The sequence below is a fragment of the Pseudomonas sp. R1-6 genome (assembly GCF_051132115.1).
Lineage (GTDB): Bacteria > Pseudomonadota > Gammaproteobacteria > Pseudomonadales > Pseudomonadaceae > Aquipseudomonas.
Genome location: NZ_CP071662.1, coordinates 1,427,721 through 1,484,529, shown reverse-complemented (window position 1 = coordinate 1,484,529; position 56,809 = coordinate 1,427,721). Strand labels below are relative to the sequence as shown.

The window sequence follows — 56,809 nt, the reverse complement described above, 5'->3', positions numbered from 1 at the left end:
GGCGTTCGGACAGAACATCAACAGCGAGTCGAGCAACGTTTCGAGCATACCGCCCACCGCTTGACGCAGTAACGGCGTGCCATCGGCGGCTTCGCTGGCAAACAGATTGTTGCCATCCCGGTCCGCGAGGCTGACGTGCATGTGCAGGCCAGATCCCGCCAGATGCTCGAATGGCTTGGCCATGAAACACGCCGCCATCCCATGTTTATGGGCCACGCCCTTGACCAGTCGTTTGTAGCGCACCGCTTCATCCATGGCTTGCAAGGCATCGGCACGGTGTTCGAGGGTGATTTCCACCTGCCCCGGAGCGTATTCGGAAATGGCTGTCCGGGCCGCAATGCCCTGCAGTTTGCAGGCGGCATAGAGATCGGCGAGAAAGGGCTCGATCTGCTCCAGTTCACGCAAGCCATAGACCTGGGTATGGCGCGGCCTGCTGCCGTCGGCGTCCCGCGCCGGTTGGGGCCGGCCCTCGCTGTCGCGCTGCCCATCCAACAGGTAGAACTCCAGCTCCGCCGCCATCACTGGGTAATAGCCGTCCGCCTGCAATTCATCGATGACCCGGCCGAGCAGATGGCGGGGATCGGCGATGGCCGCCGGCATGCCCTCCTGGGGATGCATGGCCACTTGCACCGCGGCGGTGGGAATCTGCCGCCAGGGCATGCGTTGCAAGCTGCCGCTGATGGGATAGGCCCGGCAATCAATGTCACCCACGTCCCAGACCAGGCCGGAATTCTCCACGTCGTCGCCATTGACGGTCAGCCCCAGAATCGTGCTGGGCAGTGGCCGGCCACTTTGATAGACCGCGAGCAATTCGTCCCGATGCAGCCACTTGCCCCGGGGCACGCCGTTGTTGTCGACGATAAACAATTCGAACAGCTCGATATCCGGGTTTTGCGCCAGGAACGCCTGGGCCTGTTGCTCGGATGCAAAAGAAAGATTCATGGACACACTCGTATATTCATGTCGGACGGACGACCAGGCGCCGTCAGGCTGTACTCGCCAGCGACGAGCACAGTTCAAGGATCAACAGGAAATACGAAGGTCTGGGGGACGCGCATGGCGGCAATGCCAGAGCGCCCAGAACGCCAGTTCACAGGGCAGCGCGCAGGATGAAGGTGCGATGGCAGGTATGCGACCGCCAGCCGCCCCCTCAGCGGTGAGTGGTGGGTATGCAGGGCCTGCGGGCCAACCGTCCATAGAGATATCACAGGAAATGTTCGGTTCAAGCGTCACACGACGCCATTGACCGTTAAACCATCATTTAGCGGAGTCTGGATCGACTCGCGCTAAACAATCGCACCGCTCGAACAGACATTAAAAACCGATGGCAGCCTTGGCGTACGGGCCACGGTCAATATCCAGCAGTTCCACGCACAACTGCACGCTAACGCCGGCGGGCCAAGGGCCCAGGTCCTGAATTACCACCAGCAGGCTGTCCGCCAGCTGTTTTTTGATTTCCGGTGAACGGCCGCTCAGCAAGGCCAGTTTCACATGCACGAAAGCCCGCTCCCCCATGCCGGTTCCTACGCGGAACGTCTCGAGCTTCACGGCCCGGCTCTTGATGTCGAACTCGGCAGCGAACTGCCCCGAGGCTACCAGCGCATTGTTCAAGCGCAACAGCGCGACATCAGCGTTCAGCTCGGTCAGGTTGGCGGTGTACTCCATGTGCAAGTGAGGCATGCGTTCGACTCCGATTCGAAAAAAGTGATTGCTGGAATGGGTTGGCGCAACCATACCTCGACTTTGTGCTTTCAGGCAGGTTTTGTTTCGCCCATCGCTCCCATGCGCTCGCTCATGAAGGCCTCCAGCCGGGACCTCAACCAGCGCTCCGCCGGATCGTTGTCGACATGGCTCAGCCAGACCATGGACAGGTCCAGCGTCGGCGTCTTGAAGGGAAATGGCTCGCTGAACAAGTGACCGGAAGCGGCCATGGCCGTGGCGGTGTAGTCCGGCAGGCTGGCGATAAGATCAGTGCCGGCCAGCAACGCCGGCAGGGCGCTGTACTGGGGCACTGACAACACCACCTGGCGCTTGCGACCGATCTCCGCCAGCCATTCGTCAGCCAACCCGGCGATGTTGGCGGTATGGGAAACCAGCACATGGGGCCGCGAACAATATTCATCCAGCGTCAGCGGCTTGTCCGAAGCGTCGGCCCGCAACACACAGGGCTGGATGTGCCGCAGCAGTTTGCGCTTGGCGTTAGCCGGCAGCCCGCGGGTCTGGCTGATGCCAGCAGTGATCTCGCCGGAAGCCAGCAGATCGGGGATGCGCCAATAATCGACATGCTGGACGACAAACACGATTTGCGGCGCTTCCTGGCGCAAGCTGCGCAACAGCGGGGGAAGCAGGCCAAACTCTACGTCATCCGACAGGCCGATGCGAAATGTCATGGTGCTGCTGGCGGGGTCGAAATCGTGGGTCAGGCTCAGGGCCACCGACAGCGAGTCCAGGGCCGGCGACAAGTGCTGGACGATTTCCTTGGCGCGGACGGTCGGCTCCATGCGGTGGCCGACGCGAATGAACAACGGGTCGTTGAACATTTTGCGCAAGCGGTTGAGCGCGGAACTGATGGTCGGCTGCCCCAGGAACAGCTTTTCGGCTGCCCGTGTCACGTTACGCTCCAGCATCAACGTTTCAAAGACGACCATGAGGTTGATGTCGGCCTTGCGCAATTCGTTGCGGTTCATCCTTTCGCTCCTGGTTATCAGTTTGAGCAGCGCTGAAATTCGCTGAAATATCCCATCATCATTGGAAACGTTTTCCCCATAGCGAAAACGTGCAGCTTGGCTAGGCTTGCGACGACATGTCCAGAACATGTCTTGAATGAATAAATCGCAGGGAGCGAACCGATGTATTTTGAAATCTACCGACAGACCCGAGGAACCCCAAGCACCGGACGAGGCCAGTGGCGCTGGCGCCTGAGGGCCGGCAATCACGAAACCATCGCCAGCGGCGAGTCCTATGTGAACAAGGCCGACTGCCTGCACGTTATCGGATTGATCAAAAGTGCCCACGGCGAGACGCCCGTAAAGGAAATCTGAAGCCGTCCATGGGCGGCGGATGCGCAAGCTGCTCTGCACCAGAGCAGCTTTACCCGAACTTGAGTTGAGTTTTTTGCTGCGACGCGAGCTGGCAGGCGGGTATCGTGTGCAGACAACAGCGAGAGGTCGGAGCTCATGAGTCAATTCAGTCACCATCGCGACTGGCTGATGCGTGCGCCTGAATCGAGGAAACTGGAACGCATCGAGGCCTATTTCAGCGGTCATGGGTATAACACCCATCGGCATGACACCTATGCCATCGGCTTCACGCTTTCCGGCGTCCAGAGCTTCAATTACCGGCACAGCAAGCGCCATAGCCAGCCCGGCGGAACCATCGTCCTGCACCCGGACGAGGTGCATGATGGGGAGGCCGGAACGAGCGATGGCTTTCGTTACCGGATGTCCTACATTGAGCCCGCGTTGATCCAACAAGTGTTGGGCGGCAGGTCACTGCCCTTCATCGAAGGCGGACTTTCGAACGATCCACGACTCAACATAGCGACCCGCCGGTTATTGGCCAGCCTCGAGCATCGTCTCGATCCACTGGAGGAAGAGGATGCCATCTACGACCTGGCCCAGGCGCTCGCCGTCGCGTCAGGGAGCCGACGAGGCCGCAGGCTGCTTGACTACCCTGCTGCGGAACGCGCGCGGCTGTTCATTCATGATGCCCTTGACCAACCCATTACCCTCGACGACTTGGTGCAGGCCAGTGGCCGGGACCGATGGAGCCTGTCGCGGGACTTTCGCGCCTTGTACGGCACCAGCCCCTATCGCTACATCACCCAACGTCGGTTGAGCGAAGCTCGTCGCCTGGTATTGCAAGGCATGCCCTTGAGTGAAGCGGCGCTGGCCTGTGGCTTTTTCGACCAGAGCCACATGACGCGGCTCCATACCCAGTCCTTTGGTCTTTCACCGGCACGCTGGCTGAAAATGCTGCGCTGAAGCCCTGCGCCCCTCCAGCAGAAAGCTGCACGATCATCCAATACCCGCGACGATCCAGCCCCTAACGTAGCACTCACTTTCAATTGAGGAGCGTACCGCGATGAATCATTACTCCCCCATTAACTTCGCGCAGAAATACGCGCTGTTCCATGAGCAATGGGCACCCAAGGTTGTCGCCGAGATGAACGACTACCAGTTCAAGATTGCTCGTCTCGAAGGCGATTTTATCTGGCACACCCATGCCGATACCGACGAAACCTTTATCGTGCTGGAAGGTGAACTGCGCATCGACTTTCGCGACGGCGCCGTCATGATTGGCCCGGGCGAGATGTATGTGGTCAAGAAAGGCGTCGAACACAAACCCAGTGCCGAGCGGGAAGTGAAGTTGTTGTTGATCGAACCGCGGGGCGTCATCAACACGGGGGAGCAAATCAATACGCGAACCGCAGTCAATGACGTCTGGATCTGACCGGGCAGCTCAGTCGTATTCCGCTTCCTGGTGATCGCCAAGCAGCCGTCGCTGGCGAGGCGTCGCGGCGGCCAGTACTGCGGGGTTGAACTGCCACTGAAGATAAGGCGAGAACTTCTGCGCAACCATCCGCCGACCGTAATGCACTTGGAGCATGTACCGCGTGCGGTCGGCGGTCCGGTTGTCGCTGCCGGCGTGCCACAACTCACTGCGCAGTACCAGAACATCGCCCGCCCGGCACAACACTGGCTGCGCCGAACGTCCCTGCCACTGCGTTTCGCCCGCCGCAGGCGCCCGGCCCGCCTTGTGGCTGCCGGGTATTACCCGTGTCGGGCTCAGGTCAGCATCGATGTCATCAAGGTAATACTGTGCGGTGAACACCTGCATCGGCAGTTCGAAACCGGGGTCGGCCAACAGGGCGGGCGGCAGCTCCATGGGTAGGTAATCCAGATGCAGAGGCGCGCCGATAAAACCGGGATGGCAGCGCCAGGCTGTCTGCCCGATGATATGGCAATCATCTCCCAAGGCGGCCTCGGCAAGCTCGATAACTGCGCTCACGTCCAGGTACGGCAACCAGAACGGACCCCGGTTGAAAACGCATTTGTAATGATCGATGACGCCGCTGTAATCCCAGTGCTGAGGCTTCAGCGAGTCGATAGCGCGACGCAGGTCGGCGACCTGCCCGGCGTCCAACACACCGGGCATCAGGACGAAGCCGTCCTGATGCAAGGCACGTAGAAGGTCGTCAGTCGCCACGACACCACCTCCTCAGGTGCGGAAGCGGCCGGTCAGCTCTGCGAGATTCCTCGACAGATTCGACAACTGCTGGCTGGCATGCATGCTTTGGGCAGAATTGGCGGCCGCTTCGTTGGAAAGATCGCGGATATCGGAAATATTGCGGGCTATTTCCTCGGTGACGCTGCTTTGTTCCTCACAGGCATTGGCGATCTGCGCGGCCATGTCGTTGATCCGCTGGATCGAACCGCCGGTACCGCTGAGCACCTGATCGACACCTGCCGCACGCTCCACGCTGTCCCGGGCCTTGCTGCTGCCCACGTGCATGGCTTGTACCGCCTTGGCGACGCCGCTCTGCAAGCGCTCGATGCGAACCTGGATGTCCTTGGTGGAGTCCTGGGTGCGGGCCGCGAGCGCCCTCACCTCGTCGGCCACCACAGCAAAACCACGGCCCTGCTCACCGGCCCGAGCGGCTTCGATGGCAGCATTCAGCGCCAACAGGTTGGTCTGCTCAGCGATGCCACGGATCACCTCGAGCACGGCACCGATACTGGAGGTCTCCTGGGCCAGTGCCTCGATCGTACCCGAGGCGCTCTCCACTTCCTGGGCCAACTGGCGGATCGACTCGATGGTGCTGCTGACCACCTCGGCACCATCGCGAGATTGACTGCTCGCCTGTTGCGCTGCATCCGAAGCACTTACCGCGTTGTGCGCCACTTCATGCACCGCCGCGCTCATTTGAGTGGCGGCGGTACTGACCTGATCGAGCGCGGCATGCTCGCTGCTGATCAACCGATCGTTCGTCGCGGCCATATCGGCCATGGCCCGCGCGGCGGAATCGACCTCGCCGGTCACCCGCCCTACTTCGGCAATCAGCGGTTGCAGCTTGTCGAGGAAACGGTTGAAGGCGCTGCCGAGTTGTCCCAGCTCATCGGCCGAACGTACCTCGAGACGCCCTTTCAAATCGCCACCGCCCTCGGCAATCTGCTCGACGCGGTGCAGCAAGCGACGCATCGGGCTCAACACCACCAGCGGCAGGGCAACCAGCACCAAGATGCAACCGAGCAAACCGACCAACAGAATCACACCCTGTTGCACCCCGACTGTCTCGCCGTTTTCAATCGCTGCGTCGCCTTCACGATGCGACGCAGCATCTTCCAGCTCACCCAGCTTGTCGATGGAATCGCGCATGGTTTCGAACAAGCGCTCACTGTCACCAAAGCTCAGCGCGCTAGCGCCTTGCGGATCGCCTACCGACAGCTCGAGGACCCGTCGCGAAACCTGCATCCATTTGCCGAAACTGTCATTGAACTGACTGACCAACGCCTGCGACTCGGCACCGGGCTGCATCGCGGCATATTGCTGCACACGGTCATAAGCCTGCTTCGCATTTTCGCTGTGACTGGCACCCAGCGCTTGCAGGTGCTCGCTTGCATGACCGTCCAGCAAACTGCGCTCGGCCACGAACGCCTGATAAAGATCACGATCGGCATTGAGCAACAGGCTGATGGCCGGCAGATATCGCTTGGTCAATTGCGTACTGGACTCGGTCACCTGGCCGATGCCGCGCATCCCCGTCCACCCCATCAGCACCAGCAACACAGCCAGGAACGCAATCGGCAGAGTGATTTTCCAACGAAAGCCCAAGTCGGCGAAAAACCGCAGCATGGTGTCACTCCTTACACGGGGGGAATACCTGCCTATCGGCAGCCTTGTCTTGAGCTATAGCCCATTAGTCTGATTGCCACAAACCAGCGGGTTGGCCGGGATGAACGGTTTGAGGTAGAGACTGCGCGACCTCCCGGACCGGTCGTGGCCTGAATGTAGCAAACGCTCAGCAGCAATAGCACTGGAAGAATCTGCACGACTTATACATCTTCATTTTCCAGGTGCCCCGGGCTCCGCCTGATCTTGCGGACTATAGGAAAAGCTCGGCTCATTGGCCGTAGGGGCTAGATTGACTTTGACGATCGGCAGGAATTTCCCGGTCTGCTCGAAATAATCCCGCTGAAAAAACCGAGCCTGGGGTAGAGCCTGGCTGGGAACGGTATAGAAAAACGCTTCCAGAGGAATCCGTTCTGGAATGTCTTGGTCCCAACTGGCAATGATGACTTCGTTTTGGTCTATCTGGGAGGCAGGAGGAAGTCGGATCCGGGCTTGTATGCTTAGAGCGAAATACTCCTGGTCCCCTTTGAAGCTGCACCCCGTGATTTTATTAGGAAGAGAGTTATAAAAAGCCAGCCATTGTTCGACCGTGGAAATTCCCTGTTCATCACACGGACCGCTTACGGAAGGACTGGCACTGTGTTCGTTGCAACTGTCACTACGAGAAAAAGTAGAACCGTCGTACGGGTAGGAACACCGTACGGTCAGGCGATACGACGTTGGAGCTGCCAGCTCCTTGACTATCAGTCCGTGATGCTTGTACCAGGCCAGCCTTGAAATCGGCATATCGGCGCGCATATAGGAAAAAGACACGCCATTGCGTGCTACCGAACCAGTACTCGGATTCCATGCGTGGAAAGATGGATTTGCGTCGGTGATGCGTATCAGCACGCCATTGCGATTGAACGCCGCGCTGCCCCCGTGACAGGAGGGTGAGGTATCGGCGTAGCGCGCATTCAAACGCGCGGCGACCTGATAGCCTATGTACAGCTGTTCCTGCAAATCAAAGCCAAAGACTGCACCATCAGCCTGCGCCAGATCCAGGCGTAGAATCGGCAACCATTGGCCGGTAGTCGCATAAAACTCACGCTGATTACGCAGGGCATCGTACAACCCCCCTTCACGGGCCACGTCGTAAAACAGCGCTTGCAGTGGGATGTTCGTCGGTGTCTCGGGATCCCAATTGCGCACTTGTAACTCATTGGGTTGGGCGACCCAACTGCCACCCAATTGCTCATGGGCCAGCAAGCTGGCGCGAAATTGCGCCGCGATCCGGCTGCTCAACGAACATTGCAGCAAGGGCTGCTGGCCCTGTTGCTGAAAGTACGCCAACCAGCCTGGAGCATCGCTGACGCCCTGTGCGGCGCAGGAGCCGGGATCACTCTCGCTGCCACCGACGCCACAACCATATTTATCCCGATTCGCCGACACCAACGGATAGGCACAAAGCACATCCAGCGGCTTGCCTTGGCTGATGGCAGTAAACGAGTCACTGAACACCATCCCGCTGGGCTGCGTCAGAGTGCGAGTACCCACATCGCGCCGTAGATAGGAAAAATCGCGCGCGCCCAGTTCACTGGCCGTAGGGCCATGCTGCCAGAACTTCACCCCGAAATTGCCCGCCAGACCACTGACCAACACCCCGCTGCAGTAATACGCCGCATGGCCGCCGGGGCATTCCTGCGGCGTGCTGCGATATCGGTTATTGAGCAGCTGCGCGACCTCCGGGCCAGTTGCGGCCTGGGCTGATAGGATCAGTGATAGCCATAGCAGGACCACTATCGGGGTTAGATGGGCGAAGAAATCCCGCGCCGAGAAAGTGGCCATGATTATTTATCTTCCGGCGTCACTGACTGGGCGGACAGATAATAATCGACCCGTCCGTCCAGCAGAGCTTGAACCGCAGCACTATCTCCCCCGCCCTTCACATGCCCCCAAGTCACCAGCTGGCCGCCGGCGGTCAAGGCGGCAAAGCCATGGGAGTTGCCATAGATGGCTTGGACATCGATCAGACTTTCGGCGACCAAAGCGGTGTCCCCACCTACCGTCACATCGCCCCAGGCCACGACACTGCCATCCTTGCGCAGGGCGGCAAAAGCCTTGGAAGACCCTACCACCTGGACAATGTCGTTCAACCGGGCCACGTCATCGCTGACAGCACCTCCGGTCTCTGCGGAGCCCCAAGCCACCAAATGGCCGTTTTCGCGGCGTGCCACAAAGGACTGCCAGTTGGCGGTTATCTCCACAATGTCATCGAGATCCCTGATCAGCTCCGGCAGGACACCGCCATGGGTTGCAGCGCCCCATGCGACGATTTGTCCGCTGGCGCGCAGGGCGACGAAGGCTTTCGCATTGGCGCAGCTGATCTCGGCAATGTCGTCCAGGTAGGCGATCGCTTCCGGTAGTGCACCGCCCTGATCGGCGGCGCCCCATGCGATCAAGCGCCTATTGCCGCGCAATGCCACGAACGCCGCATCGTTGCCTAGTACCTCTTCGATATCGGTCAAGGTTGCGATGTCGTCGCTCAGCACACCTCCACCGGCAGCCGCCCCCCAAGCCACCATCCCTCCAGTACGGCGGATCGCCACGAAGGCTGATGACGCACCGTGTACCCGGACGAAATCGGTGAGTTCCGCGATAGGCGCCGGCAGCGATCCACCGCGCGCCGGGTCCCCCCAGGCGACTAGCGTGCCGTCACGCTTGATACCGGCGAAGGCCGCGCCATTTCCCACTACACGGACAAAATCCAGTCTGGAGATGTCTCCCATGGACGCGCCCTGGGTAGCCGTTCCCCAAGCGACCACGTTGCCGTTGGCACGGCGCGCGGCATAGGCACCCGCCGTGGCACTCACCTCAACGATATCGTCCATGCTGATAATGGTTGCCGGGATCGTGGCGCCTTCGCCGGAGTTACCCCAGCCGACCAGATCGCCGATGCCTCGACGGGCGATAAAAGCCGCGACGCCGGTGAGCGCACCGTCGAGCCCGTTGCCGAAGACATTTGCGGGGCTGAGCGTTATCTGATAATCGATCGAGCGTACCTGTAGCCGCCGGGATGCATCGGTATCGCGAAAAGTCGCGCCGACGACCCAATTGTCATCGCCGTCGTATCGCCATTGCGCCAGGATCGGCCGCCCCGTGGCGGCCTGGAACGCACTCAAGCGCCGCGAACACCCCGAACAGCGATACAGGCCACGGTTATACCGCGCACCCATGACCCGCAGCTCGCCGGAGCCAATGTCCCGCTTGATTGAATAAACGGCCTCTGGGCTCGGCTCTGCCCCGTTGACGGTATAGGACAACACGACAGATCGGCCTTCGTTGGCGTTGATCACGCTGTAAGGAAGGGCAATTTCCAACGCCTGCCCGGCCTCGTTCAAGGCGACTGTGTGCGTCACCACCGTGCTTCCCTCGCCTACTGCCCCCATCAAGCTCACGCGCACCACATCGTTGACTTTGAGCCAGGCTTCGCGTGGGATTTGCACCGTGGCGCTGGCCGATAAATCATCAGGGTTCAACTGACCATCCCTGGCCTCCAGGATCGTCGGCGCGGACAGCGGCAGCTTTGCCACCCGAAAGCTGAAGACCTCGGAGCCCACGTCTGCTCCGTCCGCCAGGCGTTGCACCGTATAAGTCAGCGCCACGCTTCGGTCGAGAAACCGGCGGACCTCTGCCTGGGCTACGGTGAATGACAGGGGTTTGCCCACATCGTTATGGGAATAGGGCTTGTCAACGCTATAAGCGGGGACAACACCTGCCGCGTCCGTCCAGTCGAGCCGGGCATGGTCGCCTTCGGCCAAGCTGGCGGCGGGCACCTGCACCCTGATGCCCTGGGGCACGGAGTCGGGATCCAGTACGGCGCCGTCAACCATTCCCTCCACGGAGGGCGGCGGCAACAAAGTGCTCATTGCTGTGTTTTCAGGCGTGTCGTTCATATCGCGGCCTCCGAAGCTAACGGTCAAGGCGCTCGTTTGGATATACCGAGTGCCTGGTGATGAGCACCGGCATCGGCTGACGTCTTGTCACCGGTGTCCATTTCATAGACCCAATAGGTGCTGCCCGCCCCCACCGCGTCACCGGTCCAGAATGGATAGGGCAGCCAACCCAGATATTCCCCAACCGCTTCACCAATATCCGGGTGTTTGTACACTGCCCGTAACCGGTCGAGGTCCGAGCGCGTGACCATGTTCATTCCGGCGGCATCACAAACGGCCTTCATGCCCTCCCATTCAGCGCTGGGGCTCAAGAAATGCACTTCCCGAATACCCTTGACGGTCAGTTCATAGTGGTGCGGTTGGTTCAAGCTGTCGGTGGCGGTGATCGTGCATTGGCCGTTGCCCCTGGCGGTCACCTCGCCGGTCTGGGCATTGACGCTGGCGACGTATTCATTGCTGCTTTCATATCGATAAGGGGGAGTGCCCCGGGTCGCGACTCGGGTCATCAGGGCATAGGGCGGGACGTCCAGCGGAGCCTTGTCAGCCACCGCGACATAATTTTCCTGGCTAAGGTCCAGGATTGCAGGCGCCTCGAAGCCGACATCCATTTTCAGTTCAAGATTGTCCGAGGCTTGCGTGGAGCCATCTTTCATCAACACTTCATAGCGGATGATCACGATATCGACTGCTTCGGCGATAAAATGCTCTGCCTCGACATAGAACACGACATCCCTGATTACCGTTCCTACAGGGTACTGATTGCTGTAGGAAGGGCCGACGAAGACAAACACTTTCTCCCAGTCGGTATCGGCGGTAGAGCGCTTGATCCGGACACGGGCGCCATCAAGCGGGATATCGGCAGGATCGAGGATGCCGTCAGGCGCTTCATCCACCGACGGGGGAGGCAGGTTTGCCGCACGCTCAGGTGTACCGGACATGATGAAGCCTCATAGGTAGAGAGGACTCGACGTCCTTACCGTGCGCCGAGACGGATCAAGAACCGAACAAATGATTCAAGAGTGGCTGCTGGCTTGCTCAGCCTGGGCGGCCAAGGCCCTCGGTGCCGGTGGCGAGCGGTAGTAGGAAACGTTGTTGCGCAACTGCCCAATGGCCGACGAGTTATCGCCGCCACCCTGGGCATGCCCCCAGGAAACGACGTCACCCGACTCAGTCAAAGCAGTAAAACCATGGGAGTTACTGTAAAGAGCCAGGACGTTGTTGAGCACCGGTGCTGCCCCACCCACTGCCTGGTTGCCCCAAACAGTGACGGTGCCGTTCCTGTGCAAGGCGGCGAATGCCTCGGAACTGCCGGCTATCTGCACCACGTTGTTGAGCCCCGCCGGCTCGGTTCCGCCCTCCTCAGCCCGCCCCCATGCGCCCACGGTACCGTCACTGCGACGCGCGGCGAATGCGCGCTAGGTGCTGACGACTTCGACAACATCGCTGTTGGGTGATGGAGCACCGCCGCCTCCGTAATCTGACGTACCCCACGACTGCACCTGCTGGTTGTTGTTCAGAACACAGAACGCCTGGGCATTGGAGCACCCGAGAGAGGCGATGCCAGACAGCCCGCCCGGCAGTGCGCCGCCGTAATCTGGGCTACCCCAGGCCTGCACTCTGTCGCCGTTACGCAGGGCCGCAAAAGCGGCGTAGCTGCCGATGATATCAACGGCATCGTTGATCAACCCGGGCACTGTTTCACCGAACCCCGCGATTCCCCAAGCGACGACCGGGTTGTTCGTTCGACGGGCAGCGAACGCCTGCGAAGTGGCATACACAGCGAAGATATCTGTGTAACTGTTGATCGGTGCCGGTACCAGATCGGTTTCCCGATTCGCCCCCCACGCCACCACCGTCCCATTGCTCTTGCGGCCAGCGAAGGCATTGCCATTGCCGACGATCTCGACGAAGCCGGTTGGCGCTACGTTGCCCATGCGCCCACCTTCGGCCACATTGCCCCACACCCATACCCTGCCGCTGGTATCAAGGGCCGCATAAGCGCTTTGGGTACAACTCACTTCAACGATACCGTTCAAGGCGGGGACCTCCGAACCAAAACCCCGGTTTCCCCAACCCACCACATTCCCTTGGTTCAGCAAGGCTACGAAGGCGGCACCACCAGTGGTGAGGGTATCGACGCCATTGCCGAAGATATTTGCCGGGTTCAGGGTCGCTTCATGGCTGCTGGAGCGCACCTGAAGTGGCTTCGATGGTTGGCTGTCGCGCCAGGTAGCGGAAGGGGTACTCCAATTGATTTCATCGACGTATTTCCATTCGACGGGCAACGGCTGCAGGGAGTTGGCATGAAGCGCGCTCAGCAATCGTGAACTGCCGGATGCCCTGTATGTCGTGCGATTGAAGCGTGCCCCCATCACCTTGAACGGTTCCAGCAATACAGGCGTTTCAACCCGCATATTGAACGGCAGGGACGGTCCGGTGGTCGTCCCGTCTCGATCCCGCGTATAGGTGACTGTCACACTCTTGTCGAGAAATCTCAGGACATCAGCCGCAGGGATCAAAAACCGCAGGTAATTATTGAGTTGGTCGTTGGCCGTATACGATTTGGGTGCAGAGACATAGGGTGTGATCGCTCCGCTTGGGTCCGTCCAGGTTACGGTGACGTCATCACCAAGGTTCAACCTATCACCGTACACTCTGGTCCAGACTTCGGTTTGAGAGGGATCGAGCGTGCCGCCGTCCTCCACGCCTTCGACGATCGGTGCCGGTAGTTCCTGCTCGACCTCATCAAGGTGGACATTGATGTATTTGATTGATGATTGGCTGGAGTTGCCCAGTTGGTCCGTCACCCTGAATACGAGAGGCGTGTTTGGGTTGTCCCCCGCCTGTACGAATGTATCGGTAAAAAGCGTATGCACCACGGGCACCGAACCGTCCAATACCTCAAATGGCACCGTCACAGTGCCTATCAAGAAATCGATGTGGTCGTAGCTCCGCTTGTTGGAATATTCAAAACCAAACTCTACGCCCTGCGCCGCCCGGTCGGCGTTGACTCCGTCGGCAATGACAGCGGGGGGAATCACCAGGTTGAGACTTCCGGGCGCAGGCTGACCCGGCGACCACAGGTGGTAAAGCACGTGCAAATCCCCGGATGGTTCACCGTTCTGACTGGGACGGGTTACTTTGTAGTGCAACCGGTTGACGCCATCCCGTAACCGATTACGGGGCACATACAGCCTCATGCGCTGCTGTTCTTCTCCCGGCCCTACGGTCTTCCCATCCACCGGAAAAGCATCGTCATTGACGTACAAATCAGCTCGGTCATCAACCGCCATTGTCCAGGAACGTTTCTGGAGTTCGGTCCACGGGTCGATCAGGCATTCCAGCCCATCGGGCTGATCGTCGTAAAGGCTCTTGGGAATGCCGCCATCCGCAATACTTGCCGGCTTCACTGGCGTTACCCATCCCATGATGACCACAGGGTATAGAGCGAACAATTCGTTCAAGGCGGAAGATTGGATGTCCATGATGTCTCCTGACAATGGCGCATGGCCTTTCGGCATGGAGTCATCAAACTTCATCCTGGGAGGGCGGGCTACTGTCAGAATTTACAGGTCGGAAGAGATTCACGACGGACGGCAGGGTGAGGCTGGATGAGAAACGGATTGTTCAAATCGCCAAAAACGAAAAAGCCCCTGAAATGTTCAACCATTTCAGGGGCTTAGTCGTATTCAATAATGGCGGAGAGATAGGGATTTGAACCCTAGGTACTGTTGCCAGTACAACGGATTTCGAATCCGTCCCGTTCGGCCACTCCGGCATCTCTCCAGTGGCGCGCATCATACCAGCACATTCGCCGGAAGCGAACCCCCGGGCGAAATTTTTTCCGTGCTATCAGTCGCTTGCGTCGACTACAGCGATACACCCAGGCGCTGGGCGACTTCTTCGTAGGCTTCGATGACGTCACCGAGGCCTTGGCGGAAGCGGTCCTTGTCCATTTTCTTCTTGGTGTCCTTGTCCCACAGGCGGCAGCCATCCGGGCTGAACTCGTCGCCCAGGACGATGGAGCCATCGCTGAACACACCGAATTCAAGCTTGAAGTCCACCAGCAGCAGGCCAGCGTCGTCGAACAGCTTGGTCAGCACCTCGTTGACCTTCAGGGACAGTTCCTTCATGCGAGCCAGTTGCTCGGCGGTGCCCCAACCGAAGGCCACGACATGGGATTCGTTGATGAACGGGTCGCCCTTGGCGTCGTCCTTCAGGAACAGCTCGAACGTGTAAGGGTTGAGCTTCATGCCCTCCTCCACGCCCAGGCGCTTGACCAGGCTGCCAGCGGCGTAGTTACGCACGACGCATTCGACCGGGATCATGTCCAGCTTCTTGACCAGGCACTCGTTGTCGCCCAGCAGCTTGTCGAACTGAGTCGGCACGCCGGCGGCTTCGAGCTTCTGCATGATGAAGGCGTTGAACTTGTTGTTCACCATGCCCTTGCGGTCGAGTTGTTCGATGCGCTTGCCGTCGAACGCCGAAGTGTCGTTGCGAAACAGCAGGATCAAGCGGTCAGCGTCGTCGGTCTTGTAAACCGACTTCGCTTTGCCGCGGTAGAGTTCTTCACGTTTTTCCATGATGGGCTCCGCTTGCTAAGTAGATGGGCTAGGCGATATGTCGCCAGTCGAGCCCTGAATCTTGATCGGCCAGTTGCAGCCAGTCCGGGTCGCACCCAAGGGTGTCGACGAAACATTGCCGGGCCAGCTGCGGCAGGTTGTTCTTGCTGCTCAAATGGGCCAGGACCAGGTGTTGCAGGCCTTGCCAGCCCAACTCGGCCACCAGGTATGCCGCCTGGTGGTTGTTCAAATGTCCGTGCTCCCCGCCTACCCGCTGCTTGAGAAAATACGGATAGTACCCACGCGCCAACATGTCCCGGCAGTGGTTGGACTCGATCATCAACGCATCGAGGTCCCGGTAGCTGTCCATGACCCTGTCGCAATACGATCCCAGGTCGGTGAGCAATCCAAAGCGCCGCTCGCCGTCGCTGAACACATACTGGGTTGGCTCCCGGGCATCGTGGGCCACACTGACCACGCTGATATCCAGGCCGCCGACACGCAGTTGCTCGCCGCCGGCCACGAAACCAGCTGGCTCGATGGGTTTGCGCAGGCCTTCGAACGTCCCACGGCTCAGATACACCGGCAGATTGTAGCGCCGAGACAGCAAACCCACGCCATGCACGTGGTCGGCATGTTCGTGGGTCACCAATATCGCGCTCAGTTGCGCCGGGTGCACACCCAGGCGCAACAGGCGCTTCTCGGTTTCCCGCAGGGAGAAACCACAATCGACCAGAACGTAGGTCCCAGCACTGGCTATCAGCGTGCCGTTCCCCTGGCTACCGCTGCCGAGAACGGCAAAACGCATCGGATCAGCCCAGGTTGTCCTGAATCACGCCCAACACCTTGCGGGCTACATCGGCCGGCGCCACGGTGTTGATGTTCTTCTCGACGGTGACCTGGACGTTGTCGCCGACCTTGCTCAGGCGAACCTGGTAACGCTCGGCGCGGGCTTCGATTTCTTCCTTGTCCGGCGCGCTGCCGAACAGGTTGCTGAAGAAGCCAGGCTTCTCGTCTTTCTTCTCGGCTTTTTCAGCCAGGTTGATGTAGTACAGGCCCAGGCTGCGGTTGATGTCTTCAACGCGCCATTCGCCCTGCTCCAGCGCACGACCCACGCTCGACCAGGCACGGTCGAGGTCGGAGCCGACGTTGAGCACCGGGTTGCCGCTGCCGTCTTCGCTCAGGCTGACGCGGCTTGGCGTGTCGTAGTCGCGGGTCGCGAGCATCGAAACCGAACCGCCCTGCTCCGCGGTGCGGCTCATGCTGGCAAGCATGTCGTCCACCAGCGCGGCGTCGAGGCCGGTATTGACCGAGCGATTGGTGAAGGCCACGTCGGCGGTGCTGCCGGCGGGACGCTCGGCGCTGACCACGTAGATCTCACTGGTGTTGCGCTGTACGCCCGGCTCGATCCGTACGCGCACGCGGGTTTCGCTGTCTGCCGAGACACCGGCGGCGCTCAGGCGCTTGGCCATGGCGGCGGACAGTTCATCGGAACGCTGCCAGGTGGTGGTGAATTCACCCGTCTGTGGGCGCTGCTCATCCAGGCGGAAACCGTTGTCCTGGAAGAACTGGATCGCCACCGGCCAGACTTCGGCCGGTGGGTGCTGGCCCATGACCCAGCTGGAGTCACCGCTCTTTTGCAGGGTGTAGTCACTGGCATCGGCCACGGCCGACAGCGGCTGTGGTCGCGGGACAACGTATTCGCCCTTGACGCTGTCGTCGGCGACGTTGCGCGGGATCGGCAGCAGCGGATCCAAACGCTTGGCGACGCTGACGTCCGGTGGCAGTTGCATCGGTGCAGTCTGTTGCGCTTCGAGGTAGTCGCTACCACGGTCGCGGAAGTAACCATCCGGTCCCCAGATCCACCCGCAGCCACTGGTGCTGGAGATAATCAAGGCAAGTGCGGAAAGTCCGGCCATTCGCTTCATGCGTTGTACTTCCTCAATTAAACCAGGACGCCGGACTGGCGCATGGCCTGCCGCAGCGGTTCGTGACAGGTGTTGCTCAACCAGGTGAGCGGCAGGCGAATGCCTTCGTGCATCAGGCCCATTTCGACCAAGGCAAACTTCACCGGGATCGGGTTGGCTTCGATGAACAGGTCCTTGTGCAGCGGCATCAGTTTTTCGTTGATTGCACGTGCGGTCTCGGCATCGCCCTTGAGCGCGGCCTCGCACAGATCGGCCATTTCTCGCGGAGCGACGTTGGCGGTCACGGAAATATTGCCCTTGCCGCCCAGCAGGATCAGCTCGACGGCTGTCGGGTCATCGCCAGACAGCACGATGAAATCCTTGCTGACGCCATCGAGGATGGCCTTGGCCCGTACCAGGTCGCCCGTGGCTTCCTTGATGCCGATGATGTTCGGCACGGTGGACAGGCGAATCACGGTCTCGGCTTGCATATCGCAGGAGGTGCGGCCGGGAACGTTATAGAGGATCTGCGGGATGTCGACCGCTTCGGCAATGTACTTGAAGTGCTGGTACAAGCCTTCCTGGGTCGGCTTGTTGTAGTACGGAACGACCAGCAGGCAGGCATCGGCGCCGGCTTCCTTGGCGTTGCGGGTCAGTTCGACGGCTTCGCGGGTCGAGTTGGCTCCGGTGCCGGCGATCACCGGAATGCGCCCGTTGACCTGCTTGACGACGGCGCGGATGACTTCGATATGTTCGTTGACATCAAGGGTAGCCGACTCGCCGGTGGTGCCGACGGCGACAATGGCATGGGTGCCGTTTTCAAGGTGGAAGTCCACGAGTTTGCTGAGGCTGGCCCAGTCAAGACGCCCTTGTGCATCCATGGGTGTGACCAGTGCCACCATACTGCCCGCAATCATGAAACCGCTCCTGCCGGAAAAAGAGAGCCGTAATGGTACTGGCGCCAAGATGCTTGTACAAGCGAACTCCCATTCCCCTTGGCGATGGTTTTCGCTACCCTTCAGGCTTTGATCGGTAGCGATAAGCTCATACGCCGGTCCCCAGCCTCCGTTTTCGTCGTTACAAGCCCCGATCCTGCGTGTGTCCCGGTGTATTTGTGTTGCCCCGCAACGCAACGCATCCACGAGGCGAAGGGCTTGAACCGTTCGATTTCCCAAGGCTGGCACCACATCGAGCTGAAACGTACCGACCGCTCATCGCTTTAGGAATGCTGCATGTCCACCCCCACAGTCCGCGAACAATTCCTTGTTATCAGTGCCCTTGGCGCCAACCCCATGGAGCTGACTAACGTCCTGTGCCGCGCCAGCCATGAAAATCGCTGCGCCGTCGTGACGTCACGCCTGACCCGTCATGGCGAGTGCAGCGCGCTCGTGCTGGAAATTTCCGGCAGCTGGGACGCGCTGGCCCGCCTTGAGGGCAGCCTGCCCGTACTGGCCAAGAAACATGCCTTCACCGTCAACGTGGTACGCAGCGCCGCCTTGGAGAATCGTCCCCAGGCCCTGCCTTATGTGGCTTACGTGAGCTCGGCCTACCGCCCGGACATCATCAACGAGCTGTGCCAGTTCTTCATGGACCACCACGTCGAACTGGAGAACCTGACCTGCGACACCTACCAGGCCCCGCAGACCGGCGGCACCATGCTCAACGCCACGTTCACCGTGACACTGCCGGCCGGCACCCAGATCAGCTGGCTGCGTGATCAGTTCCTGGATTTCGCCGATGCGATGAACCTGGACGCATTGATCGAACCGTGGCGCCCACAAAACCCAATGTAAGGAAGCGTTCATGGCCGTTGCCATCGACCAGCCGGTTACCGATTTCCAGGCGCCCGCCACCAGCGGGCAGACCATCAGCCTCGCAGCCCTGAAGGGCAAGCAAGTGGTCATTTATTTCTACCCCAAGGACAGCACGCCCGGCTGCACCACCGAAGGCCAGGGTTTCCGCGATCAGTACGCGCAATTCCAGGCCGCCAACACCGAAGTGTTCGGCGTCTCCCGGGACAGCCTCAAGTCCCACGAGAACTTCAAGTGCAAGCAGGAATTCCCCTTCGAGCTGATCAGCGACAAGGACGAAGCGGTTTGCCAGTCGTTCGACGTGATCAAGTTGAAGAAGCTTTACGGCAAGGAATACCTGGGCGTTGATCGCAGCACGTTCCTGATCGATAAACAGGGAGTGTTGCGCCAGGAATGGCGTGGCGTGAAGGTGCCGGGGCATGTGGATGCGGTGTTGGCGGCGGCTCAGGCGCTCAACAAGGCCTGAGTTTTTTCGTTGTCAGCTTCGGCCTCATCGCGAGCAAGCTCGCTCCCACAGGATTTCACGGAACACCGCAAATCCCCTGTGGGAGCGAGCCTGCTCGCGAAGAGGCCGGTAGCCTCACCGGCTAGGCTAACTCACCTCTTATAACAACGGCGCCACTACCGGCTCCTTGCTCGGCCACGCATCCAGCACTGCCTTGAACAGCGTCGCCAGGGGAATCGCGAAGAACACTCCCCAGAACCCCCACAATCCGCCGAACAACAACACTGCGCAGATAATCGCCACCGGATGCAGGTTCACCGCCTCGGAGAACAGCAACGGTACGAGCACGTTGCCGTCCAGGGTCTGGATGATTCCGTAGACGGCCATCAGATAGATGAACTGATCGCTCCAGCCCCACTGGAACAGTGCGATCAATGCCACCGGCACGGTCACCACCACGGTGCCGACGTAGGGCACCACCACTGAAATACCCACCAGCAGCGCCAACAGGGCGGCGTAATTGAGCCCCAGGGCGACGAAGCCGATGTAGGTCACGCCGCCACAGATAAAAATCTCGATGACTTTCCCGCGGATGTAATTGGCGATCTGCCGATTCATCTCCTGCGCCACCCGGGTGATCAATGCCCGTTCGCGCGGCAGGTAACCGCGGACCCAGCGTCCGATCATTTCCCGGTCCTTGAGGAAGAAAAACACCAGGATCGGCACCAGCACCAGATAGATCATGACGTTCACGAGCAACGGCAGGCTGGACAGCGAAAACGTCAGCGCCCACTGGCCGAACTTGCCGATCTCGCCGCGTACCACTTCGATCGTCTGCAATACCTGCTCGTCCGAGACCAGGTGGGGATAACGCTCCGGTAGCAGCAACAGCAGCGATTGCCATTTGACGAGCATCCCCGGCAATTCGTTGAACAATGTCACCAACTGGTGCCACAGCAAGGGCACGATCACCACCAGGAAGACCACCAGCACGCCCATGAACAGCGCGAACACCAACCCTACCGCGACCGAACCCGGCAGTCGCAAGCGCTCCAAAGTAATGACCAGCCCTTGCATCAGGTACGCCAGCACCATCCCCGCCAACACCGGTGCCAACATGCCGCCCAGCGTGAGCACGGCGGTAAAAGCCAGGAACAGGAGCACTGCCAGGACCACCGCCTCTTCATCGGAAAAGTAGCGCTGAATCCAGTCGCGTAACACTTTGAACATTAAAAATCCCTAAGAGATGTCGCCTGCCTTCAGGCTTTTTTCAACCAGTAACGGTAGGTGCCGTTTTCGTCCTCTTCACGCAGCAGCGTATGACCGGCCAACCGGGCGAAGGTGCGGAAATCGCGCTGGGAGCCAGCGTCCGTGGCGGTTACCTTGAGCACGGCGCCACTGGTCAGACGATTGAGTTCCAGCTTGGCCTTGAGCAACGGCAACGGACAATTCAGGCCACTGGCGTCCAGCTCGGCATCGTGGGCTACAGCATCGGTCATTGTTTCACTCCGCAACGGGTCGTCGAGCCGCCTAGAATATCTGGTCCCGGACCCGCTGTCCGGCTACAGTAAGGTCTTTGTCGACTAAGGCTTCGTGCATGACATTTCTGCGCCCCACCCTGCTGACGCTCGCCTGCCTGCTTGCCTCACCGGGCTTCGCCGACGACCTGCCGTCACTTGGCGACGCCAGTTCTGCCATCGTCTCGCCAGAACAGGAGCACCAACTGGGCCGCGCCTGGCTGGCGCTGCTGCGCAGCCAGGTTTCACAGCTCAACGACCCCCAGCTCAAGGACTACGTCGAAACCAGCGTCTACAAGCTGGTGGAGACCAGCCAGGTCAATGACCGGCGCCTGGAATTCATCCTTATCAACAGCCCGCAGCTCAACGCCTTCGCCGCACCGGGCGGAATCGTCGGGGTCAATGGCGGGCTATTCCTCAACGCACAGACCGAAGGCGAATACGCGTCGGTCATGGCCCACGAGCTGGCGCACTTGTCGCAGCGCCACTTCGCCCGTGGCGTGGAAGCTCAACAGCGCATGCAAGTGCCGATGATGGCCGCGCTGCTGGCTGGCATCGTGGTCGCCGCCGCTGGCGGGGGCGATGCAGGGATTGCCGCCATCGCGGGGACCCAGGCCGCCGCCATCCAGGAGCAACGGCGCTTTTCGCGCCAGAACGAACAGGAAGCCGACCGAATCGGCATCCAGAATCTGGAAAAAGCTGGGTACGACCCTCGATCCATGCCGACCATGTTCGAGCGTCTGATGCGCCAATACCGCTTTGACGCCAAGCCTCCGGAGTTTCTGTTGACGCACCCGGTCACCGAGTCGCGTATCGCCGACACCCGCAACCGCGCCGAACAGGCCAAGCCGGGGGGCATCGAGGACAGCATGCGTTATCAACTGATTCGTGCGCGCGTCCAGCTGACCTATGAGGAAACCCCAGGCCTGGCCGCCAAGCGCTTCCGCGCACTGTTGGACGAGAACCCCAAAAACGATGTGGCCCGCTATGGCCTGGCCATCGCCCAGGTCAAGGGGGGCCAGTTGAATGAAGCGCGGGAGAACCTCAAGCCGCTGCTGGCCAAATCACCCAACGAAATCATCTACAACCTGGCCCAAGTCGATCTGGACATTACCAACAACAAGCTGGCTGACGCCCAATCCCGCGTCGACCGGATGCTGGTTCAATACCCTGGCAACTATCCTCTCAACCAAGTGCGCGTTGACCTGCTGCTAAAGCAAAACCGCCCCGCTGACGCAGAAAAAGCCCTGGAGACGCTGCTCAAGAGTCGCCCGGACGATCCGGACGTCTGGTACATGGTTGCCGAGACGCGCGGCCTGTCGGGCAACATCATCGGCTTGCACCAGGCCCGCGCCGAATACTTCGCGTTGGTCGGCGACTATCGCCAGGCGATTCAACAATTGGACTTCGCCAAACGCCGCGCCGGCGGCAACTTTCCATTGTCGTCCCGCATCGACGCACGGCAGCGTGAGCTTATGGAACAGGAGCGAATGGTCAAGGACATGATGGGCTGAGCTTCAGCCAGGCATAAAAAAACCGCCTCGACATACATCGAGGCGGTTTTTTTCAGCTGCGGACGGGCTTATTCAGCCAGTTTGAACGTGATGAAGCTCGCACGTCCCTGGCGCAGGACTCGCATCGACACCGAGCGATTCTTCGGCAGGGCCTTGGCGATATCGGTGAATTCCTTGGCGGACCCGATGGCCTGGTTATTCAGGTGCGTAATGATGTCGCCCGGTTGCAGGCCGATCAGTGCAGCAGGACCGTCCTGTACTTCCCTGATCACCACCCCGCCCTGCAGTTCCAGAGTGCGCTTCTGCTCGTCGGTCAATTCGACCACCGCGACGCCCAAGCGATTACTGCTGCGCTCTACGCCGGACTTGGGCAGCGAATCCAGCTCCTTGCCCTCTTCCGGTATAGCGCCAACGGTCAACTCGACGTTCTTGCGCTTGCCTTCGCGAATCACTTCGAGGCTGGCCTTGGCACCGGCCTTCAGGGCACCCACCAGGTGCGGCAAGTCGGCGGACATGACGATCGGCTGGCCATTGAGGCTGAGAATCACATCACCAACCTGCAAGCCGCCCTTGGCAGCCGGGCCACCTTCCTGGATCTGTGCCACCAGGGCACCGGCGGGTTTTTCCAGCCCGAACGACTCGGCCAGGTCCTTGTTCACTTCCTGGATGACCACGCCCAGCCAGCCACGGCTGACTTTGCCTTCGCTTTTCAACTGATTGGAAACGTCCATGGCCACGTCGATTGGAATGGCGAAGGACACACCCATGAACCCGCCCGAGCGGGTGTAGATCTGGGAATTGATGCCCACCACTTCACCGTCAAGGTTGAACAACGGGCCGCCGGAGTTGCCGGGGTTGATCGGCACGTCGGTCTGGATGAACGGCACGTAGTTCTCGTTCGGCAGGCTGCGGCCGATGGCGCTGACAATGCCCTGGGTCACGGTGTGGTCAAAGCCGAACGGCGAACCGATCGCCACGACCCATTGGCCGGCCTTCAGGTTCTGGGATTTGCCAAGCTTGAGGACTGGCAAATCCTTGCCTTCGATTTTGAGTAGCGCCACATCGGACCGTGGATCGGTGCCGATCAGTTTGGCCTTGAGCTCACTGCGATCGGCCAGGCGGACCAGGATCTCATCGGCATCCGCGATGACATGGTTATTGGTGAGGATGTAGCCATCGGGCGAAATAATGAAACCCGAACCCAGGGATTGCGCTTCCCGCTGGCGGCCACCACCCGGTGAACGAGGCTGCGGCATTCCGCGCTCGAAAAACTCGCGCAGCATGGGTGGCAGACCTTCCAGGTCCGGCATCTGTGGGCCCATCACCCGGCGCTCAGGCAGCTTCTGCGTCGTACTGATGTTCACGACTGCGGGTGAAGCCTGTTCGACCAGTTGGGTGAAGTCCGGCAATTCGACCGCCGCTGCGGGAACGGCCTGACCGAGGACCAGCACGGTGGCGAATATGGAGAGATAGGTTTTCAAGCGTGGTATCGACATACGGCTCCCGTTACGACGAGCATGGTTAAGCGATATGGAGCTGAAACACCGGAGAACGATACGCCGGTATTTTCGTTCCGCAAACAGACAAGGCCAGAGCCGAGCGGCTCTGACCTAATAGAAAAAAAATCGATTTTTTGCAAATGAAAATGCTGACAGGAAGTTTCAGCAATTCGATCAAGCCTTGGCGTTAATGGCCTGCCGCGCAATCGAGCCACTTGCGCAATGGCTACTTGGCTGCCGCGACGTCGGAGCGCATGGAAAGCGCGATCCGTTCCGCCGTCCCGATAGGTATCTCACCTACCACCGTGACCATCATTTCACCTTGCGGCGTGGTCAGACGGCGGGATACGGCGGCGGTCGGACCTAGCTGAGTTCGGGTATCGGTAGCCGTGGCGCCGTTCAACGGTTCCAGAAACACCGAGAACCGAGCCAGGCCATCGTCGTACATGAGGCTGCTGACCTGCACTTTGGTGTCCGGGTCATTTCGCGCAACACTGCTGGTCAATTCAAAGCCCGGCGGAAGCCAGTCCGAACGCCATGCGGTCTTCACTGCCGTCGCCTTGTTCGGATCCTGCGCAACAGCCGTGCATTCGGCACTGGCCTGCAGGTCAGCGTCCGAAGGTGAGGTGATGTTCAGGCGGGTGAATTGAAAGCGTTCGAGCAACTGTCCCTTGTCGTTGAGCAGCAGGGATTTGAGCGGCAGCCCGGTTTCCTTGTCCAGATGCAACTCGAACCCGTAGCGATGCTGGTCCTTCGGGGTCAGGGCCACAATGACAGCTTGTCGCCCAGCCACACGCGACTTGCCGATCACGGCAAGGTCATACCAATTCTTGAGTTTTTGCGGATCGAGCGCACGTGCAGTGCCATCTGGCGTATTTCCCAGCCCGGCGATCAAGGTGCCACTGACGCATTGAGTACGTCCATCAATGCGCATGACCTCCTGTGCCGAACCGTCGAGCTGGAGCAACCGCTCGCGGATTTTGCCATCCTGGACGCGATGCCAGATGTTATGGGTAGAAAAACTACCGTTACGCTCGTAAACGAAAGTGCCCTGGAAGCTTTGCTGTTGCTCGGCTTGACTCAGACGATTAAGCCAGTCTTGAGCCTCGCCGGCATGGGCTGGAATCACGCACCAGCCACCGAGCAGAAGCGATAAAAGAGGTATGGCGCGCATGGTCCTCCTTAACGGTTTTCCAGACTGGCCGCGCGAGCGTAGGGCAGCGCGCTTTCAGTGCCCTTCAATGCAGCCTGTTGGGCATGCTGGCGCAGGTAGTTAGGCAGGCGCTGATCGTGCCAGCCTGGCTGTCCTTGCAGGACACCATTGTTCATCGGGCCAGCAGCTTCCGAACCTTCACTGTAGCCGGCCAGCACCGCAGGACCTTTGACCTGTGGCGTTGCCAGGCTTGGCTGGTTCGATTGCTGCGCCATTTGAACGCCAGCGATCTCGTCCTGGTTGTACAACCGCACACCGGCCAATACCGCTACGGTGACCGAAGCAGCTACAGCCAGGCGACCCAGGCTGCGCCATGGACCGCGGGAGGCTTTTGCCGGTACGGCTTCATCAGCCAGCGCAGCAGACACTGCCGCAGCGATATCCAGACGCGGAAGCAGCAGGTCCTTGTGCATGACAGCCCGGGCGATCTGATAGCGCGCCCAGGTCTCACGGGTTTCAACATCGTCGAAGGCATTCAATACCCGACGTAATTCCAATTCGTCCGCTTCGTTATCCATCACTGCGGACAGCGATTCCTGCAGGGCTTCACGACTCATGGCGTTCCTCTCTTGGCTGTCGCCGCTGTCTCAGTTTTCCTGCAACAACGGTTGCAGGGCTTTATCGATGGCCTCCCGAGCGCGGAAGATCCGGGAGCGCACGGTACCCACCGGACATTGCATGACGCTCGCAATGTCCTCGTAACTCAGACCGTCGAATTCACGTAAAGTTAAAGCCGTACGCAAATCTTCAGGCAATTGCTGGATGGTTCGATGGACGGTGCCTTCGATCTCATCCCGCAGTAATGCACGCTCCGGAGATTCGAGGTCCTTGAGGCCATGATCGCCATCGTAGAACTCAGCGTCTTCGGAACTCACATCACTATCCGGCGGCCGGCGGCCGCGTGAAACCAGATAGTTTTTCGCCGTGTTAATGGCGATGCGGTAAAGCCACGTGTAAAACGCGCTATCCCCGCGGAAATTTCCAAGTGCGCGGTAGGCCTTGATGAAGGCTTCCTGGGCAACGTCCTGGGCTTCATGGGTGTCGTGCACGAAACGCACGATCAACCCGAGAATTTTGTGCTGGTATTTCAGCACTAGCAGATCGAAAGCTCGCTTGTCGCCGCGCTGAACGCGTTCGACCAGCTGCTGATCCTCTTCCTGGGTTAGCATGAACACTCCTCGATAAGCTCGAAGGAGGGTTGCACTACTAATCGACCGGGCTTGCAAACATAGACTCGGGCTTTTCGCAAAAGTTCTCCCCCTTCCAAGCAAGTTTCCGGCGCGCTCTGATCCGGCACGCACGAAAAACGCAGCACGAGATTCCCCGGCTGCGCGAATAATCTGTCGCCGGGCCTGTCGGACGAGGACTTGAATCGAAGTCCTTAACCAACCCGACGCTGTTCCCTTTTGCAGACAACCGTCTATTGAACGTAGGCGCTTGGCAAAAGTTCCCGCTATTTTCAGCTCTTCGAAACGAAAATCTGGCAACCGTGACGAGATAAACAACGTTCTGTCCGCGAAAACGTCGCGTTGTCGCCATTTTAAGAAAACCCTGATCCGACGAAGCGTGTTGTTTTTCCGTCACGCTGGTTTCACATCGCCATGATTGCCCGGCTATTGTGCCGATCCCCCCCTCTATATACTAGTGGGCTGCAAGGCTGCCCGACCCGTCAAACGGATGTCCGGCGCCAACCCCTCACGGGTCGCTTTGAGCGGAAATCATTCGAATGAGCCAACAGTTCCAACATGATGTTCTGGTAATCGGCAGCGGTGCCGCCGGATTGAGCCTGGCGTTGACTTTGCCTGCGCATCTGCGCATCGCCGTGCTGAGCAAGGGCGACCTGGCCAACGGCTCGACGTTCTGGGCCCAGGGCGGCGTCGCGGCCGTACTGGATGACGCCGACACGATCCAATCCCACGTCGACGACACACTCAACGCTGGCGGCGGGCTGTGCAATCAGGATGCGGTGCGCTTTACCGTCGAGCACAGCAGGGAGGCCATCCAATGGCTGATCGACCAAGGCGTGCCATTCACCCGCGATGAGCAGTCCGGCACCGAAGATGGCGGCTTTGAATTTCACCTGACCCGCGAGGGCGGCCATAGCCATCGGCGGATCATCCATGCCGCCGATGCGACCGGCGCGGCGATTTTCAAGACGCTGCTGGCCCAGGCCAGGCAACGGCCGAACATCGAGTTGCTGGAGCAACGGGTCGCGATCGATCTGATCACCGAAAAACGCCTGGGTCTGAACGGTGATCGCTGCCTGGGCGCCTATGTGCTCAACCGTGGCACGGGCGAAGTCGACACCTACGGGGCGCGCTTCGTGATCCTGGCCTCCGGTGGCGCGGCCAAGGTCTACCTCTACACCAGCAACCCGGACGGCGCCTGCGGTGACGGCATTGCCATGGCCTGGCGTTCCGGTTGCCGGGTGGCGAACCTGGAGTTCAACCAGTTCCACCCGACTTGTTTATATCACCCGCTCGCCAAGAGTTTTTTGGTGACCGAGGCCCTGCGCGGCGAAGGCGCGCACCTGAAGCTGCCCAACGGGGAACGCTTCATGCAGCGCTTCGATCCCCGCGCCGAACTGGCCCCACGGGACATCGTTGCCCGAGCCATCGACCATGAGATGAAGCGCCTGGGCATCGACTGCGTTTACCTGGATATCAGCCACAAGCCCGAAGCGTTCATCAAGAGTCATTTCCCGACGGTCTACGAACGCTGCCTGGAATTTTCCATCGACATCACCAAGCAGCCTATCCCGGTGGTGCCGGCGGCGCATTACACCTGCGGCGGGGTCATGGTCGATCAGTTCGGTCGCACCGACGTCCCCGGCCTGTATGCCATTGGCGAAACCAGTTTCACCGGGCTGCACGGCGCCAATCGCATGGCCAGCAATTCGCTGCTGGAATGTTTCGTCTACGCCCGCTCGGCAGCGGCCGACATCCTTGAGCAATTGCCGCGCATCGACATACCTGCCGCCCTGCCCTCGTGGGATGCCAGCCAGGTCACCGACTCGGATGAAGACGTCATCATCGCCCACAACTGGGACGAACTGCGGCGCTTCATGTGGGACTACGTTGGGATCGTGCGCACCAACAAACGCTTGCAACGGGCCCAGCATCGGGTACGACTGCTGCTCGATGAGATCGATGAGTTCTACAGTAACTACAAGGTCAGCCGGGACCTGATCGAACTGCGCAACCTCGCGCAAGTGGCCGAATTGATGATTCGCTCGGCGATGGAACGCAAGGAAAGTCGAGGGTTGCATTACACCCTCGATTACCCGGATCTGTTGCCCGAGCCATTGGATACTATCCTGGTGCCGCCCACCTACGCCGGCGGAACCTGAGCCGCACTCGCAGGCGTCGGTGCACATCCGGCGCCAGCGCATCACGGGGCACACACAGCGAGCGGACCCGCCGCTCGCCCTGGAGCCGAAAGCGCAACACGACGATTATCGGCAATGCGAGGCTATCGGGCCGCAACTGCACCGATTGCCAGCCGCCGTCGGAGCTCCATAGCTGCCAGCCACCGGCATCGCGACGCAAGCCGCGAAACGCCTGTCGATGGGTCAGCAGCAGGTGTCGCGGAAGTACCCAGGCGCCATGGCCCAGGCACAGTATGATGCCGACGGCTGCGAACCCGGGTGGAACGGCCAATAGCAACAACGAGCCAAGGGCGAACAGCTGCGCCAGCAGATAGGCCGCCAACAACTGCCCGGAGGCGCGCCAGCGGCATTCGAAGCGATTACTTGGGTTGGACACGGTCCAGGATCATCCGGACCATGCGCTGCAACTCCGGATCTTCGGACTCACTGCGTTCCATGAACCAGCCGAACATGTCCTGGTCCTCACATTCCAGCAGGCGGACGTAGCATGCACGGTCAACCTCATTGAGGTGGGGGTAGACCTCCTTCACGAAAGGCACCAGCAACACGTCAAGCTCAAGCATGCCGCGGCGGCTGTGCCAGTAGAGGCGATTCAGTTCAACATCTTCGACCATGGAGCGCTCCTCAAATAGGGCGCAAGTATACAGGCCCGGCCGTGGCGGAACACACGGCTTTGTCGGCCGTCGACGATCCTTTGGCAACTACCCATTTCAAGGGCGCCCCCTTATGATGTCCACCAGACTTTTTTACCCTGCGATGACCCATGGCTGATTCCGCTTTTTTCTGCACCCTGTCCCACGAAAGCATTCTCGCGGTCCGCGGCGTGGATGCCGGTAAATTCCTGCAAGGCCAATTGACCTGCAATCTCAATTACCTGAGCGACAGCCGGGCCAGCCTCGGCGCCCGCTGCACACAGAAAGGCCGGATGCAATCAAGCTTCCGGATCCTGCTCGAGGGCGACGGCGTACTCATGGCGATGGCCAGCGAGTTACTCGAACCGCAACTGGCGGACCTGAAAAAATACGCGGTGTTTTCCAAATCCAAACTCACCGATGAAAGCCCGGCCTGGGTTCGCTTCGGACTGGAAAACGCTGACGCGGCCCTCAGCGAACTGGGCCTGGAGCTGCCGGCCGACACCGATAGCATGGCACGCCATGAATCCTTGATCGCCATCCGCGTATCCCCGGGCCGCGCCGAACTCTGGGTCCGCGCCGAACAGGCCGATACGCTGCGCGCTCGCCTGGGCTCGCGACTGGGCGAAGGCGACTTGAACCGCTGGCTGCTGGGCCAGGTTCGTGCGGGAATCGGCCAAGTCATGGCGGCCACACGCGAACTGTTCATTCCTCAGATGCTCAACCTGCAGGCCGTTGGCGGTGTCAGCTTCAAGAAAGGCTGCTATACCGGCCAGGAAATCGTCGCGCGCATGCAGTACCTCGGCAAGCTCAAGCGCCGCCTGTATCGCCTGCAACTGGACGCCGCCGAGTTGCCGGAGCCTGGCACCCCGCTGTTTTCCCCTACGCATGGCAGCTCGATCGGCGAGGTCGTCATTGCTGCCCGGGCCGAGCAGAATATTGAACTGCTGGGAGTGTTGCAGGCCGAAGCCGCCGAGGATGGCAATTTGCACCTCGGTGCTTTGGAAGGACCCGCGCTACAATTGCTGGACTTGCCTTACGAACTGGACCGCGACCGCGAAATCCAGCGTTGATCGCAACATTTTGTCGCAACACCTAGAGAACCGAAATGAGCGATTTGGCGGATAAGGTCCAGCGGGATTTGGTGGCGGCCATCGATAAGGACGACCTGGTCCTGCCCACACTACCGGAAGTGGCCATGCAGATTCGCCGGGCCGCGGAAGATCCGGAGATCAGTGTCAGTAACCTGAGCAAAGTGATCGGTCGTGACACGGCACTCTCGGCGCGCCTGATAAAAGTGGTCAACAGCCCGCTGCTACGCGCCACGCAGGAAGTGACGGACTTGCACACGGCCATCACTCGGCTGGGCGTCAACTACAGCAGTAACCTGGCGATTGGCCTGGTCATGGAGCAGATATTCCATGCCCGCTCCGATGTTGTGGAACAGAAGATGCGTGAGGTGTGGCGCAAGAGCCTGGAGATCGCCGGTGTCAGTTATGCGCTATGTCGCAGCTATACCCACCTCAAGCCTGACCAGGCCGCGCTGGGCGGATTGGTCCATCAGATCGGCGTGCTGCCGATCCTGACGTACGCCGAAGACAACAACGAATTGCTGTCGGATCCAATCAGCCTCAACCACGTCATCGAGACGATTCATCCCGTGTTGGGGGACAAGCTGCTCAGCGTCTGGGAGTTTCCGGAACGATTGATGAAGTTGCCGGGGTTGTATCTGGATTTCACCCGGGATTCGGAACAACTCGATTACGTCGACCTGGTGCAAGTCGCTGCACTGTACTGCTACAAGGACTCCGATCATCCGCTGAGCAGGATCGACGTATTTGGCGTCCCCGCGATCAAGAAGCTGGGCATTGACCTGGACAACCACGACCGCTGCGCGGATCTGGAAGAAGCGCGGTCGATGTTTTACTGACAAAGCCCGTTGTGGCGAGGGACTTTGCTCCCTTTCCACGGGTTTTGCATTGCCTGGCTTAGCCGGGGATAAAACTCACCCGCACCTTCAGCCCACTCTCCTGCCCGTCATGCAGGGTGATCTGGGCCAGATGCGCGCGACAGATTTCCCCGACGATCGCCAATCCCAAGCCAGAACCGGCCACTTGCTGGTTGCGTCGATAGAAGCGCTCGAATACTCGCTCGCGCTCAGTCTCAGGAATGCCGGGGCCGTCGTCCTCGACTTCCAGGATCGCCGGCGCGATCACCCGCAGGATGACGTTGCCACCCGAGGGGGTGTGGGCCAGGGCGTTGTCCACCAGGTTGCTCAACAGTTCGTTCAGCAACGTCGGTTCGCCCCGCAACCAGACGGGCTCATCTGCCTCCAGCGCCAACGCGACCCCACGGGCATGGGCCAAAGGTGCCATGGCCATGCCCAGCTCACGGGCGAGCTGGCTCAGGTCGAGCAATTGCGCGCCGCCCTCGGCAATCGCCCGGGCGCCATTTTCCACCCGGGCCAATGACAGCAACTGGTTGGCCAGGTGGGTCAAGCGGTCGGTGCCCTGGGCGGCGGTCTCCAGGGTTTGGCGCCACGTGGCCGGTTCGCTGGCGCGCAGGCCCAGCTCCAGGCGAGCCTTGAGGGCGGCCAATGGCGTTCGCAGCTCATGGGCGGCGTCGGCAATGAATTGCGCCTGACGCTCGAATTGGCCACGCAGGCGCTCGGTGAAGTGATTGAGTGCCCGTACCAGCGGCCATAACTCATGTTGGACTTCCACCAGCGGCAGCGGTCGCAGATCGTCTGGCTGCCGCTCTTCCACCGCCGTGCGCAAGCGTTCCAGGGGACGCAGCGCGGCACTGACCGCGAACCACACCAAAAGCAGCGCACCCACCGCCAGCATGCCCAACCGCAGCAAGGTATCGGCCATCAAGCTGCGCGCCATGCTGACCCGCGCCTCTTCGGTTTCCGCCACGCGGATTTCCGCCATGCCGTTCATCTCCGGCTCGCTCACGGCCTTGAGCAGGCTTACGACGCGCACATTCTGGCCCTGATAAGAGGCGTTATAGAAGCGCGCCAGCGCGGGGTAATCGTCCGTGCGCGGCGTACCCGGCGGCGGGCCAGGAAGATTTTCGTACCCGGAGATCAGCTTCTGGTGGATATCGTTGACCTGATAGTAGATACGCCCGGCGCTGTCATAGGCGAAGGTGTCCAAGGCCACGTACGGCACGTCCGCACTCAGGGTGCCGTCTCGCTGGGAAAGCCCGGCGGCAATGGTCCGGGCCGAAGCCAGCAACGTCCGGTCATAGGCAGTATCGGCCGCTTCGCGACCATTCCAATAGGCACTCAGCCCACTGGCGAGCATCAGCACCACCAGCAGCGATGCAAGGTTGCGAAGGAGCCGCCAGCGCAGGCTGTCGGGCTTATGCATCACGGGTTTCCAACAAATAGCCCAGGCCCCGGAACGTCACGATCGCCACCGCATGGCCATCGAGTTTCTTACGCAGCCGATGAACGTAGATCTCGATGGCGTCGGGGCTGGCCTCTTCGTCCAGGCCAAACACCTGGGCGGCCAGTTGTTCCTTGCTCATCACCCGCCCCGGTCGAGCTATCAACGCCTCCAGGACCGCCTGCTCGCGGGAGGTCAAGGTCATCAATTCCTCATCAAGCGTAAAGCGGCGGGTGTCCAGGTCGTAGACCAACCCACCGCAGCGCTGCTGGCGCTCGCCCCCGAGTACGCTACGGCGCAGCAACGCCTTGACCCGGGCTTCCAGCTCGGTCAGTTCGAATGGCTTGGCCAGGTAATCATCGGCGCCGAGGTTCAGGCCGTGGACGCGGTCCTTGACGTCGCTGCGCGCGGTCAACATCAGCACCGGCAAGGTCTTGCCCCGCGCCCGCAAGCGCGCCAGCACTTCGAAACCGTCCATGCGCGGCAGCCCCACATCTAGAATCGCCACGGCGTATTCCTCGCTGCTCAGGGCCAGGTCAGCGGCCACCCCATCGTGCAGCACGTCCACTGTCAAACCCGTGCTCTTGAGCGCCTGGGCGACACTTTCGGCCAGCTGCAGATGGTCTTCGACGAGCAGAACACGCATGGGTTTTTCCTCGATTCAGGGATGGCCGGCGCCATTCTTTGGCGCGGAGTTTACAGCCGCATCCGCCACTGTGAAGCCAAAAATCATCCTGAAAGCTTTTGAAAGGTTAGCGAAAGGTTGGGTCGTTAGAGTCGCTCCACGGACAGTTTCGACTGCCGGTCGCGACACACCTCGCGAACGAAAAACGCCACGAAGCGTTTTCGCCGAATAAAAACAATAAGCGGAGTATTCACCATGCTGTCCATACAGCTCCAGGCTTCAATGCCCACCCGCCTTTGCTGCCCCAACCAGACTACCCTTGCCTGTGCCTCTGCGCAGACCGAACTGCTGCGTCTTTGACACGCGTTCAGGGGTCTGCACCGTACATGTTCTGCGAAGCCTGATTTGAAACACAAAACAACAACTCCTGTGGAGACAAAAATGAACCTAGCACTGCGTAAAGTAGCCCTTGCCGTCGGATGCCTGATGCTCGCCGGGCAAACGCTCGCCGCTGATTCGTCCAAAGAGCCGAAGCGCCCTGAGTGCATCGCCCCCGCCGCACCCGGCGGTGGTTTCGACCTGACCTGCAAATTGGCGCAAAGCGCACTGGTCAATGAAAAGCTGCTGACCAAGCCGATGCGCGTCACCTACATGCCCGGCGGTGTCGGCGCGGTGGCCTACAACGCAGTGGTTGCGCAGCGCCCGGCAGACGCCGGCACGCTGGTGGCCTGGTCCAGCGGCTCGTTGCTGAACCTGGCGCAAGGCAAGTTCGGCCGTTTCGATGAAACCAATGTGCGCTGGCTCGCTGCCGTCGGCACCAGCTATGGCGCCATCGCGGTGAAAAGCGATTCGCCCTACAAGAATCTCGACGATCTGGTACAGGCTCTGAAGAAAGATCCTGGCTCGGTGGTGATCGGCTCTGGCGGCACCGTCGGTAGCCAGGACTGGATGCAGACCGCTTTGATTGCCAAGGCCGCCGGTATCGACCCGCGCAAACTGCGCTACGTGGCCCTTGAAGGCGGCGGCGAAATCGCTACCGCTCTGCTCGGCGGTCATATCCAGGTGGGCAGTACGGACATCTCCGACTCCATGCCACACATCCTGAGCGGCGACATGCGTCTGCTGGCCGTATTCTCCGATAAGCGCCTGGAAGAGCCGGAAATGAAAGACATCCCGACCGCCGTGGAACAAGGCTACGACATCCGCTGGCCGGTGGTACGTGGCTTCTACCTGGGCCCGAAGGTCACCGATGAGGAATACGCCTGGTGGAAAAACGCCTTCGACAAACTGCTGGCCTCCGAAGAGTTCGCCAAGCTGCGTGACCAGCGCGAACTGTTCCCGTTCGCCATGACCGGTCCGGAGCTGGACACCTACGTGAAGAAGCAAGTGGCCGACTACAAGATGCTGGCCAAAGAGTTCGGCCTGATCCAGTAATCGCCCCTGTCTCGCGGCGGCGTCGGCACAACCGGCGCCGCCCAGGAGTTAGTCATGCTCGTCATCCAACGTATTGTTGCCGCGGTGCTGCTGCTGGCCTGTATCGGCCTGGCGCTGATGGCCTGGCCTTATCAGGCCGCCTTTTCCTATGAACCGGTCGGCCCGCGCGCCTTTCCCCTGCTGATAATCGGGCTGATGGGGCTGGCGCTGCTGTACATGCTGTTTCGTCCTACCCCCGTCGTGCACAGCGAAGACGACCCGCAACTGGACCGTGAAACCCTGCAGAAAATCGGCATCTGCGTTTTGCTGCTGTTGGTCTTCGCCGGAACGTTCGAACCCCTGGGCTTCATCCTCGCCAGCATTGTCACTGGCGTGCCGATGGCGCGCCTGTACGGCGGCCGCTGGGTACCGAGCGTAGTGATCATCAGCCTGATGGCCATTGGTCTTTATCTGTTGTTCGACAAGCTGATGGACGTGCCGCTGCCCCTGGGCCTGCTCGACGTCCTGGAGAATTGATATGGATACCCTGAATTATCTCGGCCAGGGTTTTGGCGTTGCATTGACTCCCTACAACCTCGTCACCGCGTTGAGCGGCACCTTGATCGGCACCGTCGTAGGGCTGCTGCCGGGCCTGGGCCCGATCAACGGCGTGGCGCTGCTGATCCCGATCGCCTTCGCCCTGGGCCTGCCGCCGGAGTCGGCGTTGATCCTGTTGGCGGCCGTTTACCTGGGCTGCGAATACGGCGGGCGTATCAGCTCGATTCTGCTCAACATCCCGGGCGAAGCGTCCACTGTAATGACCACGCTGGACGGCTATCCAATGGCTCGCCAAGGCCTGGCCGGGGTCGCTTTGTCATTGTCGGCGTGGAGTTCGTTCCTCGGCGCGCTCATCGCCACCTGCGGCATGGTGCTGTTTGCTCCCTTGCTGGCCAAATGGGCAATTGCCTTCGGACCGGCGGAATATTTCGTACTGATGGTGTTCGCCATCGTCTGCCTGGGCGGCATGGCCGGTGATCGACCGCTCAAGACGTTCATCGCCGCGCTGATCGGTCTGTTCCTGTCGTGCGTCGGCATCGACGCCAACAGCGGCGTCTACCGCTTCACCGGTGACAACATTCACTTGACCGATGGCATCCAGTTCGTCGTGCTGGTGCTGGGCCTGTTCTCCATCAGCGAGATTCTGTTGCTGCTGGAAAAAACCCATCGCGGCCAGGAAGCTGTGAAAGCCACCGGGCGGATGATGTTCAACGTCAAGGAAGCTGCCTCGGTGTTCTGGGTGAACATGCGCTGTGGCGTGCTCGGTTTCATCATGGGCGTATTGCCAGGTGCCGGCGCGACCCTGGCCAGTGCCGTAGCCTATATGACTGAAAAACGCATGGCCGGTGCCACCGGTACGTTCGGCCAGGGCGACAAGCGTGGCCTCGCGGCGCCGGAAACCGCCATCGGTGGCGCAGCCTGCGGCGCCCTCGTGCCTATGCTGACCCTCGGCGTTCCCGGCTCGGGCACCACGGCGGTCATGATCGGCGCGCTGTCGCTGTACAACATCACCCCCGGCCCGCTGCTGTTCCAACAGCAACCGGACATCGTCTGGGGCCTGATCGCCTCGTTGTTCATCGCCAACGTCATGCTGGTGATCCTCAACATCCCTATGATCCGCGTGTTTACGCGCATCCTGGCGGTGCCGAACTGGGCGCTGGTGCCGGTCATCGCAATCATCACCGGGATCGGTGTCTATGCGGTACACGCCACCACGTTCGACCTGTTCCTGATGATCGGCATCGGTATCTTCGGCTATATCCTGCGCAAGCTTGAGTTCCCGCTGTCGCCAGTCCTGCTGGGCTTCATCCTTGGCGGCCTGATGGAGCAGAACCTGCGTCGTGCGTTGTCGATCTCCAACGGCGCGCTGGAAATCCTCTGGTCGAGCCCGATCACCTTCGGTTGCTGGGTCCTGACCGCAATCATGTTGTTCCTGCCGCTGCTGCGCATCTGGCGTCGCCGCAGTGCCCAGCGTCGTGCCCTGGCCAATGCCTGAGACGACAACTTTCAGACAATGGTGGGGAACACCGCTGGTCGGTCTGGCCGGCGGTTATCTGGCCAGCCTGATCGGCTGGCCCTTGCCCTGGATGGTCGGCTCGCTGTTGGCGATCATCCTGGTGCGCTGCCTCACGCCATGGCAATTGATGGAAATCCCCGGCGGCCGCAAATGCGGCCAATGGGTGGTGGGCATCGGTATCGGCCTGCACTTTACGCCAGTGGTGATGGAGCAAGTCCTGAGCCACTTCGGCCTGATTTTCTTCGGCGCGCTGATCACCAGCGTGTCCAGCGTGGTGAGCGTGTGGCTGATGCGCCGCACCGGCGAGGACCGCGCCACCGCTTTCTTTTCCAGCATGCCAGGCGGTTCCGGCGAAATGGTCAACCTCGGCGCCCGCAACGGCGCGATGCTCAGCCATGTCGCCGCGGGCCAGAGCCTACGCGTGCTGGTGGTGGTGCTGTGCGTTCCCGCCGCCTTCAAGTACCTGCTGGGCGAAGGCACCCCACTGCAACACGCCACGACGGTGGACTGGATGTGGCTGGCGATCCTGTTCCCGGCCGGTGCACTGCTCGCCTGGATCTGGGAGCGCCTTCGCCAGCCCAACCCATGGCTGTTCGGTCCGCTGTTGGTCAGCGCGGCGGTGAGCATCGGCTGGGATTTGCACATCGGCCTGCCCGACGGCGGTAGCCAGATCGGCCAATGGCTGATCGGCAGCGGCCTGGGCTGTCATTTCAACCGGCAGTTCTTCCGCCGGGCACCGTCGTTCATGGGGCGTACATTGGTTGGCACGGTATTGACGATGCTGATCGCCACGCTCGCGGCCCTGGGCCTGAGCACCTTGACTCACCTGGATTTGCGTTCGCTGACCCTGGGCATGATGCCCGGTGGCATCGCGGAGATGAGCCTGACGGCGGAAACGTTGCAATTGTCGGTGCCGTTGGTCACGGCGTTGCAGGTGATGCGGCTGCTGTTCGTGCTGTTCCTGGCGGAGCCGTTGTTCAGGTATTGGATGCGCAAGACAGGTTCAAGCTTGTAACCGAGTTGCCTCATCGCGAGCAGGCTCGCTCCCACGGGAGTCTGCGGCGAGTATCCATTTGGCGTCCCACCACAAAACCTTTGTAGAAGCGAGCCTGCTCGCGATGGGGCCCGCTCGACCAGCGCGTCAAACCGGCGGCAACCGCCACTCGATTGGCTTCTCGCCGTGCTGCTCCAGAAACTTGTTGGCCCGGCTGAAATGCCCGCAACCAATAAAGCCCCGATGGGCCGACAGCGGTGACGGATGCACCGAGGTCAAGACCAAATGCTTGGTTGCATCGATCAGCTTCTGTTTGCTCTGGGCATGGGCGCCCCACAGCAGAAACACCAGGTTCGACTGGTGTTCGCTGACCACCTCGATGACCCTGTCGGTAAAGTGCTGCCAACCTTTCTTGGCGTGAGCGTTGGCATTGGCGCGTTCAACGGTCAGGGTGGTATTGAGCAGCAATACGCCCTGTTCGGCCCAACTTTGCAGGTAACCGTGGTTGGGAATGTCGATGTTCAGGTCGCGCTTCAATTCCTTGTAGATATTCACCAGCGATGGCGGTGTCGGCACGCCCGACTGCACCGAGAAGCACAAGCCATGTGCCTGGCCCGGCCCGTGGTAGGGATCCTGGCCGAGGATCACGACCTTGACCTTGTCCAGCGGAGTGGAATTGAGGGCGTTGAAAATCAACGGGGCCGGAGGGTAGATCTCCTTGCCGGCGGCGTATTCACTGCGCAGGAATTCGCGCAACTCTGCCATGTAGGGCTGGTCGAACTCGGCACGCAGTGCCTGCTTCCAGCTGGGTTCGAGCTTGATACGGTCGTCAGCGGTCATGGTTGTACCCGGTAAAAACAATGGGCGCACCCTAGGAAAGCCCACAAGGCTTGTCAATTGATCTGACACGGATCCGGCACTTTCCCGTACAGCAGTCATACTGATCATTCAATTTCTGATCGAGGTCACGATGAATCTGCACTTCGAAGAACTCACCGGCATCGATGGCGCGCGCCTGGGCATCGCCACCCTGGACGCCGAAAAATCCTTGAACGCCCTCTCCCTGCCAATGATCAACGCCCTGCGTGATCGGCTCGACACCTGGGCCAGGGACCCGCAGATAGTCTGCGTATTGCTGCGCGGCAAAGGTGCCAAAGCGTTTTGCGCCGGTGGCGAGGTCCGCAGCCTGGCAGAAGCTTGCCGCGCCCACCCCGGCGAGGTGCCGCCGCTGGCCGCGCAATTCTTCGCCGCCGAATATCGCTTGGACTTCAATCTCCATACCTACCCCAAGCCATTGCTGTGCTGGGGCCATGGCTACGTGCTCGGCGGCGGCATGGGATTGCTGCAAGGCGCGAGCACGCGGATCGTCACGCCGAGCAGTCGGTTGGCGATGCCCGAAATCAGCATCGGGTTGTACCCGGATGTAGGCGCCAGTTGGTTCCTGTCGCGCCTGCCGGGCAAGCTGGGCCTGTTTCTCGGCCTGACCGGTGCCCACATGAACGCGCGCGACGCCATCGACCTGGGCCTGGCCGATCGTTTTTTACTCGATGAGCAGCAGGACGACCTGATCGAGGGCTTGTTGCAACTCAATTGGCAGGAACAGACCGAGATGCAACTCAACAGTCTGCTCAAGGCCTTGCAGCAAGAAGCGCTGACCCAGTTGCCCGAAGCCCAGTGGTTGCCCCGTCGGCACAAAATCGACGAATGGCTGGATGTCAGTGACGTCCGCTGCGCCTGGAAGGCCCTCAGCTTGCTGGTGGAGCATCCTGATCCGCTGATCGCCCGCGCGGCCAAGACCATGACCGAGGGCTCGCCGTTGACGGCGCACCTGGTCTGGGAGCAGATAAGCCGGGCGCGGCATTTGTCGTTGGCCGGTGTGTTCCGCATGGAGTACACCTTGAGCCTGAACTGCTGTCGCCATCCGGAATTCAGCGAAGGCGTGCGGGCGCGATTGATCGACAAGGATCACAAACCCCACTGGCACTGGCCGGACATCAATCATGTACCGGAAGCAGCGGTGCAAGCGCATTTTCACAAGGTGTGGGAGGGTCGGCATCCGTTGGCGGATTTGTCCAACGAATAACCGAGCCAGAATCATATCCCCGCAGGAGAAAACTCACTCCCACAGAGGTCATCCCGCCGGATTTATCGCAGGCACAAAAAAAGCGGCGCTTCATGCGCCGCTTTTTGCTGCCTGTCCTTTACCGATGGTTGCCTCGCCCATCATGACCACGTCCTCGATGGTCATGTCCGCGGTCACGCCCGCCCCGGCCACGACGGTCATCGTTCCAGCCGCCTCGATCGCGACCATCCCAGCCGCCTCGGTGTGGATAAGGCCGGTACGCCGCTCGCGGTGGCGAGTAATAGCGCGGGCCATGTTGGTAGTAGCGCGGGGCCGAGTAATAACGGGGCGCCGGTTGGTAGTACCGTGGGGCGTAATAGCCCCGTGGGGCCGAGTAATACCCACCGCTGTAATAGGCCGGCGCTGGTGAGGTATAGACCTCTGAACGATAGTAGCTCGAGCCTCCGTCGTAGTAAGGCACGCATGCCGAAAGAGTCAGACCAAGAAACGCAATGAGGAGCAGTCGTCGATACATGGCGGCCTCCTGGACCGCGAATGGGCCGCACCAGCGACGCTGATGGGCGGCAGTCATCTATTGGGGTGACTGACGATTAATCTGACAGCGAAATCGGAATCTGGTGCGACCTGGCAACAACTGGAAACATGTCCCTCGTCGCCCTCTTCCGGTGCGCGACAGCACCACAACCAAGCACAAATCCGCCCCCCGATCATTCCTCCCTCAGACCCACCCCCTCTGGCCCGGGCCTCTGCCCGAATTGGCACGGCTCTCGCTTTACCAATCCCGTGCAGGAGTCATCACAGGTTCGCGGCACCACAATTTGCAATGGCTGACTAGGGTTCCGGCTCGCCTCTGGCGAGTGGCTGGTCCGAGAGTTGGCGACCTCCAGTTGAGGTTACACGGCGGGACAAAAGCCCGGGAGACAAGACACCGTTCGCGGTGCCGCGTTGCTCCTGTCCGCCCTTGATCAACTGGAGAACCACCATGTTCAAGCTTCGTCTGTCCGCCCTGCTCGTCGCCGTCTTCTCGGCCTTCCTGAGCTTCTCATCCGCCGCCGCGCAAAAAGACCACTTCAGCGTCTGCTGGACCATTTATGCCGGCTGGATGCCCTGGGAGTACGCGGGCAGCCAAGGCATCGTCGACAAGTGGGCAAAAAAGTACGGCATTACCATCGATGTCGTGCAGCTCAACGATTACGTTGAATCCATCAACCAGTACACCGCCGGCCAGTTCGACGGCTGCACCATGACCAACATGGACGCCCTGACCATTCCCGCCGCCGGCGGCGTGGACAGCACCGCGCTGATCGTCAGCGATTTCTCCAACGGCAACGACGGCATCGTCCTCAAGGGCGAAGGCAAGAAAGTCGACGATCTTAAAGGCATGGACGTCAACCTGGTGGAACTGTCGGTGTCCCATTACCTGCTGGCCCGTGCCCTGGATTCGGTCGGCCTCGCCGAGAAAGACCTGAAAGTCGTCAACACCTCCGACGCCGATATCTCCGCCGCCTTCAACACCGACCAGGTCAAGGCCGTCACCACTTGGAACCCGATGCTTTCGGACATCAAGGCCCAGCCGGGCGTGAGCGAAGTGTTCAACTCCAGCCAAGTGCCCGGCGAGATCATGGACATGATGGTGGTCAACACCCAGACCCTGAAAGACAACCCAGCCCTGGGCAAGGCCTTGACCGGCGCCTGGTTTGAAGTGGTGGCGCTGATGAACGCCAGGAACGCTGCCGCCAACGCTGCGCTGGAACACATGGCCAAAGCGTCGGGCACTGACCTCAAAGGTTTCCAGGCGCAACTGGACACCACCAAATTGTTCGCCACGCCCACGGAAGCGCTGGCCTTCGTCACCAGCGAACAACTGCCCGCCACCATGGGCAAGGTGGCGGCGTTTTCGTTCCAGCACGGCTTGCTGGGCGAAGGCGCCAAGGACACCGATGCGGTCGGCATGGCGTTCGCCAATGGCGTGACTCGCGGCGACAAGGCCAACCTGAAGCTGCGCTTTGATCCGACCTACGTACAGCTGGCCGCCGACGCCAAGCTGTAAACCGGAGGAGCTGGCATGCGCCTGATCAACCGCTACCCGGACCGTCCCAGCCGCTTGTTGCTGGTGATCCTGCCGTTCGCGCTGGTGCTGTTCGCCTACTTCATGGGCTCGGCCGAACGGTTGACGGACAACCCCAACGACAAGCTGCTGCCCAGCGCCGGGCAGATGGCCGATGCGGTGAAACGCCTGGCCTTTACCGCCGATGCGCGCAGTGGCGACTACCTGCTCTGGCAAGACACCGCGTCGAGCCTGCGCCGGTTGGCGATCGGCCTGGGCATCAGCGCCCTGATCGGGCTGTGCCTGGGCATCGCGGCTGGCACGCTGCCGCTGTTGGGCGCACCGCTTTCACCGTTGCTCACCGTGGTGTCGATGGTGCCGCCATTGGCGATTCTGCCGATCCTCTTCATCGTCTTCGGCCTGGGGGAATTGTCGAAAGTGATGCTGATCGTGATCGGCATCACACCGTGTCTGGCCCGGGACTTGGAACAGCGCGCCCGGGAGATTCCCCGTGAGCTGCTGATCAAGGCCCAGACCCTCGGCGCGTCAACCTGGACTCTGATCTTGCGCGTGGTCCTGCCGCAACTGCTGCCACGCTTGCTGATCTCCCTGAGGTTGATGCTGGGTTCGGCCTGGCTGTTTCTGATCGCCGCCGAAGCCATCGCGTCCACCGATGGGCTGGGTTATCGGATTTTCCTGGTGCGTCGTTACTTGGCGATGGACGTGATCCTGCCGTACGTGGTGTGGATCACCCTGCTCGCCTGGCTGATGGACTGGGGCCTCAAGCGCCTGACCCGTCGAGCGTTTCCTTGGTACGAGGGAGCGAAGGCATGAGTTTTATCTGTGTGAACAATGTCTGGCAGCAATACGCCGATCAGGTCGTGCTGGAACGCTTGAACCTGAACGTCGCCGAGGGTGAATTTTGCACCTTGGTGGGCGCATCGGGTTGCGGCAAGTCGACTTTCCTGCGCTTGCTGCTCGGCCAGGAGCGCGCCAGTCGCGGACAGATCCTGCTGGACGGCGAACCCTTGGCGGGCGAGCCGGATGCCAGCCGGGGCGTAGTGTTCCAGCGCTATTCGGTGTTCCCGCACCTGACGGTGCTGGACAATGTCGCCCTGGGCCTGGAGTTGCCGCGCTCGCCGTTGCTGGGGCGTTTGTTCGGCAGTGCCAAACGCCAGGCTCGCGAAGAGGCTGCGCAACTGTTGGACAAGGTTGGCCTCGGCCACGCGCTGGACAAATACCCGGCGCAGCTCTCCGGCGGCATGCAGCAACGGCTGGCGATTGCCCAGGCGTTGATCATGAAGCCCCGGGTCCTGCTGCTGGACGAACCGTTCGGCGCCCTCGACCCGGGCATTCGCAAAGACATGCACGCCCTGCTGCTGGAACTGTGGCGCGAAACCCGGCTGACGGTATTCATGGTCACCCATGATCTGTCCGAAGGTTTCAGCCTCGGCACACGCCTGCTGGTGTTCGACAAGGTCCGCGTCGATCCACATGCCCCTGGCGCCTATGGCGCACGCATCACCTACGACATTCCATTGAACAGCGACCGTCGCACCGCCCGTGCCGCCGTCGACGCCCTGCCCGCCGAACTGGCCGGCACGCTGCGTATCGCTTGAAAGGAGCTTTTCCATGACCGATTCGATCCAAGTGTTTCCCCCCTTCGCTGAAGAGATTCTGCCCGGCGGCGGCCACCGTTCCTTCGTGCTCAAGCGCGGCCAACTGCTGCGCCTGACCGACCTTCGCGGCGGCGCCAACGTGAGCCTGACGCTGCTCAACGCCAATGAAAAAACCGAACGCCTGAACCTGCCGGACAGCCTCAAGTGCCAACACACCGCCAAGCTCACCGCCGGCCATTGCCTTTATTCCGACATGGGCCGGGTATTGGCGGCGATCACCGTCGACACCTGCGGCTGGAGCGACAGCCTGGGCGGTGTGCTCTGCGCCGAGGAAGTCGATGAAAAATATGGCCAGGGCCGCTATCAGGAACTGCGCAACGGCTTCTTTCGCAACGGCACCGACAACCTGTTGGTGGAACTGGGCAAATGGGGGCTGGGCCTGTCCGACCTGCTGATGACCCTCAACCTGTTCAGCCGGGTCGATGTCGACGAGGCCGGCCACTTTCATTTCGTGGAAGGCAACTCCAAGGCGGGCGACTACATCGAGTTGTACGCGCCAATGGACACCTTGGTGGTGCTGACCGCATTGCAACACCCGATGGACCCGAACCCGCAATACGCCCCGCAGCCGCTCAAGCTCAGCTGGATGAATGCCAACCCCAGCGTCGCCGAACACTGCCGCCTTTCGCGCCCGGAAAACCAGCGGGGCTTCATCAATACCGACCGCCTGTTCGCCTGAGGATCGTCGCCATGTCACTCGCCATCGCCACCGCACACAAGCACGCCGAGACCGCCGTCTACCGCGCCACGATTCCCGCCGGGGAACCCTGGCTGACCGAGGTCAAGGCCGGCCAGACCCTGCGCATCCTGGACCTGGAAGGCAACCAGGCGGTCGATACGCTGTTCTACAGCCTGGCCAACCCCAAGGAACGCTACGACGTGCAACGCACCCTGCGCCGGCAGAACAGCGTTTATCTAAGTACCGGCAGCGTGCTGTACTCCAACCTCGGTCGACCGATGCTGACGATCATCGAAGACACCTGCGGACGTCACGACACCCTCGGCGGCGCCTGCGCCCAGGAAAGCAACACCGTGCGCTACGCCCTGGAAAAACGCTACATGCACAGCTGCCGCGATAACTACCTGCGAGCCTGCGCCCACGACGGCCGCCTCGGTAAAGGCGACATCGGGCCGAACATCAATTTCTTCATGAACGTACCGGTGACCGCCGACGGCGGCCTGACCTTCGAAGACGGGATCTCGGCGCCGGGCAAATACGTCGACCTACGGGCCGAGATGGACGTGATCGTCCTGATCTCCAACTGCCCGCAGCTGAATAACCCATGCAACGCCTATAACCCCACGCCCGCGGAGCTTTTGATATGGAACTGAAACTCATGCGCCTGCGCCGCTGGCTGTTCGCGTTGTGCCAGAGCCGGTCGGGGCAGTGCATTAAATAAAGACAATTTTACGACCCCCCCAATCCCCTGTGGGAGCGAGCCTGCTCGCGATAGCGGTCTGTCAGTCACATTGATGTTGAATGTACCACCGCTATCGCGAGCAGGCTCGCTCCCACAAAGGGAGGATTGGTGTTCGGAGATATTTGCCGCCGGGGACGACCCCGGCGGCCATCGAAAACTGCGGGACGGCCCGCATCCCAGTTCAGGCAGCACCCATGCCTGAGGGGGCAATGCCATGTTCGAAAAAATCCTCATCGCCAACCGTGGCGCTATTGCCTGCCGCGTCCTGCGGACCTTGCGCGAGCTGAATGTCCAAGGCATCGCGGTGTACTCCCAAGCGGACGAAGCCAGCCTGCACATCCTCCAGGCCGACGAAGCCCACTGCCTGGGCGAAGGCGCGGCGGCGGGCACCTACCTGGCGGTGGATAAGCTCCTGGCAATCGCCAAAAGCAGCGGCGCGAAGGCGATTCATCCCGGCTACGGTTTCCTCTCGGAAAACGCCGCTTTCGCCGAAGCCTGCGAGGCCGCCAGTATCGCCTTCATCGGCCCCACGCCGGAACAACTGCGGGTGTTCGGCCTCAAGCACACCGCCCGAGACCTGGCCAAGCGGCACGGCGTGCCGCTGCTCGAAGGCACCGAACTGCTCGACAGCCTCGACGCCGCGCTGCTGGCCGGAACGCAGGTCGGTTACCCGGTAATGCTGAAAAGTACGGCTGGCGGCGGTGGGATTGGCATGCGTGTGTGCCGTAGCGCCGCCGAATTGAGCGATTCCTTCGAAGCGGTCAAGCGCCTGGGACAGAACAACTTCAGCGACGCCGGCGTGTTCATCGAAAAATACATCGAACGGGCACGGCACCTGGAGGTGCAGGTCTTCGGCGACGGCCAAGGCCAAGTGATCGCCCTCGGCGTGCGCGACTGTTCGGTGCAGCGGCGCAACCAGAAGGTCATTGAAGAAACGCCCGCGCCCAACCTGCCCGAGGGCATGGCCGACGCCCTCTGCGCAGCGGCGATCAAACTGGCCCGGGCAGTGAACTACCGCAGCGCGGGCACCGTGGAGTTCGTCTACGACAGCGACGCCGGGCGCTTCTACTTCCTGGAAGTAAACACGCGCCTGCAAGTGGAGCACGGCGTTACCGAGCAGGTATGGGGCGTGGACCTGGTGCGCTGGATGGTGCAACTGGCCGCCGGCGAACTGCCGCCCTTGAGCGAGCTGAGCCTGGGCCTGAAAGCCGAGGGCCACGCGATCCAGGCGCGCCTGTATGCCGAGGATCCGGGCCGGGATTTCCAGCCGAGCCCGGGCCTGTTGACCGCCGTGAAATTCCCCCACGCCGACGGGCAACAACTGCGCATCGACACGTGGGTCGAGGCCGGCTGCCAGATCCCGCCCTATTTCGACCCGATGATCGCCAAGGTGATTCGCTGGGCGCCGACCCGTGAACAGGCGCGCTTGGGATTGCATCAAGCGCTGGACGAAAGCCTGCTCTACGGCGTGGAAACCAACCGCATCTACCTGCAACAAATTCTTCTCGACGCGCCCTTCGCCGGCGGCCAGCCCTGGACGCGCTGCCTGGAAACCCTGGCCTATCGCGCCAACACCTTCGAAGTGCTCAGCCCTGGCACCCAGACCAGCGTGCAGGATTACCCCGGCCGCCTCGGTTATTGGGCCGTGGGCGTACCGCCGTCGGGTCCGATGGACAGCCGCTCGCAGCGCTTGGGTAATCGCCTGCTGGGCAATGACGAAGGCGCGGCGGCCCTGGAAATCACCATGAGCGGGCCGGTGCTGCGCTTCAATTGCAACGCCCGGGTGGCGGTGACCGGTGCGCAAATTGCCCTGACCCTGGACGGCGAAGCGGTGCCGATGAACGCCCCGCTGTCGATCAATCCCGGATCCACTCTGGCCCTGGGCACCATCACCGGCGCCGGGGCGCGCAGCTATGTGTGCCTGCAAGGTGGCTTGCAGGTACCGAATTACCTCGGCAGCAAAAGCACCTTCACCCTCGGCCAGTTTGGCGGCCATGGCGGACGGGCGCTGTGTACCGGCGATGTGCTGCACCTGGCTGCGCTGGATGAGCACGCCGTGTTGCCGACAGTGGACGAGCCGCCTCTGCTGTTGCCAGCCGTGCGGCAAATCCGGGTGATCTACGGCCCCCATGGCGCGCCGGAATATTTCACCGAACGCTACATCCAGACGTTTTTCGATACCTCCTGGGAAGTGCATTTCAACTCCAGCCGAACCGGCGTGCGACTGATCGGGCCCAAGCCGCAATGGGTGCGCGCCGACGGCGGCGAAGCAGGCCTGCACCCGTCCAATATCCATGACAATCCCTACGCCATTGGCGCCGTGGACTTCACCGGCGACATGCCTGTCATCCTCGGCCCCGACGGCCCTAGCCTGGGTGGCTTCGTCTGCCCGGTGACGGTGATCGAGGCGGACCTCTGGCAGTTGGGGCAGCTCAAGGCGGGGGACAAGGTGCGGTTCGTACCGGTGGATCTGAAGACCGCCCGCTCCCTTGCATTGAAATGGGATCAATGTGGGAGCGAGCCTGCTCGCGAAGGGGCCAGTTCAACCACCGCGTCGACTTCTTCGCGAGCGGGCTCACTCCCACAGGGGATGGTGTCGCCTGTGGTATTGGACATCGGCCAGGACGATACCCGCCTGGTCGCACGCCTGTCCGGCGACACCCATCTGTTGCTGGAAATCGGCGCACCCGAACTGGACCTGGTGCTGCGCTTTCGCGCCCACGCCTTGATGCAGGCGCTGGAACAAAAACACCTGCACGGCGTGATCGACCTGACGCCTGGCATCCGTTCGCTGCAAGTGCATTACCAACCCGAACAACTGCCGCTGGCCGAACTGCTGGCAATCGTTGCCGGCGAGTGGGACGCCGTGTGCGCCGCGCGAGACCTTCAAGTGCCGTCGCGCATCGTTCATCTGCCACTGTCCTGGGACGATCCGGCCTGCCAATTGGCCATCGAAAAATACATGACCACCGTGCGCAAGGACGCCCCTTGGTGCCCAAGCAACCTGGAGTTCATCCGCCGCATCAATGACCTGCCGAACCTCGACGAGGTCCAGCGCACGGTGTTTGACGCCAGCTACCTGGTGATGGGGCTGGGAGACGTCTACCTCGGCGCGCCGGTCGCCACCCCGCTGGACCCGCGCCATCGCCTGGTGACCACCAAATACAACCCGGCCCGGACCTGGACCGCGGAAAACTCGGTGGGCATCGGCGGCGCCTACATGTGCGTGTACGGCATGGAGGGTCCCGGCGGCTATCAGTTCGTCGGGCGCACGTTGCAGATGTGGAATCGTTATCGGGACGTCGCCGCGTTCGATGGCAAGCCCTGGTTGCTGCGGTTCTTCGACCAGATCCGCTTCTACCCGGTCAGCGCCGATGAGCTGTTGCGCATCCGCCGGGATTTCCCGCTGGGCCGCTTCGACCTCAAGATCGAGCACAGCCAACTCAACCTCGCGCACTACCAGCATTTCCTGGCCCGGGAAGCGGACAGCATCGGCGCATTCCGCCAGCAGCAACAACGTGCCTTCAACGCCGAGCGCGAGCGCTGGATCGCCAGCGGCCAGGCTCATTTCGACAGTGAGGAACCGACACTCGCGCCGAGCGAAGATGCGTTGCTGGGCGCGGGCCAACTGAGCGTCGACAGCCACATCGCCGGCAATCTCTGGCAAGTCCAAGTGCAGGTGGGTACGCGAGTTGCTGCCGGTGACGTACTGGTCATTCTGGAGTCCATGAAGATGGAGATCCCGGTGCTTGCGCCCATGGCCGGCGTGGTACGTGAAGTACGCGTCCAACCCGGTTCGGCGGTGCGCGCAGGGCAGCGTGTCGTGGTGCTGGAACGTGACTGAACTCAATCAAAGGATTAACGCGATGAACCTTTCTCTGCGCCTGGACAACCTTCGCGACGCCTATCGCAAAGGGGAAACGACACCCCGCCAGTTGCTGCTGGCCCTGCGGGAAAAAGCCGCTGCGCTCAACCCGGACTACCACCTGTTCATTCACCTGCTGTCGCCCGAGGAGCTGGAGCCTTATCTGGCGGCCCTGGAAAGTCGCGACCTGGACAGCTTGCCGTTGTATGGCGTGCCGTTCGCCATCAAGGACAACATTGACCTGGCCGGCATTCCCACCACGGCCGCCTGCCCGGCGTTTGCCTACGTACCGCAACGTTCGGCCACGGTGGTCGAGCAGTTGCTGGCGTTGGGCGCTGTTCCCCTGGGCAAGACCAACCTCGATCAGTTCGCCACCGGGCTCAACGGCACCCGCACCCCCTACGGTGCCTGCCGCAACAGCGTGCTGGCGGATTATCCGGCGGGTGGCTCGAGTGCCGGCTCGCCGCTGGCGGTGGCCCTGGGTGTGGCAAGCTTTGCCTTGGGCACCGACACCGCGGGCTCCGGCCGGGTGCCCGCGGCGCTGAACAATCTGGTCGGGCTGAAAGCCACCAAAGGTTTGGTTTCCACCGCCGGCGTGGTGCCGGCCTGCCGTACGCTGGACTGCGTGACGACCTTCACCGCGACGGCGCGGGAAGCCAGCCAGCTGTTGGCATTGACCGCGCATTTCGACCCGCGCGACGAATACAGCCGCCGCAACCCGCAATGGAACGACGGCTCGGCGTTCGGCGCGCCAGGGCGCTTTCGTTTCGGTGTGCCTCGCTGGCAAGACCTGGAATTTTTTGGCTGCGACGAAGGCCCACGGTTGTTCCGCGACGCCATTGAGCGACTCGAACGTCTGGGCGGCAAAGTCGTCGAGCTGGACCTGTCGCCCTTCCTCGAAGCGGCGCGCTTGCTGTATGAGGGGCCTTGGGTCGCCGAGCGCTACAGCGTTGCCGGGGACCTGATCGAGCGCGACTCCAGCGCGGTACTGCCGGTCATCCGCGCCGTGCTGGCGAAAGCGCCTACCGTAACGGGTGTAGCAACTTTTCGCGCCCAGTACCGTTTGCAAGCGCTCAAGGCCCAGTGCGACCGAACGATGGAAGCCCTCGACTGCGTGCTCACCCCCACCATCGGGCGCCCGGTGAGCCTCGCCGAACTCGCTGCCGAACCGCTGCAGCGCAACGCTGAACTGGGTTATTACACCAACTTCATGAACCTGCTGGACTACGCCGCCGTCGCCGTGCCCAGCGCCTTCATGGCCAGCGGTTTGCCGTGGGGCGTGACGTTGTTCGGCCGGGCCTTCACCGATCAATACCTGCTGGGCGTGGCCGACGCCTTGCAGCGTCAGCAACTGGATGACTTGCCAACCCCCGCCAATCCCGCGCGCCATGATCGGGCTCGGCTGGTGGTGTGCGGCGCGCACCTGGAGGGTTTGGCGTTGAATTGGCAACTCAAGCAGCGTGGGGCCCGGCTGGTCGAGGTCAGCCAAAGCTCGCCGGATTATCGGCTCTATGCCCTCGCCGGCGGCCCGCCAATGCGCCCCGGCATGCTTCGGGTTGGCGAGGGAGGCATGGCGATCGAGGTGGAGATCTGGGATCTGCCAACCAGTGAACTTGGCTCGTTCCTGACCGGTATCCCCGCACCGCTTGGGTTGGGCAAGGTGCAATTGGCCGACGGGCGCTGGGAAAGCGGTTTCATCTGCGAGCCGTATGGCCTGGACGGCGCACAGGACATCACCCATTTGGGCGGATGGCGGGCTTATTTGCGAACCCTGGAATCGCGATGAACCGGTGGCGAGGGAGTCCGCTCCCTCGCCACCGTTTCACAAATCGCAAATCCAAGGGCTCCTTTTCTCACAAGGCCACTAAACTGATTCCATCGGGTCACTCCTGAGGAATCGCCATGTCGCTTCGTTCGCCGCTGTATTCCCAGCGCTCACCGGTGCTGATGCTCGCCGTTTTGCTGGGTGCCGCCTTCCTGCTGACTTCGCTGTTGGCTTATTACGCCGCCAACACGTCACTCAAGGACAACATCCTCAAGGCGTTGTACGTCAACCTCCTGATCGGTCTACTGGTCACGGTGACGGTGTTCGTCATGCTTTATCGGCTGATCGCCAGTTTCCAACGCCGGATCGACGCCCAAGCGATTCTGGATGGGCTGACGGAACTGCCCAATCGCCGGGGCTTCGACCTGCTGGCGGTGCAAGCACTGCACGAAGCCCAGCGAGAACCCAAGCCCTTGAGCGCGTTGTTGCTGGAGGTGGATGCTTTCAAACAACTGGATGCCACCCACGGTCATGTCGTCAGCGACCAATTGCTGAGCGGTTTCGCCCACGACCTGACCGACACATTGCGGCACTCGGACATCGTGTGTCGGTGGGGCACAGACGCCTTCGTCATGCTACTCAAGGACACCGATGGACAGAACGGTCTGAAAATCGCTGAGAAAATTCGCCAGCGCATCGAGTTGCAGCGCTACTTTTGCAGCGGGAAACAATTGCAGGTCACCGTCAGCATCGGCCTGACCACCTTGCAGGACAAAGACACCTTGCATAGCCTGCTGTCCCGAGCCGATCATGCGCTGCAACGCGCCCGACAAACCGGCAGCAACCGAACCTGCGTGGATATGCCTCACTCCAGCTATGAATGAACCTGACCATTGCCCGGCCTGCGGCGGCGCCAACGACTGCACCCTCGCCGATCCGAGGACCGCCGACCGCGCCTGCTGGTGCTATGGCGTCAGCATCGACCCGGCTGTGCTCCTGGCATTGCCGGCCGAGCTACGGAACAAATCCTGCCTGTGCCCACGGTGCGCTCAGGTCGACGACCAGCTGCGCGCCAATCCGCGACCGATCGCGTAATATTGCGCCCCCGCTTCCTGGCCTGAACGTCCCATGCGCGTTGACCGTTTCCTCAGTAATCTGCCGCGTTTCAATCGGCAGCAGGTCCGCCTGCTCCTGGTGGGGCGTCGGGTGCGTATCGATGGCCAGACCGTCACCGACCCACACGCGCCGGTGCGCGAGTTCAGCCGCGTCGAAGTCGATGGTGACGTATTGCAAGCAGGCCGACCCGCGCGGTACTTCATGCTGCACAAGCCGCCTGGCTGCGTCAGTGCCACCCGCGATCCACAGCACCGCACCGTGCTCGATCTACTGGACGAGCCGGACAAGGACGACTTGCACATCGCCGGCCGCCTGGATTTCAACACCACCGGGCTGATGCTGATCACCAACGACGGCAGTTGGTCGCGGCGCCTGACCCAACCGCAAACCAAACTGCCGAAGGTCTACTACGTCGAGACCGAGCAGCCCCTCACCGCCGAGTACGCCCCCACCTTTGCCAAAGGCCTGTATTTCGGATTCGAAGGCCTGACCACGCAACCGGCGCAACTGACGCTGCTAGGGCCGAAGTCCGCGCGATTGAGCATCGTTGAAGGTCGCTACCACCAGGTCAAGCGCATGTTCGGTCACTTCAATAACAAGGTGCTGCGCCTGCACCGCGAGAGCATGGGCCCCCTGGTGCTGGACTCGGATCTCGAGCCCGGTCGCTACCGTGCCCTTGGCCCCGAGGAGATCTGCCTGGTCTGAGCCAACGACCGCTGGGCAGAAGTGCCGGACAATTTTCAAAGAGCACTTGCGCAACGCTCGACCCCCTGCTTGAATCAAACCGTCGGCCGAAATGTGACCGACGAGTCACCTCATACCTCTAAGAAACTTTTTGCCGGCTGGAGCCCCCAGGTTCCGCCCCATCCCTCCGGCAAACTGCCCGCCATAACAATACCCGTCGACCGAATGTCATGGATCGACATGGGCCTTATCTTCCAGGCGTATGCCTACCTGTCACATTGCCCGTGCAATCTCATTGCGCGCATACCCGCTTGCCAGGAGTCTTATGACATGAGGCCAGAAATCGCTGTGCTGGATATACAGGGTCAGTATCGGGTTTACACGGAGTTCTATCGCGCAGACGCCGCGCAAAAGACCATCATCCTGGTCAACGGCTCGATGGCCACCACCGCGTCGTTTGCCCAGACCGCCAAGAACCTCTACCCGCAATTCAACGTCGTGCTGTACGACCAGCCCTACGCGGGCAAGTCCAAGGCCCATAACCGTCACGAGAAAATGCTCACGAAGGAAATCGAAGGGCAGATCCTCCTGGAGTTGATCGACCACTTCGCCGCCGAACACGTGCTGTCCTTTTCGTGGGGCGGCGCGGCCGCGCTAACGGCACTGGCCCACCGCCCGCGGCGCATCGAAAAAGCCGTCATCAGCTCGTTCTCACCGGTGCTCAACATGCCGATGCGCGACTACCTGGAACGCGGTGTCGACTACCTCAGCAGCCTGGACGGCGACCGTGTTGGACATTTGGTCAACAGCACCATCGGCAAGCACCTGCCGCCCCTGTTCAAGCGCTTCAACTATCGCCACGTCAGCAACCTGGCCGAGCATGAATACGGACAGATGCACTTTCACATCAACGACGTGCTTCACAGCGACCAGCAGTGCTACGTCAACGCAGCCAGGAAGGTCAACGTTCCGGTGCTGTTCCTGAACGGCGAATGGGACGAGTACACCTCGGCAACCGACGCCAGGCTCTTCGCCGACCACGTCCAGCACAGCAGCTTCACCACGTTGCAAGCGACCGGCCACTTCCTGGACATGGAACACAAAGCCGCCTGCCGCGACAGCCGCGACGCGTTGCTGGGCTTCCTCAAGCCGACCCGCCACGAAAGCCGACCGCGCTACAGCTATGTGCAGGACTACCATGCACTGGCTATCTGAAAAAAGTCATCGCGAGCGAGCCTCCCACAACGAGGCTTGCCCGCGACGACCGCTCTGCTTTAAGGCTTGCGCAGACGGATGACCTGACCGGCCGGAAAGAAAAACTTCAAATCCAAGGCGACATCTGGTACAAAGTCAGCCGCTCTGAGCGGGTGTCGTATAATGGCATTACTCCAGCTTCCCAAGCTGATAACGAGGGTTCGATTCCCTTCACCCGCTCCACTATTTTCAAGGGCTCCAGACGAATCCGTTTGAGCCTCACCGTGTTTGGTGACAGTTCCGGTGACAGTTTGCGTGTATGCAAGCAGCTGCGGGAGCAAGAACCTGCCGCCGCCCTCCCCCTATAGCCATGCCCGTTTTATGTTGACCCACGGGAAACTGGTATTTTTGGTAAGTTTTTTCCTCCCCCCTTTGAAAGCTTGGAAATACAAGGCTTGTAAGGGTTTTGATTAGGTAAGATTTAAGTAATATCTAGTAATAACATTACCTTTTACCTAGGTCAGAAATCGAAAATAAAATATCTATATAAATCAAATAGTTAGCAAAAAATTACTTCCCTCCTTACTCAAAAAAGCTAGTGCGAAGTAAGTGCTCAAAACCGCATCGCACGCGGGCTCCAGCCGATTCCTTACCCCTCCATACCTAAATTACTTGTTTCCCGTGGGTCACCTGAAAAAAGAGCCTTCAGGCATCGCTCCTGGGCGCTCGTAAAACAGAGGGTGGGTGCAGGGTTCTGTAGGGTTTTCTCGGCCTCATCTCGCCCAGGAGAAGCCCAGCGGGCGCTGTCTGAGGGTGGTTGCAGGCATGCAGAAATTAAGACCGATTTAGCCCGCAGGCGTGGCGGGGGGACGACGGCGCGCGCCAGGTGAAGCCATACCCTGCCCGACCGGTCGCGCCCCAACCAGGTGCGCGCCGGCCTGTCCGGCTTCTGCCATCGCGTGACGGCCCCGTTGGCCAGATGCACTATCGTTGTGCCAACCCCGAGTGCGGTAAAACAGGTAAAGGAATCCTTGACCCGTATTACCTTCCTCAGTAGGCTGTGATCGTCGCTGCCAATTCAGCGACCGGGTTTGGCGACCCGATCAGTAAACGGCGCAACAGCGCCCCTTCACGACAGCAGGCGCTTTTTTTGTGCCTGATGTTCTGTGTTATGGCGGCTGTGCGTGGGAGACCTTCGGGTCTGCCGGGTTCCGTTTACCCCGGTTCGCCAACCTGCGTACAGCTGCCACCCATAACGTTTGGCGACGTTTGGCGGCAGCTCCTTATCAGTAAACGGAGCTCCACTATGACCGCCCTTATTCCGTCCAAAATCCGGGCACTCGCCCACCGCCGCATGGCCCTCGCCGCGTTGCACGCCAATTCCTCCCTCGCCACTCGCCTCAAGCGCTACAACCATCACATGCACCATGTGCGCGTTCTGGAAACGCACGGCGGTGCCCTATGAGACAGCCCTACGGCCTCAGCGATGCGGATCTGTTTGATTTGGAACGGGTGCGGGATTCGCTTGCCCTGGTGCATGCGCTCGCTCAGATGGCCAGCGAGCCAGGGCTCTATCACCCCCAAATGCTGGCAGGCTTCCTGGACAGGATCTGCACCGATCTGGATGGGGTGATTCGCTCTGCAAACAGCAACCCACGCCGTATCTGAAGCATTAAAGGGTATCGGTTGTACCGATACCCTTCGCACCCCTAATAAAACTAATTGAATAGAGATACAGACATGAAGGCACCAGCCCTATTTGAATTCGAAACGCAGGCTGTCCGGGTTGTTAGCGATGATAATAGTGAGGCCTGGTTTGTGGCCTCGGACGTTGCTTCAGTTTTGGAATACCGTATCGCGAGTGACATGACCCGACACCTTGATGATGACGAAAAGGGTACGCGCAATGTGCGTACCCTTGGTGGTGAGCAGGAAATGACCATCATTAACGAGGCGGGACTTTATTCGGCGATTCTCAAAAGCAGAAAGCCGGCGGCTAAACGGTTCAAGCGCTGGGTAACCCATGACGTGCTCCCGTCACTCCGCAAAACCGGTAGCTACTCCCTCGGCGAAAAGCTCACGGTCAACCAACAAATTAGCATGTCGAAGCATCGCCTTGGGCTGGTGAAGGAATTGATGCGCACCCGCAACCGGACGGTGCGTGACTTGCTCGGCGTGGAGATCTCCAAGCTTTCCACCGCAATGGACCTGCCGATCCCTGACCTAGATTCCATCGGCAGCGTCGAGCCTCCCCAGGCCGACATCGTTGCCGACTTCTGGGCCGCGCTCTTGCAGCTGGACTCCAAGGGCATCGCCTACAACCACTCGAAGGATCCGCAGCTGATCGGCGTGAACATGCCGCACCTGGTCGAACTGTTTGCCGCGAACGGTATCCAGACCGTCGTCAGCACTGAGGTTACTAACGCTTTGAAGCGTTGCGCCGAGCCGCAGTTTTTGGGGATGAAGGCGGTGGACAGCACCTTGCGTAAAACGACGACCAAATGCTGGGTGTTCAGGAAGCCGGTGCTAATCCAGGCGCAATAAAGAAAGCTGCCTTACCGTCTGAGTAATCCGCCGGTAACCGAAAGGAACCCGCTGATATCAGTGGTGTGGCTACAATGAGCCATCATCACAACACAAAGGAGTTAACTCTATGGCAGTGCAGCAAGGAATAGATGCTTTGATCAAAGAACTGGCCGCGTGCGGAAGAGGTTCATCAGGCCATGTGGCTGTTCTCCAGGGGCTTGGCGAGGTCGGGGGTGCGCAAGTGGTTGATGTGCTAATCAAGGAGATGAACGCCTGCGCACGCGGCAGCAGTGGCCATGTGGCCGCAGCCATCGCGCTGGGTCGTGCCAGTCGGAATTAGTAACAGTTCGAGGAACACCGTTTATGTTCAACAGGCCCCACACCCAAGCCAGGTGTGGAGGCCTTTTTTATCGGGCACAGCAACCAGAGCCCCCTACACTACTTAGCCATACCCCCCAAGTGGTTTACGCCGTGGGGGATAATCACTCAAAAGGATGTGATTCATGTATGAGCCTCTGCAGGATCCGGCCGCCATTGAGACGCTGCACCGGTTTTTTAATGACCTGATCGCCGTGGCAGGTGTCGGTGCCCCGTGGCCGCTGCTGCGGCCTGAGGTGGAGAACTTTCGCGAGGAAGCGCTGAACTATGCCGGCATG

General features: G+C 60.8%; 54 protein-coding genes, 2 tRNA genes, 3 pseudogenes and 1 riboswitch (2 of these 60 only partly in view). Of the genes and pseudogenes, 31 read left to right on the top strand and 28 right to left on the bottom strand.

Going from position 1 to position 56,809, the window contains the following annotated elements; all coding sequences use genetic code 11:
* From J3P81_RS07015 to J3P81_RS07005, 3 genes are all read right to left on the bottom strand, one after another.
* Positions 1-942 carry the 5' portion of a glutamine synthetase family protein gene (locus J3P81_RS07015; RefSeq protein ID WP_434562852.1) on the bottom strand. It extends 432 nt beyond the left edge of the window, so only the first 942 of its 1,374 coding nucleotides appear in the window; the start codon lies at positions 940-942; the stop codon falls past the left edge of the window.
* A 372-nt stretch (positions 943-1,314) separates the two neighbouring features.
* Positions 1,315-1,680 (bottom strand): 5-carboxymethyl-2-hydroxymuconate Delta-isomerase, encoded by a 366-nt coding sequence (locus tag J3P81_RS07010; RefSeq protein WP_420766696.1) that lies wholly within the window; start codon positions 1,678-1,680, stop codon positions 1,315-1,317.
* A 71-nt stretch (positions 1,681-1,751) separates the two neighbouring features.
* Positions 1,752-2,687 carry a LysR substrate-binding domain-containing protein gene (locus J3P81_RS07005; RefSeq protein WP_434562850.1) on the bottom strand — a complete coding sequence of 312 codons (936 nt, stop codon included), beginning with the start codon at positions 2,685-2,687 and terminating at the stop codon, positions 1,752-1,754.
* Positions 2,688-2,849: 162 nt separating this feature from the next.
* On the opposite strand from J3P81_RS07005, the gene J3P81_RS07000 reads away from it, so the two are divergent.
* The 3 genes from J3P81_RS07000 to J3P81_RS06990 all read left to right on the top strand — a co-directional run bounded on the left by J3P81_RS07000 (position 2,850) and on the right by J3P81_RS06990 (position 4,452).
* Positions 2,850-3,041, top strand: coding sequence for a YegP family protein (locus tag J3P81_RS07000; protein ID WP_249873713.1), 192 nt, complete (start codon positions 2,850-2,852; stop codon positions 3,039-3,041).
* Between the two features lie 135 nt (positions 3,042-3,176).
* The gene (locus tag J3P81_RS06995) at positions 3,177-3,983 is read left to right on the top strand and encodes an AraC family transcriptional regulator (protein ID WP_434562848.1); all 807 of its coding nucleotides are present in this window, start codon (positions 3,177-3,179) and stop codon (positions 3,981-3,983) included.
* A 100-nt stretch (positions 3,984-4,083) separates the two neighbouring features.
* Complete coding sequence (locus J3P81_RS06990) at positions 4,084-4,452, top strand: cupin domain-containing protein (protein ID WP_434562846.1); 369 nt, start codon at positions 4,084-4,086, stop codon at positions 4,450-4,452.
* Positions 4,453-4,461: 9 nt separating this feature from the next.
* Here the strand turns inward: J3P81_RS06990 and J3P81_RS06985 are convergent, their stop codons facing one another.
* From J3P81_RS06985 to dapA, 13 genes and pseudogenes are all read right to left on the bottom strand, one after another.
* Entirely contained in the window at positions 4,462-5,208 is a 747-nt protein-coding gene (locus J3P81_RS06985; protein WP_434562844.1) for a phytanoyl-CoA dioxygenase family protein, read from the bottom strand.
* Between the two features lie 12 nt (positions 5,209-5,220).
* Positions 5,221-5,820 (bottom strand): annotated as a pseudogene (locus J3P81_RS06980) (methyl-accepting chemotaxis protein); the annotation flags it as partial.
* Positions 5,821-6,126: 306 nt separating this feature from the next.
* Positions 6,127-6,774 (bottom strand): annotated as a pseudogene (locus tag J3P81_RS06975) (MCP four helix bundle domain-containing protein); the annotation flags it as partial.
* A 291-nt stretch (positions 6,775-7,065) separates the two neighbouring features.
* Entirely contained in the window at positions 7,066-8,679 is a 1,614-nt protein-coding gene (locus J3P81_RS06970) for a hypothetical protein (RefSeq protein WP_434562842.1), read from the bottom strand.
* A 2-nt stretch (positions 8,680-8,681) separates the two neighbouring features.
* Complete coding sequence (locus tag J3P81_RS06965; RefSeq protein ID WP_434562840.1) at positions 8,682-10,787, bottom strand: RCC1 domain-containing protein; 2,106 nt, start codon at positions 10,785-10,787, stop codon at positions 8,682-8,684.
* Between the two features lie 23 nt (positions 10,788-10,810).
* Complete coding sequence (locus J3P81_RS06960; protein WP_434562838.1) at positions 10,811-11,725, bottom strand: Ig-like domain-containing protein; 915 nt, start codon at positions 11,723-11,725, stop codon at positions 10,811-10,813.
* 75 nt (positions 11,726-11,800) lie between these two features.
* Positions 11,801-12,112, bottom strand: coding sequence for a hypothetical protein (locus J3P81_RS06955; RefSeq protein WP_434562836.1), 312 nt, complete (start codon positions 12,110-12,112; stop codon positions 11,801-11,803).
* A gap of 90 nt (positions 12,113-12,202) precedes the next feature.
* Entirely contained in the window at positions 12,203-14,272 is a 2,070-nt protein-coding gene (locus J3P81_RS06950; RefSeq protein ID WP_434562834.1) for a hypothetical protein, read from the bottom strand.
* A 211-nt stretch (positions 14,273-14,483) separates the two neighbouring features.
* A tRNA-Ser gene (locus J3P81_RS06945) sits at positions 14,484-14,573 on the bottom strand.
* Between the two features lie 83 nt (positions 14,574-14,656).
* Positions 14,657-15,370, bottom strand: coding sequence for a phosphoribosylaminoimidazolesuccinocarboxamide synthase (gene purC, locus J3P81_RS06940; protein ID WP_434562832.1), 714 nt, complete (start codon positions 15,368-15,370; stop codon positions 14,657-14,659).
* Positions 15,371-15,398: 28 nt separating this feature from the next.
* On the bottom strand, positions 15,399-16,157 hold the full coding sequence (locus tag J3P81_RS06935) for an MBL fold metallo-hydrolase (RefSeq protein WP_420766700.1): 759 nt from the start codon (positions 16,155-16,157) through the stop codon (positions 15,399-15,401).
* 4 nt (positions 16,158-16,161) lie between these two features.
* The gene (gene bamC / locus J3P81_RS06930) at positions 16,162-17,277 is read right to left on the bottom strand and encodes an outer membrane protein assembly factor BamC (protein WP_420766701.1); all 1,116 of its coding nucleotides are present in this window, start codon (positions 17,275-17,277) and stop codon (positions 16,162-16,164) included.
* A 17-nt stretch (positions 17,278-17,294) separates the two neighbouring features.
* Complete coding sequence (dapA, locus tag J3P81_RS06925) at positions 17,295-18,173, bottom strand: 4-hydroxy-tetrahydrodipicolinate synthase (protein ID WP_420766702.1); 879 nt, start codon at positions 18,171-18,173, stop codon at positions 17,295-17,297.
* Between the two features lie 315 nt (positions 18,174-18,488).
* Between dapA and J3P81_RS06920 the strand changes: the two genes are divergently transcribed.
* Together J3P81_RS06920 and J3P81_RS06915 are read left to right on the top strand one after the other, a co-directional pair.
* Positions 18,489-19,049: a glycine cleavage system protein R gene (locus tag J3P81_RS06920; protein ID WP_003184325.1), complete on the top strand. Its 561-nt coding sequence runs from the start codon at positions 18,489-18,491 to the stop codon at positions 19,047-19,049.
* Between the two features lie 10 nt (positions 19,050-19,059).
* Positions 19,060-19,533, top strand: a complete 474-nt coding sequence (locus J3P81_RS06915) for a peroxiredoxin (RefSeq protein ID WP_434562830.1) — start codon at positions 19,060-19,062, stop codon at positions 19,531-19,533.
* A 138-nt stretch (positions 19,534-19,671) separates the two neighbouring features.
* Here the strand turns inward: J3P81_RS06915 and J3P81_RS06910 are convergent, their stop codons facing one another.
* Both J3P81_RS06910 and J3P81_RS06905 read right to left on the bottom strand, forming a co-directional pair.
* Complete coding sequence (locus J3P81_RS06910) at positions 19,672-20,742, bottom strand: AI-2E family transporter (RefSeq protein WP_434562828.1); 1,071 nt, start codon at positions 20,740-20,742, stop codon at positions 19,672-19,674.
* A gap of 29 nt (positions 20,743-20,771) precedes the next feature.
* Positions 20,772-21,011 carry a sulfurtransferase TusA family protein gene (locus tag J3P81_RS06905; RefSeq protein ID WP_434562826.1) on the bottom strand — a complete coding sequence of 80 codons (240 nt, stop codon included), beginning with the start codon at positions 21,009-21,011 and terminating at the stop codon, positions 20,772-20,774.
* 98 nt (positions 21,012-21,109) lie between these two features.
* Here J3P81_RS06905 and J3P81_RS06900 point away from each other — a divergent pair, with 98 nt between their 5' ends.
* Positions 21,110-22,543 carry a M48 family metalloprotease gene (locus J3P81_RS06900; RefSeq protein ID WP_434562824.1) on the top strand — a complete coding sequence of 478 codons (1,434 nt, stop codon included), beginning with the start codon at positions 21,110-21,112 and terminating at the stop codon, positions 22,541-22,543.
* 68 nt (positions 22,544-22,611) lie between these two features.
* Here the strand turns inward: J3P81_RS06900 and J3P81_RS06895 are convergent, their stop codons facing one another.
* The 4 genes from J3P81_RS06895 to rpoE form a co-directional block, all read right to left on the bottom strand.
* The gene (locus J3P81_RS06895) at positions 22,612-24,039 is read right to left on the bottom strand and encodes a DegQ family serine endoprotease (protein WP_434562822.1); all 1,428 of its coding nucleotides are present in this window, start codon (positions 24,037-24,039) and stop codon (positions 22,612-22,614) included.
* A gap of 229 nt (positions 24,040-24,268) precedes the next feature.
* The gene (locus J3P81_RS06890; protein ID WP_420766708.1) at positions 24,269-25,216 is read right to left on the bottom strand and encodes a MucB/RseB C-terminal domain-containing protein; all 948 of its coding nucleotides are present in this window, start codon (positions 25,214-25,216) and stop codon (positions 24,269-24,271) included.
* A gap of 8 nt (positions 25,217-25,224) precedes the next feature.
* Positions 25,225-25,812, bottom strand: coding sequence for a sigma-E factor negative regulatory protein (locus J3P81_RS06885; protein ID WP_039593313.1), 588 nt, complete (start codon positions 25,810-25,812; stop codon positions 25,225-25,227).
* A 30-nt stretch (positions 25,813-25,842) separates the two neighbouring features.
* Complete coding sequence (gene rpoE / locus J3P81_RS06880) at positions 25,843-26,424, bottom strand: RNA polymerase sigma factor RpoE (RefSeq protein ID WP_003172477.1); 582 nt, start codon at positions 26,422-26,424, stop codon at positions 25,843-25,845.
* A gap of 557 nt (positions 26,425-26,981) precedes the next feature.
* On the opposite strand from rpoE, the gene nadB reads away from it, so the two are divergent.
* Positions 26,982-28,604 carry an L-aspartate oxidase gene (gene nadB / locus J3P81_RS06875; RefSeq protein WP_434562820.1) on the top strand — a complete coding sequence of 541 codons (1,623 nt, stop codon included), beginning with the start codon at positions 26,982-26,984 and terminating at the stop codon, positions 28,602-28,604.
* Here the strand turns inward: nadB and J3P81_RS06870 are convergent.
* A complete protein-coding gene (locus J3P81_RS06870; RefSeq protein WP_434562818.1) occupies positions 28,567-29,019 on the bottom strand; it encodes a protein YgfX in 453 nt (150 codons plus the stop codon). The genes nadB and J3P81_RS06870 overlap by 38 nt on opposite strands.
* Entirely contained in the window at positions 29,003-29,257 is a 255-nt protein-coding gene (locus tag J3P81_RS06865) for a succinate dehydrogenase assembly factor 2 (RefSeq protein ID WP_003184348.1), read from the bottom strand. The genes J3P81_RS06870 and J3P81_RS06865 overlap by 17 nt, the downstream gene beginning before the upstream one ends.
* 149 nt (positions 29,258-29,406) lie before the next feature.
* On the opposite strand from J3P81_RS06865, the gene J3P81_RS06860 reads away from it, so the two are divergent.
* Both J3P81_RS06860 and J3P81_RS06855 read left to right on the top strand, forming a co-directional pair.
* Positions 29,407-30,348, top strand: coding sequence for a YgfZ/GcvT domain-containing protein (locus tag J3P81_RS06860; protein WP_434562816.1), 942 nt, complete (start codon positions 29,407-29,409; stop codon positions 30,346-30,348).
* A gap of 35 nt (positions 30,349-30,383) precedes the next feature.
* A complete protein-coding gene (locus J3P81_RS06855; RefSeq protein ID WP_434562814.1) occupies positions 30,384-31,205 on the top strand; it encodes an HDOD domain-containing protein in 822 nt (273 codons plus the stop codon).
* 58 nt (positions 31,206-31,263) lie between these two features.
* Here the strand turns inward: J3P81_RS06855 and J3P81_RS06850 are convergent, their stop codons facing one another.
* Positions 31,264-32,649: a sensor histidine kinase gene (locus tag J3P81_RS06850; protein ID WP_420766713.1), complete on the bottom strand. Its 1,386-nt coding sequence runs from the start codon at positions 32,647-32,649 to the stop codon at positions 31,264-31,266.
* Complete coding sequence (locus tag J3P81_RS06845; RefSeq protein ID WP_420766714.1) at positions 32,642-33,313, bottom strand: response regulator; 672 nt, start codon at positions 33,311-33,313, stop codon at positions 32,642-32,644. The genes J3P81_RS06850 and J3P81_RS06845 overlap by 8 nt, the downstream gene beginning before the upstream one ends.
* A gap of 420 nt (positions 33,314-33,733) precedes the next feature.
* Between J3P81_RS06845 and J3P81_RS06840 the strand changes: the two genes are divergently transcribed.
* From J3P81_RS06840 to J3P81_RS06825, 4 genes are read left to right on the top strand one after another with little or no spacing between them, the layout of a single operon-like run.
* Positions 33,734-34,726 (top strand): Bug family tripartite tricarboxylate transporter substrate binding protein, encoded by a 993-nt coding sequence (locus J3P81_RS06840; protein ID WP_434562812.1) that lies wholly within the window; start codon positions 33,734-33,736, stop codon positions 34,724-34,726.
* A gap of 54 nt (positions 34,727-34,780) precedes the next feature.
* Entirely contained in the window at positions 34,781-35,242 is a 462-nt protein-coding gene (locus J3P81_RS06835; protein ID WP_434562810.1) for a tripartite tricarboxylate transporter TctB family protein, read from the top strand.
* Position 35,243: 1 nt separating this feature from the next.
* Entirely contained in the window at positions 35,244-36,758 is a 1,515-nt protein-coding gene (locus tag J3P81_RS06830) for a tripartite tricarboxylate transporter permease (RefSeq protein WP_420766717.1), read from the top strand.
* On the top strand, positions 36,751-37,794 hold the full coding sequence (locus tag J3P81_RS06825; RefSeq protein ID WP_434562808.1) for an AbrB family transcriptional regulator: 1,044 nt from the start codon (positions 36,751-36,753) through the stop codon (positions 37,792-37,794). The genes J3P81_RS06830 and J3P81_RS06825 overlap by 8 nt, the downstream gene beginning before the upstream one ends.
* 126 nt (positions 37,795-37,920) lie before the next feature.
* Here the strand turns inward: J3P81_RS06825 and ung are convergent, their stop codons facing one another.
* A complete protein-coding gene (ung, locus tag J3P81_RS06820; RefSeq protein WP_434562806.1) occupies positions 37,921-38,613 on the bottom strand; it encodes a uracil-DNA glycosylase in 693 nt (230 codons plus the stop codon).
* A 130-nt stretch (positions 38,614-38,743) separates the two neighbouring features.
* Here ung and J3P81_RS06815 point away from each other — a divergent pair, with 130 nt between their 5' ends.
* Entirely contained in the window at positions 38,744-39,856 is a 1,113-nt protein-coding gene (locus J3P81_RS06815; RefSeq protein WP_420766720.1) for an enoyl-CoA hydratase/isomerase family protein, read from the top strand.
* 118 nt (positions 39,857-39,974) lie between these two features.
* Here J3P81_RS06815 and J3P81_RS06810 read toward each other — a convergent pair whose 3' ends face one another.
* Positions 39,975-40,370 (bottom strand): hypothetical protein, encoded by a 396-nt coding sequence (locus J3P81_RS06810; protein WP_420766721.1) that lies wholly within the window; start codon positions 40,368-40,370, stop codon positions 39,975-39,977.
* A 306-nt stretch (positions 40,371-40,676) separates the two neighbouring features.
* A riboswitch (guanidine-I (ykkC/yxkD leader) is annotated at positions 40,677-40,778 on the top strand.
* Between the two features lie 60 nt (positions 40,779-40,838).
* Between J3P81_RS06810 and J3P81_RS06805 the strand changes: the two genes are divergently transcribed.
* The 17 genes and pseudogenes from J3P81_RS06805 to J3P81_RS06725 form a co-directional block, all read left to right on the top strand.
* Entirely contained in the window at positions 40,839-41,906 is a 1,068-nt protein-coding gene (locus J3P81_RS06805; RefSeq protein WP_420766722.1) for a putative urea ABC transporter substrate-binding protein, read from the top strand.
* 15 nt (positions 41,907-41,921) lie between these two features.
* Positions 41,922-42,737: an ABC transporter permease gene (locus tag J3P81_RS06800; protein ID WP_434562804.1), complete on the top strand. Its 816-nt coding sequence runs from the start codon at positions 41,922-41,924 to the stop codon at positions 42,735-42,737.
* On the top strand, positions 42,734-43,522 hold the full coding sequence (locus tag J3P81_RS06795; protein ID WP_420766724.1) for an ABC transporter ATP-binding protein: 789 nt from the start codon (positions 42,734-42,736) through the stop codon (positions 43,520-43,522). The genes J3P81_RS06800 and J3P81_RS06795 overlap by 4 nt, the downstream gene beginning before the upstream one ends.
* Before the next feature lie 13 nt (positions 43,523-43,535).
* On the top strand, positions 43,536-44,261 hold the full coding sequence (locus J3P81_RS06790) for an urea amidolyase associated protein UAAP1 (protein ID WP_434562802.1): 726 nt from the start codon (positions 43,536-43,538) through the stop codon (positions 44,259-44,261).
* Positions 44,262-44,272: 11 nt separating this feature from the next.
* Positions 44,273-44,914: an urea amidolyase associated protein UAAP2 gene (locus J3P81_RS06785; RefSeq protein WP_420766726.1), complete on the top strand. Its 642-nt coding sequence runs from the start codon at positions 44,273-44,275 to the stop codon at positions 44,912-44,914.
* A gap of 303 nt (positions 44,915-45,217) precedes the next feature.
* Positions 45,218-48,847, top strand: coding sequence for an urea carboxylase (uca, locus tag J3P81_RS06780; protein WP_434562800.1), 3,630 nt, complete (start codon positions 45,218-45,220; stop codon positions 48,845-48,847).
* Between the two features lie 22 nt (positions 48,848-48,869).
* Complete coding sequence (gene atzF / locus J3P81_RS06775; RefSeq protein ID WP_434562798.1) at positions 48,870-50,654, top strand: allophanate hydrolase; 1,785 nt, start codon at positions 48,870-48,872, stop codon at positions 50,652-50,654.
* Between the two features lie 245 nt (positions 50,655-50,899).
* Positions 50,900-51,517: pseudogene (locus tag J3P81_RS06770) on the top strand (GGDEF domain-containing protein); the annotation flags it as partial.
* Positions 51,510-51,728: a cysteine-rich CWC family protein gene (locus tag J3P81_RS06765; RefSeq protein WP_420766729.1), complete on the top strand. Its 219-nt coding sequence runs from the start codon at positions 51,510-51,512 to the stop codon at positions 51,726-51,728. The pseudogene J3P81_RS06770 and the gene J3P81_RS06765, both read left to right, overlap by 8 nt.
* A gap of 33 nt (positions 51,729-51,761) precedes the next feature.
* On the top strand, positions 51,762-52,454 hold the full coding sequence (locus J3P81_RS06760; RefSeq protein ID WP_434562796.1) for a pseudouridine synthase: 693 nt from the start codon (positions 51,762-51,764) through the stop codon (positions 52,452-52,454).
* Between the two features lie 309 nt (positions 52,455-52,763).
* The gene (locus J3P81_RS06755; protein WP_420766731.1) at positions 52,764-53,648 is read left to right on the top strand and encodes an alpha/beta fold hydrolase; all 885 of its coding nucleotides are present in this window, start codon (positions 52,764-52,766) and stop codon (positions 53,646-53,648) included.
* A 148-nt stretch (positions 53,649-53,796) separates the two neighbouring features.
* Positions 53,797-53,870, top strand: a tRNA-Gly gene (locus J3P81_RS06750).
* 1,063 nt (positions 53,871-54,933) lie between these two features.
* Positions 54,934-55,092, top strand: a complete 159-nt coding sequence (locus J3P81_RS06745; RefSeq protein WP_434562794.1) for a hypothetical protein — start codon at positions 54,934-54,936, stop codon at positions 55,090-55,092.
* Positions 55,089-55,295, top strand: a complete 207-nt coding sequence (locus tag J3P81_RS06740; RefSeq protein WP_434562792.1) for a hypothetical protein — start codon at positions 55,089-55,091, stop codon at positions 55,293-55,295. The genes J3P81_RS06745 and J3P81_RS06740 overlap by 4 nt, the downstream gene beginning before the upstream one ends.
* Positions 55,296-55,367: 72 nt before the next feature.
* Positions 55,368-56,171, top strand: coding sequence for a BRO-N domain-containing protein (locus J3P81_RS06735; protein WP_434562790.1), 804 nt, complete (start codon positions 55,368-55,370; stop codon positions 56,169-56,171).
* 109 nt (positions 56,172-56,280) lie between these two features.
* Positions 56,281-56,493, top strand: coding sequence for a hypothetical protein (locus tag J3P81_RS06730; RefSeq protein WP_434562788.1), 213 nt, complete (start codon positions 56,281-56,283; stop codon positions 56,491-56,493).
* A 163-nt stretch (positions 56,494-56,656) separates the two neighbouring features.
* Positions 56,657-56,809: the 5' portion of a hypothetical protein gene (locus J3P81_RS06725; protein WP_434562786.1), read on the top strand. It continues 126 nt past the right edge of the window; only the first 153 of its 279 coding nucleotides appear in the window; the start codon lies at positions 56,657-56,659; its stop codon lies off the right edge, out of view.

Bases quoted from the DNA above. Each gene is read 5' to 3' on its own strand.
- J3P81_RS07010 (WP_420766696.1), bottom strand. From the start codon at position 1,680: ATGCCTCACTTGCACATGGAGTACACCGCCAACCTGACCGAGCTGAAC.
- J3P81_RS07005 (WP_434562850.1), bottom strand. From the start codon at position 2,687: ATGAACCGCAACGAATTGCGCAAGGCCGACATCAACCTCATGGTCGTC.
- J3P81_RS07000 (WP_249873713.1), top strand. From the start codon at position 2,850: ATGTATTTTGAAATCTACCGACAGACCCGAGGAACCCCAAGCACCGGA.
- J3P81_RS06995 (WP_434562848.1), top strand. From the start codon at position 3,177: ATGAGTCAATTCAGTCACCATCGCGACTGGCTGATGCGTGCGCCTGAA.
- J3P81_RS06990 (WP_434562846.1), top strand. From the start codon at position 4,084: ATGAATCATTACTCCCCCATTAACTTCGCGCAGAAATACGCGCTGTTC.
- J3P81_RS06970 (WP_434562842.1), bottom strand. From the start codon at position 8,679: ATGGCCACTTTCTCGGCGCGGGATTTCTTCGCCCATCTAACCCCGATA.
- J3P81_RS06965 (WP_434562840.1), bottom strand. From the start codon at position 10,787: ATGAACGACACGCCTGAAAACACAGCAATGAGCACTTTGTTGCCGCCG.
- J3P81_RS06960 (WP_434562838.1), bottom strand. From the start codon at position 11,725: ATGTCCGGTACACCTGAGCGTGCGGCAAACCTGCCTCCCCCGTCGGTG.
- J3P81_RS06950 (WP_434562834.1), bottom strand. From the start codon at position 14,272: ATGGACATCCAATCTTCCGCCTTGAACGAATTGTTCGCTCTATACCCT.
- purC (WP_434562832.1), bottom strand. From the start codon at position 15,370: ATGGAAAAACGTGAAGAACTCTACCGCGGCAAAGCGAAGTCGGTTTAC.
- J3P81_RS06935 (WP_420766700.1), bottom strand. From the start codon at position 16,157: ATGCGTTTTGCCGTTCTCGGCAGCGGTAGCCAGGGGAACGGCACGCTG.
- bamC (WP_420766701.1), bottom strand. From the start codon at position 17,277: ATGAAGCGAATGGCCGGACTTTCCGCACTTGCCTTGATTATCTCCAGC.
- dapA (WP_420766702.1), bottom strand. From the start codon at position 18,173: ATGATTGCGGGCAGTATGGTGGCACTGGTCACACCCATGGATGCACAA.
- J3P81_RS06920 (WP_003184325.1), top strand. From the start codon at position 18,489: ATGTCCACCCCCACAGTCCGCGAACAATTCCTTGTTATCAGTGCCCTT.
- J3P81_RS06915 (WP_434562830.1), top strand. From the start codon at position 19,060: ATGGCCGTTGCCATCGACCAGCCGGTTACCGATTTCCAGGCGCCCGCC.
- J3P81_RS06910 (WP_434562828.1), bottom strand. From the start codon at position 20,742: ATGTTCAAAGTGTTACGCGACTGGATTCAGCGCTACTTTTCCGATGAA.
- J3P81_RS06905 (WP_434562826.1), bottom strand. From the start codon at position 21,011: ATGACCGATGCTGTAGCCCACGATGCCGAGCTGGACGCCAGTGGCCTG.
- J3P81_RS06900 (WP_434562824.1), top strand. From the start codon at position 21,110: ATGACATTTCTGCGCCCCACCCTGCTGACGCTCGCCTGCCTGCTTGCC.
- J3P81_RS06895 (WP_434562822.1), bottom strand. From the start codon at position 24,039: ATGTCGATACCACGCTTGAAAACCTATCTCTCCATATTCGCCACCGTG.
- J3P81_RS06890 (WP_420766708.1), bottom strand. From the start codon at position 25,216: ATGCGCGCCATACCTCTTTTATCGCTTCTGCTCGGTGGCTGGTGCGTG.
- J3P81_RS06885 (WP_039593313.1), bottom strand. From the start codon at position 25,812: ATGAGTCGTGAAGCCCTGCAGGAATCGCTGTCCGCAGTGATGGATAAC.
- rpoE (WP_003172477.1), bottom strand. From the start codon at position 26,424: ATGCTAACCCAGGAAGAGGATCAGCAGCTGGTCGAACGCGTTCAGCGC.
- nadB (WP_434562820.1), top strand. From the start codon at position 26,982: ATGAGCCAACAGTTCCAACATGATGTTCTGGTAATCGGCAGCGGTGCC.
- J3P81_RS06865 (WP_003184348.1), bottom strand. From the start codon at position 29,257: ATGGTCGAAGATGTTGAACTGAATCGCCTCTACTGGCACAGCCGCCGC.
- J3P81_RS06860 (WP_434562816.1), top strand. From the start codon at position 29,407: ATGGCTGATTCCGCTTTTTTCTGCACCCTGTCCCACGAAAGCATTCTC.
- J3P81_RS06855 (WP_434562814.1), top strand. From the start codon at position 30,384: ATGAGCGATTTGGCGGATAAGGTCCAGCGGGATTTGGTGGCGGCCATC.
- J3P81_RS06850 (WP_420766713.1), bottom strand. From the start codon at position 32,649: ATGCATAAGCCCGACAGCCTGCGCTGGCGGCTCCTTCGCAACCTTGCA.
- J3P81_RS06845 (WP_420766714.1), bottom strand. From the start codon at position 33,313: ATGCGTGTTCTGCTCGTCGAAGACCATCTGCAGCTGGCCGAAAGTGTC.
- J3P81_RS06840 (WP_434562812.1), top strand. From the start codon at position 33,734: ATGAACCTAGCACTGCGTAAAGTAGCCCTTGCCGTCGGATGCCTGATG.
- J3P81_RS06835 (WP_434562810.1), top strand. From the start codon at position 34,781: ATGCTCGTCATCCAACGTATTGTTGCCGCGGTGCTGCTGCTGGCCTGT.
- J3P81_RS06830 (WP_420766717.1), top strand. From the start codon at position 35,244: ATGGATACCCTGAATTATCTCGGCCAGGGTTTTGGCGTTGCATTGACT.
- J3P81_RS06825 (WP_434562808.1), top strand. From the start codon at position 36,751: ATGCCTGAGACGACAACTTTCAGACAATGGTGGGGAACACCGCTGGTC.
- ung (WP_434562806.1), bottom strand. From the start codon at position 38,613: ATGACCGCTGACGACCGTATCAAGCTCGAACCCAGCTGGAAGCAGGCA.
- J3P81_RS06815 (WP_420766720.1), top strand. From the start codon at position 38,744: ATGAATCTGCACTTCGAAGAACTCACCGGCATCGATGGCGCGCGCCTG.
- J3P81_RS06810 (WP_420766721.1), bottom strand. From the start codon at position 40,370: ATGTATCGACGACTGCTCCTCATTGCGTTTCTTGGTCTGACTCTTTCG.
- J3P81_RS06805 (WP_420766722.1), top strand. From the start codon at position 40,839: ATGTTCAAGCTTCGTCTGTCCGCCCTGCTCGTCGCCGTCTTCTCGGCC.
- J3P81_RS06800 (WP_434562804.1), top strand. From the start codon at position 41,922: ATGCGCCTGATCAACCGCTACCCGGACCGTCCCAGCCGCTTGTTGCTG.
- J3P81_RS06795 (WP_420766724.1), top strand. From the start codon at position 42,734: ATGAGTTTTATCTGTGTGAACAATGTCTGGCAGCAATACGCCGATCAG.
- J3P81_RS06790 (WP_434562802.1), top strand. From the start codon at position 43,536: ATGACCGATTCGATCCAAGTGTTTCCCCCCTTCGCTGAAGAGATTCTG.
- J3P81_RS06785 (WP_420766726.1), top strand. From the start codon at position 44,273: ATGTCACTCGCCATCGCCACCGCACACAAGCACGCCGAGACCGCCGTC.
- uca (WP_434562800.1), top strand. From the start codon at position 45,218: ATGTTCGAAAAAATCCTCATCGCCAACCGTGGCGCTATTGCCTGCCGC.
- atzF (WP_434562798.1), top strand. From the start codon at position 48,870: ATGAACCTTTCTCTGCGCCTGGACAACCTTCGCGACGCCTATCGCAAA.
- J3P81_RS06765 (WP_420766729.1), top strand. From the start codon at position 51,510: ATGAATGAACCTGACCATTGCCCGGCCTGCGGCGGCGCCAACGACTGC.
- J3P81_RS06760 (WP_434562796.1), top strand. From the start codon at position 51,762: ATGCGCGTTGACCGTTTCCTCAGTAATCTGCCGCGTTTCAATCGGCAG.
- J3P81_RS06755 (WP_420766731.1), top strand. From the start codon at position 52,764: ATGAGGCCAGAAATCGCTGTGCTGGATATACAGGGTCAGTATCGGGTT.
- J3P81_RS06745 (WP_434562794.1), top strand. From the start codon at position 54,934: ATGACCGCCCTTATTCCGTCCAAAATCCGGGCACTCGCCCACCGCCGC.
- J3P81_RS06740 (WP_434562792.1), top strand. From the start codon at position 55,089: ATGAGACAGCCCTACGGCCTCAGCGATGCGGATCTGTTTGATTTGGAA.
- J3P81_RS06735 (WP_434562790.1), top strand. From the start codon at position 55,368: ATGAAGGCACCAGCCCTATTTGAATTCGAAACGCAGGCTGTCCGGGTT.
- J3P81_RS06730 (WP_434562788.1), top strand. From the start codon at position 56,281: ATGGCAGTGCAGCAAGGAATAGATGCTTTGATCAAAGAACTGGCCGCG.